The following is a 48,075-nucleotide window of genomic DNA, read 5'->3' as shown; positions in this document are numbered from 1 at the left end:
GTTGTTAAACGCTGCGGTGGCGAAGATATTTGGCGGGTCACTGCCTGAGAAAATAGCTCGATGCCTGGGATTCTATTAAAAATAAACCAAGCCCCTTTCTGATATTCAGAGCGGGGCTTTGTTTTTTTTAGCCGATTATTCAAGAGAATATTTAAAATATTATCAAGGACTTCTGCAAGAGGTCTTTTGCGTGTGAACCGAGCGGGTTTAAGTCGCTGATGACGGAAATCAAAGACCAGGGGGTGAAATCGCCCCTATGAGATTTTCCATCAAACAATGAACAGGACATGATATGAGGCTAATACCAATTTAAAAAGGTCTTGCTACAATTATTCATTTTATACAAATTATCTATGATTTGCAATAACCCCCGCCGGACACGGCAATGCCGTTTCCCTACAAATGAGATTCTCTAATTTCTATGTATCAATACTTTTTAGAAATGGTATAAGCAGAGTTTTCTCCTGAGTAATTTAGATGGCTGAATCTTTACCCTCTACGATCGCCCTTAACACCAGTTCACCCATATAATACTTGAGGCTGGCGTGAGTTATGGCTGCCCGGAGCGAAAATTCGATCGACAAATTAACTAAAAATATCAACAGTAAAGTGTCGGCAGTCATATAAACTAATTCCGATCGCCCTCAAAACCATTTGATGCCATGTGGGACAAAATTGCAGCACACATCTCTGAAACAACGGGAGAGAGCTTTTCCATCGACAATCGCCGTTCTGTCAGCGGTGGCTGCATCAATCAAGGCTATGCTATCAGCAGCACTTCCCGCAATTATTTCGCGAAAATCAATCAAGCTTCCCAAGTCGCGATGTTTGAAACTGAGGCGCTGGGTTTGCAGCAAATGGCGGAAACCCAGACGATTCGCGTTCCTCAACCGATTTGCTGGGGAACTGAGGGCAATTCTGCTTATATTGTATTGGAATGGCTGGATTTGCGAGGTGCCGGGGGTGAGATAGCCTGGGCAGAGATGGGGCGGAAACTGGCTGAAATGCACAAATACACCCCCCCCAGCCCCCCCTTGCTAAGGGGAGGAGAAGAGGTTGATTCTGCCTTGCTGAAGGGACGTTTTGGTTGGAGTGTTAATAATGCGATCGGCTCAACGCCTCAAATTAATAACTGGACTGCTGACTGGGCAGAATTTTGGGCAGAACATCGGATTGGTTATCAGTTGAAATTGGCTAGTAATCGGGGCGGAAACTTCAGTCGAGGGGAAAGCTTGCTAGCAGCTATTCCCAAGTTATTGGAGGGTTATAAACCTCAACCTTCCCTAGTTCACGGGGATTTGTGGGGAGGAAATGCCTCGGTAACTTCGGCGGGGGAACCAGTAATTTTTGACCCGGCTGCTTATTGGGGCGATAGAGAAGTTGATATTGCGATGACGGAACTATTTGGAGGTTTTTCCGCAGCGTTTTATCGAGGTTATAATGAGGTTTGGTTGCTGGATTCTGGCTATGAAAAACGCAAAATTTTTTACAATTTATATCATGTTTTGAATCATTTTAATTTGTTTGGCGGGAGTTACGAGTCGCAGGCAAATCAAATGATTAATAGAATTTTGGGTTAAGATTTCAATATTAGCTGAATTAGACGGAATCAAAAATGAAGTTTTGGCATTGTTGCACCAAATTGGGATTTATAGTTTTGTTTTTGAGCAGCATCAGGGCTGAGAATGCTTTAGCTGCTTTACCCTTACAGGTGGGAGTCTATCACGGCGGCGGTTCTCGATACATTCAAATTGCTAAAAAACAAAATAGAATCTGCTTCAAAGGCTTTTCTTCTAACGGAGTTACTGTGGCTTCCGTTACGGCGGATAGTAAGCGCGAAAACTTTTACAAAATCAACGGATTTGATGGTACATTTCTGTTGCAACAAGATACAGATACTGTCTTATTCGGCCCGATAAATCAGTTAAGTAAGTATGTAGCAGATTATGGTTTTCCTAGAAATTTAGATGACGATTTGCAGCAGTGTCTTACTTTCCAGAAGCCATTCTTTAAACAAAAATTACGCGGCCGAGGTGATCGCTAAGAAAAGCGTTCATTCATTTAGATGCTGTAGGGTGCGTCGCCCTCCACAATCTTTCAACCAAATCGAATATCTGATAGCGACGCACTCCCACAAGTGGTAGTTTAACTAATATAGTTTTTCTCAATTAAGGTGCGTCGCTGTGAGATTGTCGATCGACTTTAAGGAATTTCGATGTATCTGCACCCTACAGCTACCGTAGGGACACGGCACTGCCGTGTCCCTACAACTAGAGCTTACTTTTGCTTAGCAGTCGCTTTTTTCTTGGCTTCCTTTTCCGCTTTTTTAGCGTTTTTTTCAGCTTCAAATTTGGCGAACTTGGCTAGTTCTTTCTCTTCAGTTATTTTATCGAGATAGTAGTGGTAATCTCCGAGATAAGGGCGAAACTCTCCATCCCGAATTTCGACTATTTTGTTGGCGACTTGAGAGATGAAATAGCGATCGTGCGAAACGATCATTACCGTGCCATCGTAATTCTTAATCGCCTCTTCCATCATCTCTTTCGCGGGAATGTCGAGGTGATTTGTCGGTTCGTCCAAAATTAGCAAATTCACGGGAGTCAACAGCATCTTTGCCAAAGCTAGACGGGCTTTTTCTCCGCCACTCAAAGCGCTAACGTTTTTGTATACTGTTTCGCCGGTGAACAGAAAACGCCCCAAGATAGTCCGAACTTCTTCATTTTTCCAGTCTGGAACTTCGTCGTGAATCGTTGCCATCACGCTTTTATTCAAATCTAAGGCTTCGGCTTGATTCTGTTCAAAGTAACCGGGGATGACGTTGTGGCCTCCGAATTTGACAGTGCCTTCGGTGGGCGTTTCTAAACCCATAATCATTCGCAGCAAGGTAGATTTGCCTGCGCCGTTGGGGCCGAGAAAGGCGATGCGATCGCCTCTTTCAATTAATAAATCTGCTCCCAAAAATAGGATTTTGTCACCGTAGGTGTGCACTAAGTTTTCAATTATGGCTACTTCGCGGCCACTGCGAGGTGCGGGAGGAAACCGGAAATGCAAAGTTTTCAATCCGCCCGTGGGCGCTTCGATGCGTTCGATTTTGTCTAACTGTTTCTCGCGACTTTTCGCTTGGGTACTGCGAGTAGCGCTGGCACGGAATTTTTCAACGAATGCTTGCTGTTTGTCGAGTTCTTTTTGCTGGTTTTCGTAAGCGTTGAGTTGGGCTTCTCTGGCTTCTGCTTTTTGCAGTAAATAGGAGGAATAGTTGCCGAGGTAGGTGCTGGAAACGCCGCGTTCGGTTTCGACGATTTGGGTGCAGAGCCGATCGAGAAATTCGCGGTCATGGGATACGATTACCATTGGGGTAGTCAGCCCTTTGAGGTAATCTTCCAGCCATTCGATCGTTTCTAAGTCGAGGTGGTTGGTAGGTTCGTCTAACAGCAGGATATCGGGTTTTTGGAGGAGAATTTTACCTAAACTCATCCGCATTTGCCAGCCGCCGCTGAATGCGCTGACTAATCGATCGGCATCTTCTTGCTCAAATCCGATTTCTGGTAAAATCTTCTCAATTTGGGCTTCCAAACCGTAGCCATTTAAGCCTTCAAATTGTCTTTGCAAGCGATCCATTTTGTGGATCAATTCGTCGAGATTTTCTGGGGTGGAGTGTTCCAAATCTCGATGGACTTCCATCAAGGATTCGTGAACTTCGTTGGCTTCGCTGAAGGCGCGCCAAAATTCTTCTTTGACGGTACGGGTGGGATCGATTTCAAATTCTTGGGAGAGGTAGGCGATGTGGAGGCTGGCGGGGCGAATGACTTCGCCTGCGGTGGGTTCGATTTCGCCGGCGATGATTTTGAGTTGGGTGGATTTGCCGGCACCGTTAACGCCTACTAAGCCGATGCGATCGCCTGGTTTGACTTCCCAGGTGACATCTTTGAGTACGACGCCTGTGGGATAAATTTTACTGATGTGTTCGAGTCGCAGCATTGTTGTGGGGCTGGGGAAGAGGGGTTTAGCGGCGGATCGGATGCCGGCGCTGAGGTCGTGTTAATCTTAACAAATTTTAAAGATTTTTAGCGTATTGCCAGATTTTGATTTGGTGGGAGTTACGCATGGGGGCCCAGAAACCGGGTTTTTTTAGGAAAATACTTCGTTGTAACCGACAGATTAGCTAAAAAACCCGGTTTCTTTGTCGGATGCTAATTCAAGGGCTGCGATCGCCTGTTGGCGACTGACGCTGGGGAAATGGTCGAGAAACTCATTGAGTGAGTCACCTGCTTCAAGATAATCAAGCAAGATTTTCATTGGGACTCTTGTACCAATAAAAACTGGAGTTCCTCCCAATATGTCGGGGTCGCTATGGACAATGCGGGATGTGGATACCATCACAATCTAGCCTGTAGGAGTGAATATTGTCTCAATTTTAACTCGAAACGCTTAATTGCTGCTTGTCGGAAGCTGGGTGACTGATTTGAGTCGGAGGGCGATCGCACTTTCTAATTCTTCTTATGCTTGGAGACTTGTGACTTGCGTTCGGGCGATCGCACTGGCGATGATTTAGGCGATCGCCCGCGCTTGATTGTGTTGTAGTTGATGCAATACATTACAATAGTCAGTATCAACCTTGACTACAAAAGAGAGCGATCGTGCCTGCAAAAGACCGTTATCATCAAGTTGTCAAACAAGCCCTAATTAAGGCTGGATGGACAATTACCCACGATCCGTATCCCTTGGCTTGGGCGAAGAGAAACCTATCGATCTGGGTGCCGAACAGCTATTAGCTGCGGAGAACAGTGAGCGCAAGATAGCCGTTGAAGTTAAAAGTTTTATCAGAGAATCTAGAGTTGCCGATTTAGAGCAAGCTTTGGGTGAATACACTCTTTACTATGACATCTTAAAACGGACAGAATCAGAAAGAAAGCTGTATCTTGCAATTCCACTAAATGCCTTTACCGAGCTTTTTGAAGGAGAAAAATTTGGTCAGATATTGCTAGATAATAACCGCCTAAATCTTGTTGTTTTCAACCCAGAAACAGAGGAAATAATACAATGGATAGCTTAAATAATTATCGCAAACTTGTTAAGCAGCTTGTTACTGAATACGCTGAGATTCCCGTTTTTGACAGCGGGACGCAAAACGCAACAATTTTTGATGTGGAAAATGACCGCTATATGTTCATCAATATAGGTTGGTCTAAGGAGCAGCGGATTCACCATTGTGTGATTCATATTGATATTATTGACGGTCAGGTGTGGATTCAAGCCAATAATACCGATCGCCTGATTGCTGAGGAGTTAGTTGCAGCGGGTATTCCTCCCGAATCAATTGTTTTGGGGCTTCAACCGCCTGATGTTAGACCCTATACTGCTTATGGACTGCCTTGTAGCGAAATGCCGATGGCAGCCGAAGAATGTTATAAATGAGGAGAACTGTAGACAAAATCCATGCCAAGGAAGATTCGACAGTTGAAAGTTGAGATTGCGCGTAAAGGGTTTGTTTATCTACCGAAGCGTGGCAAAGGTAGCCATGAACGTTGGCGACATCCTTTTGAATAGAGATGAATGGGGAGTAAAAATAATGACAATTGAACAAGCTGTATTAGAAAATTTACGGGAATTGCAGCCTGAGCAACAGCAAGAAGTTCTAAACTTCGTGCAGTTTCTCAAGCAAAAGTCTACTCCGAAACAACCTCAGCGTAGTTTGTACGGGTTGTGGAGCGATCTGGATATTGAAATTACAGCGCTGGATATTGCCGAAGTCCGTGAAGAAATGTGGGGGAATTTTCCTTTATGAGTTTCCTCTATGAGCGCAGTTGTGATAGATACCCATGCTATTGTTTGGTATTTCTTGAAATCGGGGAATTTATCGGCTACTGCTTTAGCAGCAATCGAGGGGGCAGAGTCGGTTTATGTGGCTTCGATTTCTGTTGTAGAAATTATTTACTTGAACGAAAAAGGAAAGTTACCACTAGTGGCTCTAGATCGGTTAATTCAAGCCTTAGCTGATGTTAATACTAAATGGTTGGTGGTGCCGCTATCTTTAGAAATTGCTCAGGCAATTTCCCAAATTCCACGAAATGTTGTACCCGATATGCCCGATCGCATTATTACGGCTACTGCTTTTTATTTGCATCTGCCATTGGTTAGCTGTGATTCTAAGATTCAGGCAGCAGATATTCAGACGATTTGGTAAGTTAGAGATAAATTGTAGAAAGATTTAGCGTTTCTTTGCAACCGGAGATGATCTGAGTGATTTGAGTGGGAGGGCGATTCCCTACGGGATAGCTTCGCCGCGCGTGCTTTTGTGTTTGTTGGGAATTGACGAAAGGGCGATCGCACTTCAACAGCCTTTTTGTAAGCAATTAGACAAGGTGCGGAAGAAGTGAGGAGAGAAGTGCGATCGTAATTCAAGCACATACTCTTTATTATCAAGGACTTGGTGAAGCACTTGGTGAAGCACTTGGTAAAAACTCTGTTGGAGGATTTGCTGGTAATTGAAGTAATTTACCATTATTCCAAGATTGCTCTTTACGAGTGCCATCAGAATCTATCATTACTCCTGAACCATGTCTCTTGTTATTCTGCCACCAACCCTCATAGCGATCGCCATCAGGCCAAGTGTATTCTCCGTAGCCATGAAGCTTTCCCTCAAGCCAGCGGCCTTCATACCGACCGGCAGTGTACCAAATCATAGTACCCAAACCGTTATATTTGCCATTTTTCCAATAACCGTCATAGCTTTTTTCCTTCTCGTCTTTAGGGAAAGTCATATTCCCTTTACCATTTATCTCGCCGTCTTGAAACTCACCTACATAAACACGGCCATCAGCATAAGTTAAAGTCCCTATGCCATTCATTTTTGTTCCATCTTTGCTCCAGTCTCCCTCATAGCGATCGCCATTTTTGTAAATATATACTCCCTTGACGTAACTATCATCTTTCCACTCTCCTTCTATGCGATTGCCACTTGGATAAGTGAACACGCCTTTACCATTCGCTTTATTATTCTGCCACTCCACTTCATGACGATTGCCATTCGCATAAGTTAACACACCTTTACCATTATATGTTGCGTTCTTAAACTCGCCTTCATAGCGACCGCCATTAGCAGGAATAAATACTCCTTTACCATTTGGCTTACCATTTAAAGTCTCACCCTTATATCTAGCACCACCCTCGTATGTAATCTCACTTGTTAGAGGGCAGAAACCGACTTCCAAACCAATACATTGCTTAATTTCTTTCTGAAAAATATGGATAGACGATCCTACAACAGCTACTATTAATCCGCTTACTATTGCTCTGACTACTCCTTGTTCGCTCATAACTTCCCCCTTAATAATACATTTGAAGCTAGAAACACCAAACCCTTTGATTTATCTGCTCTTGCAATAGTCAAGCGTTCCCTTTAAATAAGACCCGAAACCTCCAAACCAAGTCCTCCAAACCTGTAGTCCTTGACTGCTACCAATAAAAGAGTTCACTGTACTTTGCCACTGAGTGTCATTAGTAGGAAGTATCATTCCATAAAAGTCACAAGATAAAGGTTGGTTCGGTACTATCTCAAAAGCGCTGAGCGGCACTCCCTGTCTCACAGCTTCTCCTATCAAAAGAATGCTATCTCCAGCAAATGCGGTAACTTGACCGTTCATTGCAGCACTTACACCCTCACTTCTGTCTGAAAATTGCTGAATTTCAGCTTCTGAATATGCTTGGGTAACTGAACGTATATTGGTTGATCCTCGAAGTACACCGAGCCTCGCATTTTTCAAGTTCGTGTTTTTGTTTGCTGTCCTTACAAGAAATTGCGTCCCCGTGACAAAAAAAGGCTGTGAATATTTAATGTTTTCCTGTACTTCTTTTTCGCGACTAATTGTATTTGGCCCACACTCAATATGTACAGTGCCATCTCGAACTATTCCCTCGCGGGTTGGGAGCGTAGATGTAACTGCTCTGACACTAATAGAAGTATTCATTTGTTTGCTGAGACTACTTGCTAGAGCATTGGCAAAGCCTGCACAATAGCCTGTCCAACTTCCTGAACTTTCATAGCCAAAAAGCACAGCATCTTTTCTAATCCCAACTTTTAAAACTCCTGTTTGCTGAATTTCTTGCAAGACAGTCTGCGCCCAGCTTGCCGTAGAAAAAAGCACAGCATATATGATGCTAGATGTTATAAGTATCAGCTTGAATTGCTTATTCATTATGTTATATTGTTACTTGTGAATCAGTGCTCGCTAGCTATTAGTAAAATAGTTTACCAACACGATCTCAGCCTTGTCAGTGACAAAAAGTGATAAAAAGTGATAAAAAGTGATTACTTTCCCAAATCGCCCTAAAATCCCCTCTCAGGTAGATGCCGCTAGAGCTAAACTCTTCTAGTCACCCCTCACAACCCAACTTCCTTGGCCTACGACAACACCTGCAAATACCTAGCCGAAAAATTCCCCGCCGCCTTCATCCGCTGGCTGCTACCCATTGACGAACCCACCAACATTCAGGTACTCAAAACCGAACTCATCCAAGAACCCATCCGCGCCGATTCTCTCGTATTCCTCCAAACCGATCGCCAAATCCTCCATCTGGAATTTGAAACCCGACCCTACTCCGACCCGCCGATCGCCTTCAGGATGCTAGACTACTACATCAGGCTGAAACGGCAATACTCCTGTGACATCAATCAAGTAGTAATTTTTTTGCAGCAAACAGCCTCAGAACAAGTTTTTGTATCCGAGTACACAGACGCGAACACCCGACACGGCTACCGAGTTATTCGCCTGTGGGAACAAGACCCCGCTTTACTGCTATCCGTCCCCGGCCTACTCCCGCTGGCGACACTATCTCAAACCAACTCCCCGCGAACTTTGTTAGAGCAAATCGCTACTCAGATTGCTATAATCGAAGAACCTAATCAGCAAGCGGATTTACTCGCTTGTACCCAAGTGCTCGCAGGTTTGAGATTTGAAAAAGACTTAATCAGACAACTATTTAGGAAGGAAACTATGCGCGGTTCTGTCATTTACCAAGAAATTCGCGAAGATGGCCTCCTTGAAGGAAGACAATTAGGTCTCCTTGAAGGAAGGAAAGATGAGGCGCTGTCCTTCCTCACTCGCCAGTTGACTCGGCGCATCGGTGCGATCGCTCCTGAAATCAGCGAGCAAATTCAGACTTTATCCGTAGAAGAATTAGAGAATTTAGGAGAGGCGCTGCTCGACTTTTCAGAAGCAGCAGATTTAACCAATTGGTTGAATGAACGCCAGCCTTAGTTGGTAAAACATAGTCGGATATGTTCAAAAAATTACCAGATATATACTTTAAGGAAACTTAACCCATGACTGTCGATGAAGCTCTCGCCATTGTCGAAACAGTCCTAGATGACGCTGAACAATTAAACGACGTGCAAGAGCTAATCTTTAGACAATGCTGGGAAGGCAGATGTTCCTATGAGGAAATTTCTCAACTCTCTCAATATAATGATGAATACATAAAAGCGCTGGCGGCTAAACTCTGGAAACAACTCTCAGAGGCTTTTGATGCAAAGGTAAAAAAAAATAATTTACGCTCTTTTTTTAAGCGATACTTGCGACGACATCAAGTGACAGTACATCGAACTCAAGTAATTGGAGTAAACCTCAGCGGCGCTAACTTAAGCGGAGCCAGAGTATTATTCGTAAACTTAAGTGAATCCGATTCGTCAGCAGATTTGCACGGTGCAATTATATCTGATAATAATCAGACAACATCAGATGAAATTATCAAGGCTGAAGACGGGCATAATCAGGGGATTTTGTCTAACACAGAAAAACGCCTTTATCACTGGAATGATTTGTGTTTTCGCTGCGAAGAACAAGTGAAAATTGCCGAAGCACTCGATCGCACTTCCGCCCTTTTCTTCCCCAACTCCAAAGCCCGACTGACAACACCCGCAGGCCGACAAAACCAAGAACCCGACTTCCTCATCTTCCACCAAGGCAAATGGGGTATTCTGGAAATATCGCATCCCGATACAGAAAAAGATCAAACGCGCGATCGGCAGTTTGCATCCCACGGCATCCGCATCATCCACTATTGCGACGCTAACAGATGTACAGAAGAAGCCGATCGCATTGTACAAGAGTTTTTAGACGTATTGAGTCAGGCATAGGGCGAGTGCATTTAGTTAAGACGTATTCCTGTATCGATCGGCGATCGCTCATACTGGTTTAGACTCGCCACCCAAAACCGATGCCCGCAAATTCTGCCAGTACGAAGCCGTCACGAGTTCTCCCTCCGAGTCTGAACCCTCTTGTAGTAAACCTTCTAGTTTGGCTTGTGCCTGTTTTCGCAGGCGATCTTGCTGCACCAAATCTAGAAAATACTCTACCGCACTCGCATAAGCCCCTGCCTGAATTTGAGCCTCAATATAGGTTTGCAGGTCTTCTGGTATGGCAAGAATAACATTCATCGTCAACACAGATTTAGGATATTTATCATTGTATCGATCGTACCTGCAATTAAACATGTCTGCCTACATCAACCACACTTCCCAGAAGACACAGCAGCAGCCAGCCGCTCCACACCAGTTTAGTGCTCAATTGATTTCGATTCCAGCCTTAATCTCCAGAAACCTCAGCCGCCGCCGCCAGCCGCTCACGCGCGAGCTCGAACAATCGCCGCCACCTGAGTTAAAGGCAAGAACTTGATTTTATTAATAATCTGTTGGGTATCTAACGGGTCTGAGACAGGTTTTCCATCCAACAATCTCAGAAATTCTTCCAGCGTATAACCCGATCTCGCAGCGAGCTTAGCCAAGTTTTCAGTATCGGGAACCGTATCGCCCCTTTCCCAAAGCTGAACAGCGGTAGCGGAAACGCCCAAAAGCTTACCAAACGCTCGCTGACTCATTGTTCCGCGCGCTGTTTTGATAATTTCACTAAGTTTTTCTCTATTTTCGATGTTCACGGCTCAAAGGTTACTCAACCGTCTCTACCAGTCTACTTGCCAACTGATACATCAACTATATTTTCCAGACGACTCAGCAGCCGCCGCGAGTCTATCCATCACCGCTCTACCAACGACGGCTAACTCACTGATCGGTATACATTGAATTTTTTTCAGCAGATCGTTAGTATCTACGGGCTCACGCATGGGCTTGCCTTCCAGATGAGCAAGCAACTCTTCCATCGTAAACCCTGCCCTCACAGCAATCTGAGCCAAATTTTCTGTATCTGGGATACTCTGACCTTTTTCCCACAACTGAACCGCAGTCGCAGATACCCCAAGAAGCTTGCCAAATCCACGCTGACTCATAGAACCGCGAGCTAGTTTGACAATCTCGATCAATTTTTTCTTAGCTTCTGCGTCCACAGTATCAGTCACCAGAGAAACACAACTCCCAGTTTACCGCCCAATTGATTTCGATTCCAGCCCTAATTCCCAGAAACCTCAGCAGCAGCAGCCAACCGCTCCACACCGGCTCGAACAATCACCGCTAGCTCACTTATGGGCATACATTGAATTTTCTTAAGCAACTCGTTGGTATTGTCGGGTTCCTGCACCGGCCTACCTTCAAGATGAGCCATCAACTCTTCCATAGTGAAGCCTGCTCTTGCGGCAATCTGAGTCAAATTTTTCGTATCCGGGAGTACCTGTCCCTTCTCCCAATACTGAACAGCAGACCCAGAGACTCCCAATAGCCTACCAAAAGCGCTAAAACTCAGGGAGCCACGGGCTAGCTTCACAACCTCAACAAGTTTTTTCCTAGCTTCTGCGTCCACAGTATTAGTCACCAGATAAACACAACTCCTAGTTTACTTATCTACCAACAAAATTGTCTTTCTTGCTTGACAGCAAAAATTTTACCTGTTAATCTGTAAATAGATTTGTGATTATAATTCTATTGTTATAAATTCAGGGGAAGCAAAAATGACCAAAAGACGCAGCCAAAACACTCACAACTCACGTCGCAACCGTCAAAGCCTCACAGCCTCCGGTTGGCTCAAACCCCAGTGCTGGCAAATTTCCAAAACGGAAGCCGCCGAAGCTCTGAGAATGCCCGTCAACCGCATCGTCAAAGTTTACCCCAAACAACATCAAGTAATAGTCGTTTACCTCAACAAGAAAGGGCAAAAATGCAGTTCCTTTTTCAGCTACAGACTATTTGCCAGATGGGAAAAAGAGACGATCGCCACAATTGCCAGTTGTAGAAACCAGCAAACCCTAGCGCCCCTAGAAATCATTGTACAATACGACCTAGAACATTTCAAGTATCCAGTCGCGATCGCCGACGCAATTTGGGAAGCCCTACTCAACCACATCCGCCAAGTCATCAGAGAACAAAGGCTCAGCCTAGCTTGCGCCTAGTCCCCCATTAACCCCCACCTATGTTGATCATGGTTAATACTTGGGAAAATCGATTCCTGAGATGGATATTCCTTGCATCTTCTGTACATATCGTCCTTGAGCCGCTACACACTCTGCCATTTTTTGAGCCTGTATAGGTTGACTCCTGGGTTCTGGTGAGGTGCCTCTATACTCCCATACACCACCACGACCACTATTTATTACTTTTCCATTTTTTTCTAAGATTAACTCTTCTCCGGTAGCATCAATATAGAATTTCCCCTTTTGAAAAGACACGCTGCTAATTGTGATATCTTCCACTCCCTTGTAAGGATTTGCAGGGCCCTTGACAATCTTAATACAGATTCTATTGTTTTTATGTGCAATTTCTCTGCGGGAATTATTGAACATGGTTCCTTGAGAGTAGTAAGTTCCTGTGGGCAAAATTGTAGAACCTTGTTGATTACTTTGAGCAGATGACAAGGATGAAATTGATAAAAGAATAGAACTAGCAATTAGTGTTTCGAGTACCCTAAATTTCATTTCCTATTAAACTCCATTAAAATTATTTTTTTCAGATTCAACATGGTCATAAATTATTTTTAAACTCCTCTAGGGTGACATTTGCTTGGCCAAGAATATTAGCTAATGTCCCAGAAGCTAATTCATCATGGAGTGGCACATTACAACTATCTATTTGCTGTACAACCCGAACCCGTTTGAGAACAACGTGACTGCCACCCCCCCTATCTTGCCTGATGAATCCCAAACGTTCTAAAGACCCGATAGCTCTTCTGCCTGAAATTCTTGGCAATTGATTCCAAGGTATACCTGAATGGGAATTTTGCGACAGATTTTGAAGCTGAACGTTTAGATGTTCAATAGTATTTTCTAATGTTTGAGTGTTCTCTTGGGCTGCACTGAGTTGCCTTTTTAACTGCCTCTTTCGATCTTCTAAGAACTGAGTTCTGCTTTTAGATGTATCTAATTCGCTGTTTAACTGGACTTTTTCGCTGTTTAGCTGGACTTTTTCTTTTTCTAACCTATCAATTTCTTCCACATAATAATTTTCCCCATCTCTTGACTGTTCCTTACTCCGATCTAATTCTGCCCTAGCTCCTTCTAGTGCGGCGGTGAGTTCATTAATATTAGGTATTTCTTCTAACTGTTGCTCTAGCTGACGAGATTGCTGTTGTCTTAAATCTAGATCGCGCTTCAAATCAACTATTTTCTGATTGAGCTCTTCACTCTGCTGCTTTGCTTTAGATTCTCGCTGAGACGTTTTTTGCAACTTTTGCCGTAGTAATTGCAATTCTTTTGAAGTTTGAGCAGCTTTTTGCTGTTGCTGTTCTCTACGAGCCAGTTCGCTTTCATAAGATGCAATTTGATTTTCCAGTTCTCTCTTATTTTGCTGCTGTTCTTGCCGGTAAGATTCCAGTTCAGCAAGACCTCTATCTCGCTGGTCAATTAATTCGATAGTTTGCTGGTTTTTTTCTTCTAATTGCAGCTTAATTTCCTGCTTTACTTCAGATTCTCGCTGAGACGTTTCTTGCAACTTTTGCCGTAGTAATTGCAAGTCTTCTAAAGTTTGAGCAGTTTCTTGCTGTTGCTGTTCTTTAAAAGCCAGTTCGCTTTCATAATATGCAATTTGATTTTCAAGTTCTCTCTTATTTTGCTCCTGTTTTTGCCGATCAGATTCCAGTTCAGCAAGACCTCTCTCTCGCTGCTTAATTAATTCGATAGTTTGCTGGTTTTTATCTTCTAATTGCCGCTTAATCTGTTGAATTTCCCGTTGCAATTGTTCCTGTTGTTGCTGTGCAAGACGCTGCTCATTCCGTTTGGCAGATAAAACCACCTCAATAATTATCCACGCGCTCAAACCACTAACGAAAAATAAAGCGACTGTCGATGTGTAAAGAGTCCGGGAACCTGTTACTTTAAATGGATCTTTAATCCAATTATTAGAATCTTCAATAAATGTCGGCGGTACTCCCCGGACATAGTACACACGACCGATTATTTCTCCTGAGTTAACTCTACCAGTAGGGATGGGTTTACTATCACGAGGTTTAGCATATTGCCGCTCTGCTTGCAGCAGAGGTGGACTTTGTAGTAAGTCGTATGGATGATTTGATAAAGTTGCTAATGAAATTTCCTTTGTCCACCTAAAAGAAGATTTTGATTGATAAAGAATTTGCTCGGATAGGCAATCTTTGGCAGCCATTTTGCAATCAGTGACAATCAGTCCAAATAATCCATAGTTACTGTCTAAAGTTCGTTGTAATTCTTCTATATTTCCTTGCAATAAGGTATAGGATAGTTTTCCTGGCAAAGTATGAGATAACATATTGAAATCAACTGTTTGCACAGCAAAGATTGTGCCATGCCAATATTTTTTATAATGTTCCCAGTTTTTTAAAGTCGCCAGACCCAAAGAAAATGTCGCGATCAGGGTAAATCGACCCAAACTCTTAATCAGCGTAGTCGGGTTGATCCGGGGAAGTTTTTGCTTCATAATGTGCTTCATAAGGTAAACAGCCAAATGAATCTGAGAAAGGCTATATCTAATATAACTTCAGCTACAGATTATTTGCCTGTTGGCAACAAGAGGCGATCGCAGCCATAAAAACCCGCTGAAACCAGCAAACCTTACAAGCACTAGAAGAAGTTGTACAATACGACCTCGAACATTTCAACTATCCGATCGCGTGTAGCCAGCCGTAGGCATCGCCAACCAAATTTGGGACAGCCTACTCAACCACATCCGTCACCTCAACAAAGAACAAAGGCACACCCCAAGATGTGCCTTCCATCAACCCATTAATTAGAAGTAGAAGCTGCCAACTCAGCCAAACGTTCCTGCTGATCCTGAGAAATGCAAGTCTGAATAATCCCCTCAATATCCCCTTCCAAAACAGTATTGAGCGAAAAATTCTCCCCCAAACGGTGGTCGGTAGCCCGATTATCCTTATAGTTGTACGTGCGAATTTTTTCCGATCGCGAACCAGTACCAACCTGAGCCAAACGCCGCGACTTCACCTCATCCTGCTGCTCCCGCAACTTCAGATCATAGAGCTTAGCCCGCAAAATCTGCATCGCCCGCTCCTTATTCTGCAACTGACTGCGCTCCTCAGTACAGAAAATCCGAATTCCCGTCGGCTTGTGAAACAAATCCGCAGCAGTTTCCACCTTGTTCACATTTTGACCGCCAGCGCCGCCCGATCGAGCCGTACTCATCTCAATATCCTTCGGATCGATGTGAATCTCCACATCATCAACCTCCGGCATCACCGCCACCGTCGCCGTCGAAGTATGAATCCGGCCACTAGCCTCAGTCATCGGCACCCGCTGCACCCGGTGTACCCCAGCCTCAAACTTCAGCTTGCTATAAACGCTGTCGCCCTGAACTTCCAGAATCACCTCTTTAAAGCCGCCCATATCCGCCAGCGACTCGCTCACCAACTTCACCACCCAGCCTTGAGTTTGAGCATAACGGGAATACAACCTCAGCAAATCTCCCGCCCAAATACTAGCCTCATCTCCGCCAGTACCCGCCCGAATTTCTAGCATAATATTCTTATCATCATTCGGGTCGCGAGGCAGTAACAAAACCTTCAAACGACTCTCGAAATGTTCCGACTTTGACTCAAGTTCCTCAACTTCCAGCGCAGCCATTTGCTGCATTTCGCGATCGCTCGCTGCTTCCTTGAGAACCTGTCGCGCACCCACCAAATCTTCCTGAGTAGTTTTCCACAGATCAAAAGTATCGACCACTGCCTCCAAGGACGATCGAGCTTTCGCTACCCGCTGAAACTCATAATTATCCCTAGCCACATCCGGGTCAGCCATGCGGCGAGTCAACTCATGAAAAGTTTGCTCTACCGACTTCAATTTATCCAGCAAATAAGATTCAGCCATGTCAAATGTCCTCCGTCAATCGATTTTAGATTTTAGATTTTAGATTTTAGATTTTAGAATTGAAGAGAAGTTGGGATAGAATCGCGATCGAACTCAACCGCCAGCCGTAGCAACTCTTCAATCTAAGCTCTCCAATCCGAGGGCGGATAAATTTTAGATTTTAGACTTTAGATTTGAATAGCAGTTGAGATAGAATCGCGATCGAACTCAACTGCCAGCCGTAGCAATCTCAAATCTCAAATCCAAAATCCGAGAGCAGTCAGTCACCAGTAGAAAAAACTACTCCCAACCGACTGCGGACAAATGACAATCCGGCTACTTCTTCTTTTTGCCTTTAGCAGCAGCCTTAGCAGCATCAGCTTTCGGCTCTTCCATTTTCAGCGGCCCAGACAAAGCATCTACCTGGGGCATTTCTACATCCGTCATGCCGTATTTGCGCATAAAGCGTTCCACACGACCTTCAGTATCAATAATCTTCTGAGTGCCAGTATAAAAAGGATGATTTCCCGACCAGACATCAACTTGAAGCTTTGGTCTAGTTGAACCAACAGTCATCACAAGTTCCCCGTTGCAATAGACCTGAGATTCGGGATACCACTCAGGGTGAATACCATCTTTCGCCATTTTCTTTACTCTCTAATTTTTTGACTTTACAACCATTTTAGCTTTGATTTGGTATCAGGAATCCCAAACCAGAAATAGACACCGAAAAAAGGAGGATGGAATCTGGATAAATTTTCCTTCTTCCTTCTTCCTTCTTCCCTCTTCCTTCTGCCCTCGATTACCGCTTCGAGTATTGAGGAGCTTTGCGAGCTTTGCGCAAACCGTACTTTTTCCGTTCTTTGGCCCGCGGGTCGCGAGTCAAATAGCCCTCAGTCTTGAGAGGCTTGCGGTTGTCTGGGTCTAATTGACAAAGTGCTCTAGCGACACCCAAGCGAATCGAGTCAGCCTGACCTGTCAAGCCACCGCCTTCGACTTTTACCAAAATGTCATACTCATTTTCCAGACCCAAAGTTTCCAGAGGAGCCTTAGCGAGAGCCAAATAAGTAGGGTTGAATTGCAGGTACAAATCCCCTTCTTTACCGTTGACAGTCAGTATGCCAGTGCCGGGAACCAAACGTACCCGTGCTACGGAACACTTGCGGCGACCGGTACCCCAGTACACGGCGCGGCCGGATGTATCTGTTGCTTGCATTAGTCATTTCCTCCCGGAATCGTGTGAATAATTAACTCTTCTGGTTGTTGAGCTTGGTGCGGGTGGTTAGGGCCAGCGTACACCTTTAGCTTAGTAAACAGTTGTCTGCCCAGAGAAGTGTGAGGTAGCATTCCTCGGATAGCTTCTTCGACAATTCTTTCGGGCAAACGTACTTGCAGTTTGGCAAAAGTTTCTGTTTTCATGCCGCCGGGTCTGCCAGAGTGGCGGCGGTAGATTTTCTGGGTACGTTTTTTGCCAGTAACAACGATTTTTTCAGCGTTGATGACAATTACGAAGTCGCCGGTATCCATAGAAGGAGTGTAAGTGGGTTTGTGTTTCCCCCGGAGGTGCGTGGCAACTTCAGTTGCCAAACGGCCCAGCCGCTGATCGGCGGCATCGACCACGTACCACTTGTGCTCTAGGGAGTCTTTAGTAGGGACGTAAGTTTTGTTCATTGTTAGTTGTTAGTTGTTAGTTGTTATTTGTTATTTGTTATTTGTTATTTGTTAGTTGTTATTTGTTATTTGTTATTTGTTAGTTGTTGCCAATAACTAATAACCAATAACTAATAACCAATAACTAATAACCAATAACAAATTTTGGCTGAGTGTCGTACCAGACATCTGGGGGAAAGGGAAATTCTGAATAGCCAACCCGCAGCAGGCATAAACCTTGAGCGGGAGCGGCGTATTTTACCATTTCTCGGCGTTCGTTGACCCAGATATCAGTGAAATTGTCGATCGCCCTTTCCCCCTGACCCACCTGCACCAGCAACCCCACCAGCAGCCGCATCATCCCGTACAGAAACCCGCTCGCCTGAACCTCAATATAGATAAGAGGCCCAGAACGGTGACACTCTGCCGCTTGTACGTCCACCCAGGAATGGGGGCGGGCAGACCCCGCGCGGTGGAAAGCCGCCAAGTGATGCCGCCCGATTAGCGGTGTCAAAGCTGCCTGAATCAAAGATTCGTCCACAGGCGCCCGGTAGCAATGCCAAGCAAAAGGACGCACAAACAAATTAGGAATCGGGTCTGTATAAAGGGTGTAGCGATAGCGCCGCCAACTGGCTGAGAACCGAGCGTGCCAGGTAGGTTCCACCTTTGCCGAAGCTCGAATTAAAATATCTTTTGCCAGTCGAGAGTTGAGAACGCTTGCCCAGCGGTGAGCCGGAATTGGGCCGTCAGCATCAAAATGGGCTACTTGGGCAGCCGCGTGAACTCCCGCATCAGTTCTCCCGGCCGCGTACAGCGTTACCGGGCGTTGGAGTACATTCGATATTGCTGTTTCAATTTCTTCTTGTACTGTACGCTGGTTCGGCTGTCGCTGCCAACCGTGAAAGTTAGTGCCGAGGTATTGGATCACCAGAGCAACGCGCTGTATCGATCGGGCATTTTCGATTGGGGATTTTGGATTGTCAGTCATAAATCAAAAATCTCCAACCCAAAATTGAATTAAACCAGTTCAACGATCGCCATTTCGGAATTATCTCCTTGACGGGGGACAGTTCGCACTACGCGGGTATAGCCCCCGTTGCGCGAGCCGTACCGTTCTTGGGCAGCCTCAAACAAGGCGTGCACTAACTGTTTGTCATAGATATAGCCCATAGCTTGCCGACGAGCGGACAAGGAGCCATCTTTGGCCAGGGTAATCATCCTGTCCGCCTCTGAGCGCAGCGCTTTGGCGCGGGCGAGAGTGGTAGTGATTTTACCGTGGCGGATTAATTCGGTGGTCAGCGAGCGCAGTAGGGCGCGGCGCTGGTCAGCCGGTTTGCTGAGTTGGGGAACGCGACAGCGGTGGCGCATAGCAGTTGGTAATTGGTAATTGGTAATTGGGCGTGGGGATAGTCCGCGAACTTGGGGGGTGAATTCTTTAACTTAAGAACTCACACACTCAAAATTCCGAACTTTTTTTACCCGTTACCCGTTGATTAACTTTTAGCTGATTTTTCCTGTGGCAAGGTAATGCCCAAGCGTTTTTGTAAAGCTTCAATCACTTCTTCTGCGGACTTCTGCCCGAAGTTCTTAATCTCAAGCAAGTCTTCTTGGGTATAATCCAATAAGTCTGCGACTGAGTTGATCTGAGCCCGCTTGAGACAGTTGTAAGCCCGGACTGACAACTGCAATTCTTCGATCGGGATTTGGCTTGTAGGATCTGCCTCACCTGGATACTCTGGTTTGAGAGAATCTTGGGTGATGTCTTTGAGAGGGGCAAATAAATCTACCAGGATGTGAGCAGATTGACTCAGAGCTTCTTGAGGAGTCACACTGCCATCAGTCCAGATTTCCATCACTAGCCGATCTTTTTCGACAGTGCCGCCCAGCCGAGCATCTTCAACGCTGTAGTTGACTCTGCGAATCGGCATAAAGATAGCGTCGATTTGGAGAAAATCCAAAGCCGATCCATCATCGCGAGTGCGATCTACTGCTCGGTATCCGATGCCTTTTTCAATTCTGAATTCCATTTCCAGAACAGAACCCGGGGAGAGAGTCGCAATGTACTGCGATTTATCGATCAATTCCACCTCAGAGGGCAAATCGAATCGATCGGCAGTAACTGTGACAGGCCCCTCAATCCGCAACCTGCCGATTTGTGGCTGCTGAGAATGAGTTTTGAGGACGACCTCTTTCATGTTCAGCAGGATTTCGAGAACATCCTCCCGTACCCCTTCGATCGTGGCAAACTCGTGATTGACACCCGCGATGCGGACTGAAGTTACTGCCGTTCCTTCCAAATTTGACATCAGGACTCGCCTAAGCGCGTTCCCGACAGTTGTTCCTTGACCGCGATCGAGCGGTTCCAGGACAAATTTTCCGTACTGACTCCGGTCTTTGTCAGTGTTAGACTCTATACATTCAATTTGAAACTGCGCCACGGAGTGACCTCCCTTTTCCACTTTGGATTTTTGATTTTGGATTTTAGATTGCAGAGCATACCCCTGAACGGATTTCGGATTTTGGATGGACGGGGCAACAGTTAGAAGCATTATTTTTTGACTTTAAGCAGTTAGCCATTATCCAAAATCTAAAATCTAAAATCTCAAATCGTTTTAGACTCTACGCCGCTTGGGAGGGCGACAGCCGTTGTGAGGAATTGGGGTAACATCTCTAATCAGGGTAATTTCTAGTCCCGCCCCTTGCAGCGCCCGAATTGCAGTTTCTCGACCTGCTCCGGGCCCGCTCACCATTACTTCTATTTGGCGCATTCCCTGGTCATTTGCTCTGCGAGCTGCACTTTCTGCTGCTGTTTGAGCTGCAAAGGGAGTGCCCTTCTTTGCTCCTTTAAAACCGCTGGAACCTGCTGATGCCCAGGATATTACTTCGCCGTTAAGGTCGGTAATAGTTACAATCGTGTTGTTAAAGGTAGACTGGATGTAGCCTACCCCATTGGGTACATTCCGTTTCTGCTTTTTCGCACCAGATTTCTTGCCTGTTTGTTGTCGCGCCATATTAGTCTCTTTAACGTTTCTCTCAACTAATGTCCCGAAGCGCTAGGAGCCAGCAGCCCCCAGCGTAGTTTTCCCAAAAAGCAGTTACTTCTTGGAAGGTGCCTTTTTCTTGCCCGCAACTGTTCGGCGGACGCCGCGACGGGTTCTGGCGTTGGTACGGGTTCGTTGTCCCCGCACTGGCAGACCCAAACGGTGACGGCGACCGCGATAAGTTCCGATGTCCATCAGGCGCTTGATGTTCATTGACTCCCAGCGCCGGAGGTCTCCTTCGATTTGGTAGGTGCTTTCTACATGAGCCCGCAGAGTAGTCACGTCGGCCTCTGTTAAATCCTTGACGCGAATGTCAGGATTTACGCCTGTTGCAGCGATGATTTCTTGGGCCCGCGACAGGCCTATTCCGTAAATGTATGTCAGACCTATTTCGACGCGCTTATCGCGTGGAAGGTCTACCCCGGCAATCCGTGCCACACTTTTTGTCTCCCTAGTTTTCCTGTTTGGCTACAATATTCAATTAGGCAGCACCTGTGTGCAGTGCCCAATCTTCCTGTTTTCTAACCTTGGCGCTGTTTGTGTTTCGGGTTAGTACATATCACCATCACTCGACCGCGACGGCGGATGACGCGACATTTCTCACAAATTTTTTTGACAGATGCTCGAACTTTCATCTTTCTTCCTGCCTGGAGAACCCCGCTCTACCGGAGAGCAGGCACGCTGGCCCGTAGAGCGGTGGGAGGAGAAGCTGGGCAAGGTGTAGGCCTCTCCTCGATTAAATTGTATAAAGTGCGGGTTGTTTTATGAAGGAGCCCGCTTGCACCCACTCCCATTGCTGGGTCAAAGTTCGCCTGTGCCAGAATCTTGGCGAGCGATCGTTTTACGGCGTAGCAATGACTTAACCCGGTACGCCGGTGGGTTGTTGACGCCCTTCTCGGCAACACTACAAACGTAGCATTATAGCATAAATTTGAAGCTTTTTACCAAATTCTCTCTAATTAAACTTAGAATTAGTTTTTAGAAAGTTTTATCTAAGCCTATTTTTTCCGAAGGCGATAAGTAATCCTGCCTTTGGTCAAGTCGTAGGGAGTTAATTCGACTTTGACGCGATCGCCAGGCAGAATTTTGATGTAGTTGCGGCGGATCTTGCCGGAAATGTGAGCTAGCACGTTAAACCCATTATCTAGGTCAACGCGAAACATCGCATTGGGGAGGGAATCCACCACTGTCCCTTCCATTTCAATTAAATCTTGCTTAGACAATTTGGTATTTACCTCAACTCTACATTTGATTAACTAGGAGTGTTCCAGCATTTACCTCAAAACCTATTTACTGGTAGAGATTAAACGGGAATGGGGGGCAATAATTCGGGCGACTCGATCGACTTAAAGACTCAACTTTCTCGATCGCTTTAGCTTTACTTGAGTAAAATTGTGGCAATTAGTATCGAGTTCAATCCTGGAACTAGCAACCCTCACAAAACCTGAGAGCATCAAAAAGCTCCTAGTTAACACATCTTAGCAAAAGCTGGTGAATAACCAGCTCGATTGAGAGGGTTCAAGAGTCGCCCGAGAGAGCTTGTTGCAGTTCTGCGGTGACTAATTCCAGATCGCGATCGCCATCAACCGCAACCAACTGTTGGCGGCTGCTGTAGAAAGCAATCAAAGGCTCAGTTTGTTCGCGATAAACTTGCAACCTGCGGCGGATCGTCTCCTCATTGTCATCTTGGCGACCCCGAGACAACAGGCGAGTCACCAAAACATTGTCAGGTACGTCCAAATTGACAGCTCTCAGAGCGCAATCCTTACCAGACGTACTTCCCCCAGTACCAACATCACAGATTAGTTTGTCAAAAAACATTGCCTGTGTCACAGTGCGGGGAAATCCGTCCAGAATCCAGCCAGAACTAGCATCTGGTTGATTCATGCGTTCTTGTACGATATCTATCAATAACTGGTCTGGAACCAAATCACCAGCATCCATGTAGGCTTGGGCTTTTAAACCCAAGGGAGTTTTCGCTACCACGCAGGCGCGCAGGATATCGCCCGTAGAAATGTGGGGTATTTTCCAGAGAGCGGCTAAAAGCTGAGCCTGAGTTCCCTTTCCTGCCCCTGGAGGCCCCATAAAAATCAGTTGCATTGCGATTACTTCACCATTCCTTCATATCGTTGGGAGATGACGTAAGTTTGAATTTGCTTAGCAGTTTCGATCGCCACACCTACTAGAATCAGTAAGGAAGTTGCACCAAAGCCTCTAAAAGTTTGGACGCCGATCGCGCTTTCTACAGCCGTTGGTACAATGGCCACCAGACCGAGAAATATCGCGCCCAAGAAAGTCAAACGGTTCAAAACCTTCTCCACATAATCGCTGGTTTTCTGACCAGGACGAATCCCAGGAATACTGGCGCCCATTTTCTTCAAGTTCTGAGACATATCTACGGGGTTGACAATCAACGAAGCATAGAAATAGCTGAAGAACAGAATCAAAGTCAGATAAAACAGCGCGTAAGCCCAAGGCGCAGGGCCGTTCGGACTCAAAACATTAGCAACTTGAACCAAAAACGGCTGATTGAGAGACTGAGCGAGGAAAGAAGGCACAATCAACACCGAAGATGCAAAAATAATCGGCATCACTCCGCCTTGATTTAAGCGCAGGGGTAGATAGCTGCGGCTCTCCCGATAAACTTTGCGGCCGACTTGGCGGCGGGCCGAAATAATCGGAATGCGGCGAGTACCTTCCTGAACAAAAACAATCCCGACAATCGTCACCAAAAAGACCAGCAGCAGAACGACCACGCGGCCGACAACTTGCGTGTCGCCACTTTGAGCCAATTCAAAAGTTTGTCCCAAAGAGCGCGGCAAAACCGACACAATGTTGATAAAAATCAGCAGCGACGCTCCGTTCCCAATACCTCGCTCTGTCACCACTTCCGATATCCACATCACAAACATCGAGCCGGCTGTTAGAGCCAAAGCTGTTTGTGGGATGAAAAAAGGTCCCGGAGATTGAGCAAAAGGACTGACCCAAATCGCAATGCCAACGCTTTGCAGAATAGCCCAGCCCAGGGAAACGTAGCGAGTAATTTGAGAAATTTTGCGCCGCCCTGCTTCTCCTTCATTTTTCTGCAAGTCTTCTAAACTTGGCAGAGCCGCAGTTAGAAGTTGCACAATAATTGAAGCATTAATGTAAGGCAAAATCCCCAGCGCGAAAATCCCCAAAGCTGAGAGACCGCCTCCTGAAAACAAGTCCAGAAAGCCAATTAAAGGGCTATTTTGGACGTTTTGGGCAAAGGCGGCGCGATCGATACCGGGGACTGGCAAGTGGACACCCAGGCGCACTAAAATCAATAAGCCAATAGTTACGAGGATGCGGCCTCGCAAACCAGCAGCTTGAGCCATCTGCATGAACGTCTCTTGTGCAGTTGGCGCTTTCTCTCTACTAACGTCCATAGTTCCGATTTTGGATTTTAGATTTGGGATTTTCGACTAAATCATTTTCTGATAGCAAGAAGAGAGGATTTGAGATTTGGACATCTTCTCAAACCTCAAATCTTTAGGCAATTAATTCGCAACTTCCGCCGGCGGCTTCAATTTTGGTGCGAGCACCTGCGGTAAAAGCCTTGGCGCGCACTTGCAAAGCCACATTCAATTCGCCATCTCCTAAGATTTTCAGCGGCCCATCGTCTGTCGTGACAATTTTTGCTTGAATCAAAGAGGTGAGAGTAACTTCTGTGTTTGCTGGCAGCGATGCTAATTTACTGACATTAATGATAGTGTACTCTTTGCGGTTCACTAAAGGGAAGCTTTTTAGCTTGGGCAAGCGGCGGTAAAGAGGATTTTGACCACCTTCAAAACCGGGTCTAGTGCCGCTGCCGGATCTAGCTTTTTGACCGCGCATCCCTTTACCGGAGCTCGCGCCTTGACCGGCAGAAATACCTCTGCCTAAGCGTCGAGGGCGCTTTTGGGAGCCTGCTTTGGGTCGGGCGTCTTGCAATCTCATAGTTTTAGTAATTGGTAGTTGGTAATTGGTATGCAAGAGAGCGGGCGCGCAGTAGTTTTGAGTGCGTGAGTTTTGAGTTGCGGATTTTTGATTCTCAACGCAAGCACTTAACACTCAAAACTGACAGTTTCCCATTCTCTATGCCCTAACCGTAGAGGTTTTCTACTGGAATTCCGCGTTCTTGAGCAACTTCGGACAAGGTGCGGAGGGTGGAGAGGGCATTGACTGCTGCTCTGGCGTTGTTTAAGGGATTTCCGGAACCTAGCTGTTTGGCTAAGATGTTGCGGACTCCTGCTAGTTCGAGAACAGTTCGGACTGCTCCCCCTGCGATTACGCCTGTTCCGGGTGCTGCCGGACGCATCATTACTTTGGCTCCGCCGCCTGCACCGTTGATGGGGTGGGGGATGGAGTTAGATTTGGTGAGGGGGACTTCAATTAGGTGCTTTTTGCCGTCAGCGACGCCTTTTTTAACGGCACCGATTACGTCGCTAGCTTTGCCGACTCCCACTCCAACTTGACCGCGTTCGTTGCCGATGATGACTATGGCGCGGAAGCTGAGTTTTTTACCACCTTTGACTACTTTGGTAACGCGACGAATCTGAACAACCCGTTCTTGCCATTCGGATTCTTTTTCGCGCCCTTTGTTGTTGCTGCTGCTTTTTTTCTTGTTGCGCTGTTCTTTTTGTTCTGCCATAGTTTTGTCTTGTGGGAATTGAGGATTAGTAACTGGTAGTCGGCACTGAGGAATTAACGATTAGGAATTAAGAATTTTATTGCTTCTTTCTTCCTTCTTCCTTCTTCCTTCTTCCTTCTTCCTTCTTCCTAAAAGTCTAACCCGGCTTCGCGAGCTGCATCTGCAAGGGCTTTAACACGACCGTGGTAGAGGTTGCCTCCGCGATCGAATACGACTTTGACTATGCCAGCGCTGGAGCAGCGTTTGGCAATCAACTGACCGACTTTGGTGCTGGCGGTGCAATTGCCTCCAGAACCGAGTTCGGCTTTCAATTCTGGATCGAGGGTTGACGCAGCAGCCAAAGTGTGCTGTGTCGTGTCGTCGATTACTTGGACGTAGATGTGATTTTCCGATCGAAATACCGCTAGTCTGGGACGTTCGGAAGTGCCGAATACCTTGCGCCGCACGCGGCGGTGTCTGCGGTGGACTGATTCTTTGCGAGTAAGCTTCATGGTTACTTCTTACCTGTTTTGCCTGTTTTACCAGCTTTGCGCCGGACGACTTCGCCGCTGTAGCGAATACCTTTGCCTTTGTAGACTTCGGGCGGACGCACCGCGCGGATGCGGGCTGCTGTGTTGCCTACGAGTTCTTTGTCAATGCCGGAGACAATGACGTTTGTGTTGCCTTCAACTGCCACTGTGATGCCTTCTGGAGGGGGCATTTCAACTGGCTTGCTGTAACCGACGTTTAAAATCAGGTTCCGTCCTTGAACCTGTGCCCGATAACCTGTACCGATAATTTCTAGACGACGCTGAAAACCTGCGGATACACCTTCGACCATGTTGGCGACTAGGGTGCGGCACAAGCCGTGCAGTTGTCTGGCGACGCGAGATTCGTCTCGGCGGGTAACGAGTAAAGTTTCGCCTTCTAGTCCCATGAGGATTTCGGCTGGGATTACTCGGGAAAGTTCACCTTTAGGGCCTTTGACGGCTACTTTTTGACCGTCTAGGGTGATGGTGACTTTGGTCGGGATGCTAATCGGACGCTTGCCAATTCGCGACATATTTTTTTGTCCTTTGTTTTTAGTTATTAGTCCTTGATTATTAGTCTTGAGTTATTAGTCCTTAGTGATTGATTTTGGAGTATGTTGCCAATGACCAGTGACTAATGACTAATGACTAATGACTACCAAACATAACAAAGCACTTCACCGCCCAAACCTTGGCGTCGAGCTTCTCTATCGGTCATAATGCCGCTGGAGGTGGAGATGATGGCAATGCCAATTCCTCCTAATACTCTGGGCAGTTCTTTTCGGTTCGAGTAAACGCGAAGTCCTGGTTTGCTGACTCGCTTAAGTGCCGTGATAATGGGCTTGCGAGTTTTACCTTTGTACTTTAAAGAAAGCACTATAGTTCGCTTGATCCCTTCTGGTTCTGCTTCTTCAAATTCGCTGATAAAGCCTTCGTTTTTGAGGACTTGGGCGATGCTACGGGTCATTTTTGTAGCTGGAATTTGTGTTGTTTGGTGGCGCGCCATGCAAGAATTGCGAATGCGCGTCAACATATCTGCTATGGTATCGTTAGCTGCCATCTTTTGCTTCTTACTCTAGTGCTTAGTTGTCCCGGAACGGCATTCCCATTTCTTTAAGCAAGGCACGTCCTTCTTCGTCGGTATTTGCTGTGGTGATGATGGAAATGTCCATGCCTCGAATTTGATCGATGCTGTCATATTCTATTTCTGGAAAGATTAGCTGCTCTCTCAGACCCAAGCTGTAGTTACCACGACCGTCGAAGCTTTTGGGGCTGATGCCGCGGAAGTCGCGGATGCGGGGGAGTGCGAGGTTGATCAGCCGATCGAGAAAATCATACATCCGATCGGCACGCAGCGTCACCATGACACCGACGGGTACTCCTTTACGGATTTTGAAGCCTGCGATCGCCTTTTTTGCCCGCGTCACGACCGGCTTTTGTCCGGTAATGATGCCAATTTCATTGATCGACGAATCGAGTGCCTTAGCATTTTGAGATGCTTCTCCCAAACCGCGGTTCACGGTGACTTTGACGAGTTTGGGAACCTGATGGATATTAGTATATTGAAACTGATCCATCAGTTTCGGAACTATTTTTCCTTGATAAAGAACTTTGAGTTTGTCCGGCATAGTTTTTGTGTTTCGTTAACTGTCCCTGGGCTTGGTCAGGGAATTTGTCGCTTGTCAGTTGTCAGTTGTCAGTTGCCAGTTGTCAGTTGACAGTTGTCAGTTGACAGTTGTCAGTTGTCAGTTGTCAGTTGTCAGTTGTCAGTTGTCAGTTGCCAGTTAAGGACTAATGACTAAGGACTAAGGACTAATTATCGAGGATCTCTCCGGTTTTTTTGAGTTGTCGCAGTTTGCGGCCATCTTCGCTAAATGTATAGCAAACGCGGCTGGCGATTTTCTCTTTTTCGGAATAGTGCATGACATTTGAGCTGTGAATGGGAGCCTCAAACGTGACTATTTTCCCGGATTCTCCCTCTTGCTGAGGCTTGACGTGCTTGGTTCGGATGTTTACACCTTTAACAATCACTTTGCTGACTTTAGGATATGTCTTTAAGATTTCTCCGACTTTTCCTTTCTCTTTGCCAGTAATTATTTGCACGGTGTCGCCTGCTTTGACGTGCATTCTATAGCGCTGCGGTTCGCTAGTTGGTTTACCCTTTTTTCCGTACATTTTAAAGTACCTCCGGGGCTAAGGAAACGATTTTAGTAAAGTTTTTGTCGCGCAGTTCGCGGGCAACGGGGCCGAAGACGCGAGTGCCTTTGGGGTTGCCGTCTACGTTGATGATGACGGCGGCGTTGTCGTCAAAACGAATGCTCATGCCGCTGTCGCGACGTTCGCCTTTGCGGGTTCTGACAATGACAGCCCGGACGACATCGGATTTTTTGACGGCCATATTGGGGATGGCGTCTTTGACGACGGCAATGATGACATCGCCGACTCCGCCGTAGCGACGGTTGCCGCCTCCCAATACGCGGATGCACATCAGTTTGCGGGCTCCGCTATTGTCGGCGACATTGAGGTATGTCTGGGGTTGAATCATGGTGATTTGGGAAAAGGTAATTTGATGCTTGCTAACTGGTAAGTGCTAATTGCTATTTGATGGTTAATCAGGGAGTCGATCGCGCTAAACAAGCCGATCGCACTACGCCGGGCAATTAGCAATTAACTGTTAGCCATTTTTTGCACCGAAAATCTCAGCAACCGCCCAGCGTTTGGTTTTGCTCAAGGGGCGAGTTTCAGTGATGCGGACGCGATCGCCCGATTTGCACTTATTTTCTTCGTCGTGAGCTTTGTACCGCTTGGTGCGGACTACGATTTTGCCGTATTTGGTGTGGGAGGAGCGGTTTTCGATCGCTACCACGACGGTTTTGTCCATTTTGTCGCTGACTACTACGCCAACTCGTTCTTTAATTGCCATACCTACCTATTTTTGTTATGCAATTGAGTTTTTTTGAACTACTCTGCGATCGCCGGCTCAGTTGCTGCTGACTCTGCGCTGACTGCTGCGGTTGCAGCCTGCTGTTCGGCTTCTTTAGAGGCTAATTTTTCAGCAGTAGCTTGTGCATCAGCAGCAACTTGACGCTCGCGTTCAACTGTCATCAATTGGGCGACGCGGTGTTTGGCGTGCTTGAACAGGTGAGGCTTTTCCATGCGGCCAGTAGCTTGCTGAAGCCGCAATTCCATTAATTGGCGCTTGACGGCTAAAATTTGCTCTGCTAGTGCTGCATCGCTTAATTCTCTAGCTTCTTTAATCTTGGGCAAAGACATAATTGTGTGCTTTATCGTGAGCGATCGGTCTAGTGAAGACAGAATTATCTAGGTTGAAGGCCGAAGGAAAGAACAGTTGTGAATCCCAGATTTTAAATTGCTGTAGCCGTTTAAAATTTCTCAGAATGCAGAGCTACTTCTACCTTCGATCGTCGCTATGATGGGTCTTCTTCGCGAGTGATGAACTTGGTTTTAATGGGTAGTTTGAAATCTGCCAAGCGCATTGCTTCGCGGGCAATTTCTTCAGTTACGCCACCAATTTCAAACATTACCCGGCCGGGTTTGACAACGGCAACCCAAAACTCAGGTGCACCTTTACCAGAACCCATCCGGGTTTCTGCTGCGCGCTGGGTGACTGGTTTGTCGGGAAAAATGCGAATCCAGATTTTGCCGCCCCGGCGGATATAGCGGGTCATGGCGCGTCGTCCGGCTTCTATTTGGCGAGAAGTGATCCAAGCTGGTTCGATCGCTTGGAGCGCGAAGTCGCCAAAGCTAACTGTATTGCCGCGGGTGGCAATACCGCTCATTCGCCCGCGCTGTTGTTTGCGGAATTTTGTTCTTTTAGGGCTTAACATGGCTGGGGAATTCAGTAATTGTTAATCGGTATAGCGGACAGCACGAACTTACTCGCCCTTCGCTGTCCCAGGTCAACTGTCAACTGTCAACTGTCAATTGACTGTTAGCCTTCGTTCGATCGATCTTCAAAATTCTGACGGCGGCGCTTGTTTTTCGTGCGGGGCACGGCTGCATTTGGTGCGGCTTCTTGTTCCTGTCCGGGAATAATTTCGCCTTTGAAGACCCAAACTTTAATCCCGAGAATACCGTAGATGGTTTGAGCGGTGCAGTAGGAGTAGTCGATGTCTGCCCGCAGTGTGTGCAAGGGGACTCTGCCTTCGCGCGTCCATTCGGTACGGGCGATTTCTGCGCCGTTAAGCCGTCCGCTGACTTGAATTTTGATGCCTTGGACGCCTACTTTTTGAGCGCGGGTGATTGCTTGGCGGACTACTCGGCGGAAGGATACGCGCCGTTCTAGTTGCTGAGCAATGTATTCTGCTATCAGTGTGGCATCTGCATCTACTCGTTGAACTTCGACGACGTTGATGCGGATTTGGCGATTGCTGCCGAGTTGCTGCTGCAAGCCGACGCGCAAGGTTTCGATGCCTGCTCCGCCGCGGCCTACGACAACGCCCGGTCTGGCGGTGAATACTTCTAGGTCGATTTGATCGGCTTTGCGCTCAATTCTGACCGAAGAAATGCCAGCATTGCTGAGGGTTTTGCGGACGTACTTGCGAATTTTATAGTCTTCTTGCAAGAGTTCTGGATAGTTTTTCGGGTCAGCAAACCAGCGAGAGCGGTGCTCTTGGGTAATGCCGAGGCGAAAACCAATTGGATGTATTTTTTGGCCCATAATATTTGATGAGTTAATTGGTAATTGGTAATAGGGAAGGAAGAAGGAAGAAGGAAGAAGGAAGAAGGAAGAAGTAAAAAACAACTATCTGCTACCTCTTGATTTCCGTGCCTTGAAGAAAAGTAATTGGTGATTACCTATTTTTTTCTACTTTAAGCTGTTTGTTACCTATTACCGTTTTCCGTTGTTTAGTCTTCTAGGAGCGGAGCAACTATTACCGTAATGTGGCAAGTTGGCTTGCGGATTTGGTAGGCGCGACCTTGAGCGCGGGGTCTAAAGCGCTTGAGGACTGGGCCTTGGTCTGCGTAAGCTTGAGAAACCACTAGCTTGGATTTATCCAATCCTGCGTTGTGTTCGGCGTTTGCTACTGCCGATCGCAAAACTTTGACAATTGGTTCGCAGGCGCGGTAGGGCATGAATTCGAGTAAAATCAGCGCTTCTTGGTAGCTTTTGCCGCGAATTTGGTCGAGGACTCGGCGCACTTTGAAGGGGGATGACCGGATGTAACGGGCGATCGCCTTAATTTCGGTTGTGGTATCTATAGCCATTTCGATTTGGGTAATTGGTAAATGGTAATTGGGTAATTGGTAAATGGTAATTGGGAAAAAGTTTTTCCGATTACCTGTTACCTGTCACCTAATTAGGCTATCTTTTTGCCTTTTTATCACCACTTTTCGCGTGACCTCTAAAGGTGCGAGTGGGGGAGAATTCTCCGAGTTTGTGACCGACCATTTGGTCTGTCAGGTAGACGGGTACGTGCTGTCTGCCGTTGTGAACGGCGATCGTGTGACCTACCATTTGGGGCAGGATTGTGGAAGCTCGCGACCAAGTTTTAATTACTTGTTTTTGGCCTGCGGCATTGAGTTTTTCGATTTTTGTCATCAGGTGGTCTGCGACAAACGGGCCTTTTTTTAGCGATCGAGACATGATTTTGGTAATTATTAATTAGTAGTTGGAATTGAATTGGGAAGAAAGTCCAAGGAAGAAAAGAGCGCGGAGAAACTTTTTTTGTTCTTCCTTCTTCCTTCTTCCCTCTTCCTTCTTCCTTCCAACCTTAACTTTGTCTGCCGCCCTTGCCACGCTTGGAAGATTTGCGGCGGCGCCGAACGATTAAAGAGTCGCTGCGCTTGTTTTTGGTTCGAGTCTTGGCACCCAATGCTGGTTTGCCCCAAGGACTGACGGGGCCTGGACGCCCGATGGGCGCTCTGCCCTCGCCACCACCGTGCGGGTGATCTACCGGGTTCATGGCGCTACCACGAACTGTTGGTCTGCGGCCTTTCCAGCGGGTGCGACCAGCTTTGCCGAGGCTGATGTTTCTGGCGTCTGTGTTGCCAACTTGACCGATCGTAGCGTAGCAGTCGGCGCGGACTTTGCGTTGTTCACCGGATGGCAGTTTGAGGGTGACGTAGCTACCTTCTTTTGCCATTAGCTGAGCGCTGGAGCCTGCGGAACGGACGATTTGTCCGCCTTTACCTGGTACTAGCTCGACGTTGTGGATGCTGGTACCGAGGGGAATGTTTTTCAGGGGTAGAGCGTTGCCGATTTCGATCGGCGCGTCTGGGCCTGAGACAATTACTGTACCGACGGCTAAGTTCAGCGGGTGCAGGATGTACCGTTTTTCGCCGTCTTTGTAGAACAGGAGGGCGATGCGGGCGTTGCGGTTGGGGTCATATTCGATCGCGCTGACGGTAGCAGGGATGCTGTGCTTGTCGCGGCGGAAGTCGATCGTTCTATAAAGCCGTTTGTGACCGCCTCCCCGGTGGCGACAGGTAATGACGCCTCGGTTGTTGCGGCCTTGTTTGGTGTGCTTATTGCTGGTTAGAGACTTTTCTGGTTCTGATCTCGTAATTTCAGCAAAGTCCGAGACGGTCTTTTCTCGGGTGCTGGAGGTATAAGGTCGGTAAGAACGAATGCCCATAATCGATTTTAGATTTTAGATTTTAGACTTGGGATTTTGGACTTTGCGGTTTTAGATTTTAGATTTGGGATTAGTCAGTTAACTTGGCAGTTTCCTAGATGGGGAATTTGCACCAGCTAACTGCAATTCTTTAATCTAAAATCTAAAATCCAAAATTGGCTAAACTTCTGGGAATAGGAGTTTGCGGATCGAGTCTCCGTCTAGCAAAGTGACGGTTGCTCGCTTGTAACAAGGTTTAAAACCGACAAATTTACCAACTCGACGCTTTTTGCGCGGCGGGTTTTGGGTATTGACAGCGGTGACTTTAACCTTAAATAGCTCTTCGATTGCAGCTTTGATTTGAGGTTTGGTCGCTTTCGGGGCTACGTCGAATGTGAATTGATTTAATTCCATCATTCGGGTAGCTTTCTCGGTGAGAATCGGGCGCTGGATCAAATCTGCGTAGTCGCGTGGGTCGATTTTACTCACCGTAAATCTCCTGAATTTTAGCTATGGCTGTAGATGTGACGATAATTTTGTCAGCCGCGAGAACGTCGTAAACATTCAGGGAAGTTGCCAAGATGACGTTGACTAATTCGATGTTGCGTCCTGACAAATAGACGTTAAGTTGCGGTTCTGGCAAGATTAACAGAACTTTTTTAGTTGGTTCGATACCCCAACGGGCGATCGCACTCAACAATTCTTTGCTTTTCGGTCTCGGAAATTGCTCTGCAAATTCTTCAACCACAATCATGTCTTCGGTACGACTGAAGAATGCTGTCCGCAGAGCGAGACGGCGTTCTTTTTTGTTCATTTTGACTTCAAAGTCTCTCGGCTTTGGCCCGAAGATAACACCGCCGCCCCGCCATAACGGAGAACGGATAGAACCTGCTCTGGCTCGACCTGTTCCTTTTTGACGCCAGGGTTTGCGGCCACCGCCTCTAACTTCCGCCCGAGTTTTGGTGCAAGCATTGCCTTGACGGGCGTTATTCATTTGCCGCGTCAATGCTCTGTGAACAACGTGAGACGCATTTTCTTCCTTGGCTACGCGAAGCTCTAAAGTTGTTTCTCCAACTTCTTCGCCTTGCCAATTTCGCACTACACAGTTAACCATATCTTTTGTCCTTTGTCTGTTGTTAGTTGTCTGTTATTAGTTGTTTTTTGTTAGTTGCCATTTGTTATTGGTTAATTGCTACTAATAACCAATAACCAATAACCAATAACTAATGACTACCACCCAACTTTTTTCTCAGGCACAACATTGACTAAGGCGCCAGCTTTTCCGGGAACTGCTCCCTTAATTAGCAACAGATTCTGCTCTGTATCCACCCGGACAATTGTTAGTTTGCGGACGGTGACTTGAACGTTGCCCATGCGTCCTGCCATTCTTTTACCAGGATAAACACGACCGGGAGTGGTTCCAGGCCCGATCGATCCAGGTTCGCGGTGATTTTTGGAACCGTGAGACATGGGGCCTCGTTTAAAGTTGTGGCGCTTTTGAAAGCCGGCAAAACCTTTACCGATGCTTGTACCGATGACATCTACTATCTGTCCCGGTGTAAAGGCATCAGCGTTTAGCTGTTGACCTAATTCAAAGGAACTGGTGTCTTCCAATCGGTATTCGTGCAAGTGGCGCAATGGATTCGCCCCCGACTTGGCAAGATGTCCCAATTCTGGCTTGTTGAGAGCCTTTGGTTTGACTTCACTGTATCCAATCTGAATGGCACCGTAGCCATCAGTTTGTTTGGTTTTGATTTGAGTTACTGTACAAGGCCCTGCTTTGATGACGGTGACGGGGATTGCTCTCCCTTCAGCGTCAAAGACTTGAGTCATGCCTAGTTTAGTGCCAAGAATGCCTACAGACACGGATTTTTTTCCTTTTATTTACGCAAGAGGTTTCGGATTGCGAAGTTTACGTCAATCCGCTTGCTCTTGTGCAGAAACATTTATTTCAGTGTTTCCGCAATTAACTGTTATCAACCAACAGCTTTCCTCGGTGTTTAAAATTTGAGTTTTAAATTTGGGAGCGAGCTTGTGGAAGTCTTGCAAGGGTTGAGATTCGTGGCTTTTCGCCTATTCGATCTCCGAGTTTGATTTCGGTCTTGCTTATTTGGGCTAGGACTTGAATAGTAATCTACTCAGTATCCTTTACAGCACCAGTTAACAATAGTATATGAAGTGTTGGTATTTGTCAAGGCCATTTTTGATAACTTTTTGCCTCAGCTTTAGGATTTATAATACTTTAAGCTCGCAACGGGCGATCGACCAAATTTAAAACCACAGGCAAGACAAATTTATGGGACTGATTACAACGGGCTCGGATATGATTCGGGATTTGGAAAAGTCGGGGTCGCTAGCCCTGTACGTTCCTTTAGAGGGAGGATTTGAGGGCCGTTACCTGCGGCGGCTGAGGGCAAAAGGCTATGGTGCGTACACGATTACGGCGCGGGGTTTGGGCGATTTGGCGATGTATTTGACTGGGGTTCACGGGGTGCGGCCGCCCCATTTGGGCAAGAAAACTACTGGGAATGAAGGGGCTGTTGGTTATACCTACTACGTGCCGCCGATGTTGAAAACTCAATTAGATAATTTGCCGCCGAAAGCAAAAGGATTGGTGCTCTGGATTATTGAAGGGCAGATTTTGTCGAGTCAGGAGATTGAGTATTTGACTGTTTTGCCGACGTTAGAACCGCGAGTTAAAATAGCAGTGGAGATGGGGGGCGATCGAGTTTTTAGCTGGAAGCCGCTTAAAGATGCTTTAGTTGCCGCTTAAATTCCGGTATTTGCGATCGCAAATCAACTAAAAAAACGCAGCGAGCAACGAAAGCTCCACAGCTTCGGCTCGCTGGTTTTCGATATTTTTGGTAAAAACTTAATTAACAGGAAAAATCCGATGCTTCAGAACCGCGATTATACAATCATCATTGACAAAAGCGGCAGTATGTACACCAAAGACCAGATGGGCGGGAAAAGTCGGTGGGCGCTGATACAAGAATCGACTGTTGCACTGGCGAATAAATGCGAAGAACTTGACCCTGATGGCATAACAGTTTATTTGTTCTCCGGTCGCTTCAAGCGGTACGAGAACGTCACCGCAGCTAAAGTCGTGCAAATATTCCTAGAAAACGAACCTTCCGGGACTACGAATTTGGCTGCGGTACTGCAAGACGCTCTCAACAGTTATTTTCAGCGCAAAGCATCCGCTAAGACTAAGCAAAATGGGGAAACCATATTAGTGGTGACGGACGGAGAACCGGACGATCGCAAAGAAGTGATGAAAACGATTATAGAGGCTTCGCGTCAGCTCGATCGAGATGAAGAGTTGGCGATTTCCTTCATTCAAGTAGGGAATGCCCCGGAAGCGACTAAGTTTCTCAAGATATTGGACGACGAACTGCAAAGCGCCGGAGCTAAATTCGATATTGTTGATACAGTAACGATGGATGATATTGAAGGAATGACCCTGACGGAAGTATTGCTGAATGCAATAACTGATTGAGGATGTGGGCAAATTTCGCGCGATTATATTTGTGCCTGGTTGCTGGGCAGCATTTTTTAGGGGGTTTTAAGTTATGGAATCGATCGATCGCCTGTTAGCTGAACTTAAGGCAGAGTATCAAGCATCTCAAAAACAAGCTGAGTTGAAAAGTCAGCCGCCGGTGCAAGCACAACCGCCTTTGCAACCAATAGCAGTGCGGTCAAATCAAGCATTAAAAACATCAGATCTAAATTTGTATGCTGGTGCTTTAGACAAGGATTTAGCTCAAATTAAGGCTGAGTACGAAGCACAAAATAAAGCTCAGGAAGTGGCTGCACAGGAAACGCTGTCTGCTGAGCATGAAGCACAAAATAAAGCTCAGGAAGTAACTTCCGTGGCAACTCGGCCCCCAGAAAAGGTCGCGGGGCCGGAGTTGGACGTACAAACGCACAGGCAAAAAGTCAGGCAAGCTCAGGTTTGGCTGAAAAAGTTAGATAAGAATTCGGATGAGAGATTTTGGTTCGATCAGTTTGCTTTTAAGTATGGTTCGAGGATCGATGCGGCGATCGACTATTTGCAAGCTGTGAGTCAGTTTGATTGAGCAAACTACACGGTATTCACAATTTGCAAGGACGGTTTTCGGTTAATTGCTATCCCTATTTGTAGTAAGGAGACGGCAGTGCCGTGTCCCTACAAATGGTCAAATAAATATCATTTGTAACACGCTGGATTCGGGAGACGGCAGTGCCTTGTCCCTACAAATGGTCAAATAAATATCATTTGTAACACGTGGGATTCGGGAGACGGCAGTGCCGTGTCCCTACAAATGGTCAAATAAATATCATTTGTAGGGACACAACACTGTTGTGTCCTTTGGCTGCGGCTACGTGGGATTGCCCTACACTGAATCTCTTGCTACAGATGTAGGATTCAACAAAAATAAAGCAGATCTTTTTGCTGTGCTTTCAGAGAGCTTAATTTGTTTGAACTCGACAATACCTTCAGCGATAAAAGAATCTCTCAAAGCAGCTTTTTCTCCGCTGTTAAAAACAGTTTCATAAAATACTTCGCGAATGCCAGCGGAAATGATTAATTTCAAACAATAAATGCAGGGTTCTAAAGTCACGTAAATGCTAGAACCGGCGGTAGATATGCCGTGTTTTGCAGCAGTGGCGATCGCATTTGCTTCAGCGTGAACCGCCCGCGATGGCAAAGTTTTGCTAGCGTCGCAACTGCTCAAACCGGGATAGCAGAAGCCTTGAGCCGTGCAGTGTACCGAACCTGACGGCGAACCGTTGTAACCAGTGGCTAAAACTTGCCTGTTTTTAGCGATTACCGCCCCTACGGGAAAAGCCAGACAAGTCGATCGAGTAGCGGCTAATTTTGCCAACATTAAGAAGTATTCGTCCCAAGTCGGTCTTTCTTCTTCTAAATTCATCGTCTGTCCTGAATGTATTGGTTGCTGGTTTTCAGACACTCTGCGGCCTTCTGCAATTCTATTCCCAAATAACCAATATGATCCGGTTGGATGGCCGGGGAAGCCGCACAAATTTCTCGCACTAACTTGAGAGGGTTTTTTCCAGAATAACAGGTGACAGCTTCGCCGCTGCCGGGGGTGGTTTGCGTGACAACTATCTGATTGTCGGCTACTTCAACTAAAAAATTGCCCGCTGCATCGAAAAAGTCTCGATCTTGGCAGATTTTAGCATATTGGGTTTGAATTAGTCGATCGGCATTTTCAAACGTATCATCATACAAGTGAGCCGATTGCGACAGCGTGATCAGCGGGCCCATTGTCAAATTGTAATCAGAACGCCTCGCAATTTCGTCGCGAATGTGCTGCTGCAAAGCGCGCAAACCCATGGCATTCGCCGGCCAAGCCGCAAACATATCGTTACTGCGGAGAGTTGCAGTTAGCGATAGTTCTGCGTCCACAACTCGCACCCAAATGTGATTTAAACAAGGACTGCCGCTGTGTTGGTGGTCGGAGGAACCGTCGGGTCTTCTGTTGATATTTCCGCCAGCATCCCACAAATTAATTACAGCACTTGCCGCATCAATTTCCTTAATTAGTTTGGTAATAACTTCTTCGATTTGGTCGCGTCCGAACCACGACCGCATCCGCTGGGCGTAGGTATATTTAATCCCTTCATTGTAGGGGGAATCTTCCAGCATTTGCGGTTTGTACTGTTCCAGGAAAGAACGGTCTAGTGGTAAGTAATTCGGTTCGGGAAAATAGAACTCCGGTGGTTCATCGGTAATTACTGCCATCAAATCGATTAGTTCTTGCCACTGTCCGTCATAACCAGTCGGCCGCAGGGTGCCGGTGGTTTTGATGCGGTGGATGATTTTTACCCAGGTTTCGGCGATCGTTTTGCCTTCGATTCTGTGTCCGTATTTCTGGCCGGGCAGTACAGTCGGGACGATTTCGACGATCGGAAAAGTTACGAGTTCTCCCCAAGGTTCAGCCGATTCTTTTTCCGAAAAAGACTTGACAAAAGTCACTGTTTCTGAAATTGATTTGGCTTCTTGCCATTGGATGGAATGACGCAATAGTTCTAAGGCTTCGGCGGCTATTTCAATATCGATGTAGCCAAAGATTGCAGATTTAATTAGCCAGCAATCTCTGCCAGTATCGCTTTTGCCTGCTTCAAAGCCGTTGCGAAAAAAGTCAATCAAGCACTCTGCTGCACCGGAATTGCGGTCTTCTTTGGTGGCATTGAGAATTACTAAAAAGCGGACGTGGGGATTGCACAGCAAGTTTCTAATTAAGAAGTTGATGCCGCGAGTAGGAGAGTACAGTTGTCCGATGACAGCAAATTCGTTGGGTTGTAAGTTTTTGCCCACCGCACTTTTTACCGTCCAGCCGCTGACAATCGCTGTTTGCCCGGTGCCGTTAGAGTCGATAGGAGCGTTACCACTCCTACCTCTCCTTCAGAGCCGGACGTGAGACTTTCACCTCATCCGGCTCCTTGATAATTCCATCCTTGTTATGGATACGATTCAAAACGGGTTACTGTCATAGTTCTTTTGGAGGGAACTATCGTTCGCCGTCTTTGTGTCGTGGCAATGTCTATGTAAAAGTTGAAGATTATCATAGGTGTTTTTCCCACCACTCGAAATCCGATTAACATGATCAACTTCTACAATATCCGTACTGGTAAAGTACGAACCACAGTGTGAACAGATACCCTTTTGTTTCTTGACTAAAGATGCAACTCTTTTAGGTGTATCTGGGCTTTCGCCACGTCGCTTACTCCAGTAAATCCAGTCTCCATCAAACGGACTAGCAACACCCTTGACTTTTGTATGCCTGACGATTGGCGTATTTGCATGGGTGAGTAATTCCAATCCATTTTCGGTACTGAAACACCAATTACGGTCGCCTGACTTTCGCCAATATTTCTCGATATTGATGTTCCCTTTTCCCCTGGTTTTTGCCCAAGCTCTTAATTTTTCCCATGTTAGATGGTCAACTTTTGAGAAGGTATCCTTACTAACGACTGTGGAGTAATAGTTTGACCATCCCCCGACGATTGGATTTAGCTTGCTAATCAGGGCAGCTTGGGGGGCATTTTTATGGGTGTCTATGACTTCGGCAATCTTGGTTAGATGTAGCTTTACCTTGGCTTTTGAAGGGGTGATTAGTGTTTTAAAACCTAACGGGATTCCGTTTGAACTCTTGGCGCTACGGTAGTTTCCTACTTTGTGCTGTTGTACATGGAATCCTAGAAACTCAAACCCAACATTACCGTTAATCTCAATAAGGGTGTGGGTTAATTTTGTTTTGCTTGGTTTTAACTCCAATCCCATATCATTCAACCACTCTGCTATTATCTCTTGGCATTTCTTGATTACGTTTAAATCCTCATGGATTATCACAAAATCATCAGCGTAACGGATTAGGCTAAGGGCGAAGCGATTTCTCGTTTTATCCCCTTTCCATGTCTCTGCGTACTGTTTTACTCTTTCTTCCATACCATGTAAGGCAATATTTGCAAGTAAAGGTGATATTACCCCGCCTTGTGGTGTACCATCATTGGTAGGGAATAAAGAACCCTGGTCACAGTACCCTGCCTTGAGCCAAGCTTTCAGTTGTCGGTTTAAGGTGGGGTATGTATTTATTTTTGAGATTAACGCTTCATGGTTTATACGGTCAAAGCATTTAGCTATATCAGCATCTAGCACATATTTGGCTTTTTGGTTGATACAGTTGTATATTGCTCCAATCGCATCGTGACAGGAACGCCCTGGTCTAAAACCATAACTGTTAGGCTCAAATTTTGCCTCCCATTCAGGTTCTAACGCTAGCTTAACTAGCGCTTGCAAAGCTCGGTCGTTGATTGTGGGTATTCCTAATGGTCTAGTTTCAGTCGTTCCAAGCTTGGGAATGTTCACCCTACGAGTGGGTTTTGCCTTACCTGTTAGCTTCAACTTTCCTACCAGGTTACTACGTTGCTTTGGGGTCAACGATTTAACGCCATCCACTCCAGCCGTATTTTTGCCCTGGTTGTCTTGTGTTACCCTACGAACTGCGATACACTTTGCAGACCATGACCTAATCAGGGTCTTCTGAAGTTTGCGAACTGCTTTAACATCACCACGTTCACTCGCTTGGAATATTCTCTTTTGCAACTTAAAAGTTACCCTTTCTAGCTTGTGCCAATTCAGGTCTTTCCACTCCACCGTCTGATTATTCAGCGTATTAGATTTATTCATTGCTACTTGTTTTATTCCTTTGGAATTACCGTGTATCCGTCAGCATATCCTTACCATTACAGCAAGGCATTCGCTTCTGATACAATCCCGCCCCTAACTATCATTCGTTAGCTACTTACTGGTTATCGACCTTTCCCAGAGATAATTAGGGGTTACTTCGTTCCGATTACACATTTATTGAGTCTTTAGCGTGATACTGTCCACCGGGGTTACGGGCAGTGCTTATAAGTCAGATTTGCAGCTACTTATGCCCTATCCTTGCCTTTTGGCTTGGTGTTAATCAGTCTTTACCGCGTTTTTCAACGGTTTTATCCATGATTTAGCCATTACACCATTTCAATTAACGATGGTTCCAACGCATCTTTGCTTTCGCTACGCATGGACTCTTGCTCGACAGTTACCGGGTTTGGCTCCTAATAGTTCTGCCTTTTATCCCCGCTTTAGTCTGATGGTTGCTACCCAATAAACTAGGGGATATGCTTTCACCGCTGCACTTGCGGGGTAGGACTTGACTCACAGAGTCTCACCTACAAATGTAACCAGTTGTCACCAGTCTCATCAACTGGGCTAACCTTCCCATAAGTCTTTTAGCTTATTTTGGGTTAAACGAATCGCACGCAAATTAATTGATTTGGTTTGTATAGGGGTTTGTACTCAAATTTATTTTCGAGAGTTATTGCTGTCATAGTTCACCGTTACTTGCGCCGGATACTACTATATCAAGACTGCGGAATCTTTGATAATTTTATTTTAACAAATTCCTCAAGCCAACAATTCACTAACTGCGACGCTAAAACCCGCAAGTATAGTTTGAGTATTAACAACTTCATTCGCATTAAACAAACGCCAGCCTTGGCCTGCATTCACAAATACTAATCTCGCTTCAGGAAATAGCAGCCAGATTTCCTGACAGCCTGACTCCAAATATTCTTGAGCTTTAGCAAATAATTCCTCGGCGCTGTCTTCCGGCGAAGCAACTTCGGCAATTAGGGGGAAACCTTGGGAAAACGCTCTAAAATTGCCTGATTGTGGCAGCAGTTCAGGAGTAAGGTAAGCGACATCGGGACGGCGGCCCTGTTTAGCAGTTCGGCAAAGTGTTTCTATAATAACTTCTCATCCCTGTCCGCTGGAATCTTTGTAATTTCCCCAGTAAGTGGATAGCTTCGATTGAGCCAAACCGTGTTTAAATGTCATGCCTGTTTTCTCTACTAAGTTACCGTCAACCCATTCCATTCTCTCCGGCGGGTTGACGAGAAATTCTTCTAAAGATATAGCATCTTTGGGTTGTATTTCTTCGGATATTTCTGGTAGTTTTTTAGATGTTTCTGGTAAGATTAAAGTAGCTGTCATCGCGGTTGCCTCGCTTTACTCAAATATTAAAATAAGTAAGTGGGTACAAATAAATATAACGTGGGAAGGGCGGGTTTTGCAACGATAAACTCGCTCGTAGTATAAATCGTTAGCTAAACCCGCCCCTACAATTTGCCGCAAAATATTATTGTTTTTTTGTACTTACCTACTTAAATACTTATACTCAATAAACGCTCAATTACAATGATACTCTCAAACCGTTTTGCTGAAGCCCTCACCTATGCCGCCGAATTGCACGCAACTCAAATCCGTAAAGGTTCCGGTGTTCCGTATATCGCTCATTTGTTGGGTACTGCTAGTATAGCTTTGGAATATGGGGCAAATGAAGATGAGGCGATCGCAGCTTTGCTTCATGATGCAATCGAAGATCAAGGCGGGCCCACCACCCGCGAAGCCATCCGCCAACGCTTTGGCGATACTGTGACAGCGATTGTAGACGGCTGTACCGACAGCGATGCGACGCCGAAACCCCCTTGGCGCGATCGCAAACAAGCTTATATCGATCGCATTCTCACAGCTTCTAGCTCGGTCAGATTAGTCTCGGCGGCTGATAAACTCTATAATGTGCGATCGATCCTGAAAGACTCGCGTCAAGTGGGCGACTCAGTTTGGGAACGCTTCAAAGGCGGCAAAGACGGTTCTCTCTGGTACTATCGTTCTTTGGTAGAAGCATTCCGCCAAGCTGAATCAACGCCTCTAGTTGAAGAATTAGACCGCACACTTTTAGAATTGGAACAGTTTTCTAAAGGCTGAAGGTAAAAAGCACTAATTACCAGTTACCAATTACAATTAAAAAATGGCAAATGTTCGCTTAGAAAATATTACCCGACGCTACCAAAACGTCACCGCGATCGAAAATATCAGCTTCAAAATCCCGGACGGGGAATTTTGGGTATTAGTCGGGCCTTCCGGCTGCGGAAAGTCTACAATTATGCGGACAATTGCAGGTTTGGAAACAGCAACTTCCGGCAATCTTTATATTGGAGATAATTTAGTTAACAACATTCCGGCGAGACAGCGCGATGTCGCAATGGTGTTTCAAAATTACGCGCTTTATCCGCACATGACTGTCGCAGAAAATCTGGCTTTTGGATTGCGGATGCGGAATGTTGACTCGACTAAAATTCAAGAACGAGTCGAAATTGTAGCCCGATCGCTCTCGATCGACCACCTGCTCAACCGCAAGCCCAAACAGCTATCAGGCGGACAGCAGCAGCGGGTAGCACTCGGAAGGGCGATCGCCCGCGAACCGAAAGTATTCCTCCTAGACGAACCGCTTTCCAACCTCGATGCTCAACTGCGAGACGACACTAGGGCCGAAGTTAAACAACTGCATCAACGGCTGGGAATTACCACAGTTTATGTCACCCACGACCAAGTGGAAGCGATGACTTTAGCTGATAAGATTGTAGTCTTAGATGGGGGAAAGATTCAACAAATTGGAGACCCGCAAAGTATTTATGCTAAACCTGCTAACCGGATGGTTGCAACTTTTTTAGGCAATCCGGCTATGAACATTTTGCCCGCAATTTATGCTAACGAATCTTTCCAAGTAGGAAGTCAATCTTTAGCCTGTCCGCCATCGCTTCAGAAAAGATTGCAACCCAGCGAAGGACAAGCATTTGATTTGGGCATTCGTCCAGAAAATATAGAAATCTTTACGTCTCAAACAGCAGCAGACGATGATTTGAAAATAGATGTTTGGGCCTTAGAAAAAGTGCCTCTTGATCTAGAGGTAAAAGTAGTGGAACCTCTGGGGCGAGAAACTTTAATTCGGGCGAGTTTGCCTTTGTTGAGCGCTGAAACTACTATACAGTTGCAAGTACCTGCGAGTGTTCGTTTGCGTCCGGGCGATCGGCTGACGGTACAGCTTGACTTCGATCGACTATTCGTATTTGACCCATCCACCGGTGAGGCGCTGTATCCTTGACAGTTGACAGTTGACAGTTGACAGTTGACAGTTGACAGTTGACCCTTGAGGGCGACCTCTACCTGGAAGTCCGAGGATTCAAGTAATGAATAGTCTTGTTTTAATTTCTCGCCTTTAAGGGTGGAGGCTTTAAACCAATTCTTTCTGGTAAATTGGATTCTATCTCAAATTTTGAATGTATAGTATTGGACGCGCGACCTCACAAACCCGGTTTCTTCCTGTATTTCTCGTTCCTCGTCGCAAATTTTTCGGAGAAACCGGGTTTCTAGCTCCCCCATGCCTCCAGGACTGATAGACTGATCCTTGCAGTGGGGATGTTTCGACCGCTCGTTACAAAACTTTACACTTGACATTTATCAATTCGCGAAGTAATGATACAATAAGCATTGCTCGAAAAAAAAGCATCCCCCCAAAGGCTGATTTTTCCTGAAGCGGGGGATCGCGATCGACAAATTCGCATCTTCCAACTTAGAAGCGGCAAGCTTGCGGCCTTGGGAGCAACTCGCGAACCAAAAACTCCGAAAAAACGTTCTAGCGGCATTTTTTAGATGAATCCCGACAACCTGCCTCAAATGCTGCAAACAGGATTTCACCTAACTTTAGGTGCAACTTCCTTTTTAATTGAGACATTGCAAGATCCCGTGAAGCGAGAAGAAAATCTCGACAAACTCAGACAGCCAGATTTAGGTGGGCTCGCGGATGAGTTGCTGGAAAAAGGGGAAATGACCGATCGAGAAGCGCGGAATTTTGTCGATACTATTTTCTCTCAACCGGGCGATCGGGAGAATGCAGAAAGCGAATCCGTCTCGCATCAGCAATCGGATACAGGGACTGACACTCCTCCCGAGTCGGTTGTACAACCAGACGTAAAAGAGATTCAAGAATTAACTGCACAGATGGCAGCGCTGAGGGCCGAATTGGAAAATTTGCGCGCCGAAAATTCCCAGGGTTAAAGAATCAAGCATCTTTAACACAGCCGGAGTTTACTTGCAAACTTGCTTGCAGACTTATTTGACAGAACAAAACTTTAGTCATTGTCCCAGTTTTCAGTACCGATCAGGTCGGCGATGCGATCGCGCAGCAAGAAGTCGCATTTTTCGAGTTCTCCCTCAACGCAAGACCATTCTCGGGGCGGGATGAACTGACAAAGCGTGTAGATAGGCTGTTGCCGGCTCAGTATGCCCTCGTGCACGAGGTGGCGCGCTTCATCCTGGATAACATCTAAAGAGTAGTGGAGTTGGTGAATAGTTGACTGAATCATAATGCGCCCTCAAGGTTTTACTAAAAAAATTTATGGCCCTGGTAATAATATAGTCCAAACTTCCGAATATGTAAGTTATTTTTTTTTCTGTATACAGAGATACTATTCACTGGTCAATTTAAAAAAGTTATAATAATCATCAGTAAGGGATCAGATCTGTTTTTGGATCTTGAGACGCGGTACATTTTTTATGCTAACAGGCTGAGCTGCTGCAAAGCTCTATTCAGGACTTAGGAGTCCGCGCCCGATTCCCGGTTTCTGGATGCTGCGTCGCAATCAGCAAAACTTCTGGCGAGAAACCGGGTCGATCAATTTAAGTCCTGACGCAGCAAAGGAAAGATTCAAGAGTCCAGCAACTCAAGCATTCCCCGTTTTGTGATCAATGCCGAACAGCAATTCTAGTGCCAAAGATTGCGCTGCCGGCATCTGCCCGAAACAAAATACATAAGGAATACTCGGTGGCAAGTGTGGCAAAAATTGCTCTAAAACGTAGGGACTTCCGTAAATTACCACAGCTTGCAGTTCTCCCGTCCTCAATAATTTCTTAAACCAATCTTGAGCTGCTTCGGTCAAACCAGCACTGCCTCGGAAGCAATTGCCGCGAATGAAAATTTGCAGCAGTGTCGGAGAAAAATGCTCTGTACCTGCTGCATTATGAACGATCGCGCCTGTGCGATCGTCAATTAGTTGTAATTCGTAACCAAACTCTTCGGGCCGGGCGATCGCCGGAGTGTGTTTGCCCAAAAACTCGCAACCCAAAACATCATCTACAACAATCAAATTCCGCAAAAACTGGTTTTCTGAGGGCTGTTTCGCTACTAAAGGTAGATTTCCCCCAAATTTCAAAGAATCTCGCAAAATATCGACAGCCGTTGCCCTTGCCTCTGGATTTGCCAGCAAACTTAAGTCGATCGACTCGATCGACATTGAATCTGCTGCTTTTTCCTTTTCCTTTATTAACAAACCCACCTTAATTTTTGCTTCCCAAATTCGCTTGACAGATTCCTTGATTTGTGCAATAGAAATCCGCCCTTGAGTAACAGCTTCGCAGACAGCCAGAATCGCCGCTTCCGGGTCAAGCGGCATCAGCAAAACATCAGCACCAGCCTCAGCAGCCAAAACCGCAGCTTCATTAGCACCATACTTATTGGCGATCGCACCCATCACCAAAGCATCAGTCACGATCAAACCATCAAATCCCAACTCTTGGCGCAACTTCCCAATCAAAATTTTGCGAGAAAGAGTAGCAGGAAACTGGTCATCCCAAGCCGGAATCAGCAAGTGGGCGCTCATCACAGCATCGACCCCAGCGGCGATCGCCTCAACAAAAGGCGGCAACTCAACAGCAGCCAATCTCGCTGGCGAATGCGGCAAAACCGGCAATTCCAAGTGAGAATCAACCGCCGTATCTCCATGACCGGGAAAATGCTTAGCTGTAGTCAAAACCGGGTGCCCAAGAGCGCCGCGAATAAAAGCACTTGCCAATTTGCCGACAATTTCCGATGTCTCGCCAAAAGCGCGGACGTTAATCACAGGATTGTCGGGATTGTTGTTAACATCGACGACTGGTGCGAGAATCCAATTTAGACCGATCGCCCTAGCTTCGATCGCAGTCACAGATCCCATTTGTTCGGCATATCGATCGGCTTTAAGAGCATCGCGCCGCGCAATTTCAGCAATCGCCATCGGCGGCCCAAACCAAGTCGCCCCGGCGAACCGCTGGCCGACACCTTCTTCAATATCAGCAGCCAGCAGCAGCGGAAATTTGGCCCAAGACTGCAATTGGTGCGATCGAACTGCCAACTCCGCAGCACTTCCCCCCACCAAAATCACCCCACCCACGCCCAACTTTTCCAGATAATAACGGAGTTTGCTAGCCGTTGGTTCCCATTCGGGATAGCGAATTTGGTGGTCGAACAAGCAGCCAGAAGCACGCACCACGAACATCTGGGCTACCAGTTCGGGTAAGGAAAGATTGTCAATCATGGGTAATTGGGAAATTGGGAAATTGGGAATCGGAAATTGGGAATCGGGAATCGGGAATCGGGAATCGGGAATTGGGAATTGGGAATTGGGAATTGGGAATTGGGAAATTGGGAATCGGGAATTGGGAATTGGGCAATTCTCCCAATCTCCCCGTCTCCCCCTCAAAATCCATCCGTTACATCCGTTACCGAATCCGTTGCCGAACTTCCTTCAATCGGGACTTTCATCCTCAGCCAATTCTTCGTCACCATCTAGAATATCCGGTTTGCGATCGATAGAAAGCTGATTTAGCAGTGTCAGCATTTTATCGCCGCGTTCCAAAGAACGGTCTTCGAGAAATATCACTTCCGGCGTGCGGCGCAGTTGCACCCGTTGGCCCAACTGGTTGCGGACGTAGCTAGTTGCAGATTTCAAACCCTCCATAGTCTCGGCCTTCGCCTCATCAGTACCGTAGATACTGACAAAAACCTTTGTATGCTGAAGGTCTCCCGAAACAATCACATCGGTAACGCTAACCATACCCGCACCTACGCGATCGTCCTTGATTCCATTCAGCAACATCAGGCTGACTTCGCGTTTAATCATTGAAGCTACACGCTCAATGCGACGATTTGTAGCCATATCAACTATCCCCTACTTTCATATCAGCCATTGTCTATCAATTCTTAGTTTGGCACAAAGCTGTCAGA

The 48,075-nt window shown here is 46.3% G+C and carries 65 protein-coding genes and 2 pseudogenes; 17 read left to right on the top strand and 50 right to left on the bottom strand.

The genetic code is table 11. The features are described from left to right. Nucleotides 1-473: 473 nt before the first annotated feature. The gene (locus QUB68_RS14225; RefSeq protein ID WP_332993374.1) at nucleotides 474-623 is read right to left on the bottom strand and encodes a hypothetical protein; all 150 of its coding nucleotides are present in this window, start codon (nucleotides 621-623) and stop codon (nucleotides 474-476) included. 39 nt (nucleotides 624-662) lie between these two features. On the opposite strand from QUB68_RS14225, the gene QUB68_RS14220 reads away from it, so the two are divergent. Beyond that, nucleotides 663-1,580 carry a fructosamine kinase family protein gene (locus QUB68_RS14220; RefSeq protein WP_332993373.1) on the top strand — a complete coding sequence of 306 codons (918 nt, stop codon included), beginning with the start codon at nucleotides 663-665 and terminating at the stop codon, nucleotides 1,578-1,580. Nucleotides 1,581-1,615: 35 nt separating this feature from the next. Further along, a complete protein-coding gene (locus tag QUB68_RS14215) occupies nucleotides 1,616-2,044 on the top strand; it encodes a hypothetical protein (RefSeq protein ID WP_332993371.1) in 429 nt (142 codons plus the stop codon). Between the two features lie 233 nt (nucleotides 2,045-2,277). Here QUB68_RS14215 and QUB68_RS14210 read toward each other — a convergent pair whose 3' ends face one another. After that, complete coding sequence (locus QUB68_RS14210) at nucleotides 2,278-3,978, bottom strand: ABC-F family ATP-binding cassette domain-containing protein (RefSeq protein ID WP_332993369.1); 1,701 nt, start codon at nucleotides 3,976-3,978, stop codon at nucleotides 2,278-2,280. A 180-nt stretch (nucleotides 3,979-4,158) separates the two neighbouring features. Then, nucleotides 4,159-4,377: a DUF433 domain-containing protein gene (locus QUB68_RS14205; RefSeq protein ID WP_332993367.1), complete on the bottom strand. Its 219-nt coding sequence runs from the start codon at nucleotides 4,375-4,377 to the stop codon at nucleotides 4,159-4,161. 260 nt (nucleotides 4,378-4,637) lie between these two features. Between QUB68_RS14205 and QUB68_RS14200 the strand changes: the two are divergent. The 4 genes and pseudogenes from QUB68_RS14200 (at nucleotide 4,638) to QUB68_RS14185 (ending at nucleotide 6,184) form a co-directional block, all read left to right on the top strand. Continuing rightward, a pseudogene (locus QUB68_RS14200) lies at nucleotides 4,638-5,053 on the top strand (element excision factor XisH family protein). Continuing rightward, complete coding sequence (locus QUB68_RS14195; protein ID WP_332993363.1) at nucleotides 5,041-5,415, top strand: XisI protein; 375 nt, start codon at nucleotides 5,041-5,043, stop codon at nucleotides 5,413-5,415. Before QUB68_RS14200 ends, QUB68_RS14195 begins: the two are co-directional and overlap by 13 nt. Before the next feature lie 154 nt (nucleotides 5,416-5,569). After that, nucleotides 5,570-5,785: a DUF2281 domain-containing protein gene (locus tag QUB68_RS14190; RefSeq protein WP_332993361.1), complete on the top strand. Its 216-nt coding sequence runs from the start codon at nucleotides 5,570-5,572 to the stop codon at nucleotides 5,783-5,785. A gap of 9 nt (nucleotides 5,786-5,794) precedes the next feature. Then, nucleotides 5,795-6,184, top strand: coding sequence for a type II toxin-antitoxin system VapC family toxin (locus QUB68_RS14185; RefSeq protein WP_332993359.1), 390 nt, complete (start codon nucleotides 5,795-5,797; stop codon nucleotides 6,182-6,184). A 235-nt stretch (nucleotides 6,185-6,419) separates the two neighbouring features. On the opposite strand, the gene QUB68_RS14180 is transcribed toward QUB68_RS14185, so the two are convergent. Together QUB68_RS14180 and QUB68_RS14175 are read right to left on the bottom strand one after the other, a co-directional pair. Continuing rightward, nucleotides 6,420-7,316, bottom strand: a complete 897-nt coding sequence (locus QUB68_RS14180; protein ID WP_332993357.1) for an MORN repeat-containing protein — start codon at nucleotides 7,314-7,316, stop codon at nucleotides 6,420-6,422. A gap of 51 nt (nucleotides 7,317-7,367) precedes the next feature. Further along, the gene (locus QUB68_RS14175) at nucleotides 7,368-8,195 is read right to left on the bottom strand and encodes a transporter substrate-binding domain-containing protein (protein WP_332993354.1); all 828 of its coding nucleotides are present in this window, start codon (nucleotides 8,193-8,195) and stop codon (nucleotides 7,368-7,370) included. Nucleotides 8,196-8,396: 201 nt separating this feature from the next. Between QUB68_RS14175 and QUB68_RS14170 the strand changes: the two genes are divergently transcribed. Beyond that, nucleotides 8,397-9,257, top strand: a complete 861-nt coding sequence (locus QUB68_RS14170; protein WP_332993351.1) for an Rpn family recombination-promoting nuclease/putative transposase — start codon at nucleotides 8,397-8,399, stop codon at nucleotides 9,255-9,257. 65 nt (nucleotides 9,258-9,322) lie between these two features. Continuing rightward, nucleotides 9,323-10,135 (top strand): pentapeptide repeat-containing protein, encoded by an 813-nt coding sequence (locus tag QUB68_RS14165; protein ID WP_332993349.1) that lies wholly within the window; start codon nucleotides 9,323-9,325, stop codon nucleotides 10,133-10,135. A gap of 48 nt (nucleotides 10,136-10,183) precedes the next feature. Here QUB68_RS14165 and QUB68_RS14160 read toward each other — a convergent pair whose 3' ends face one another. The 4 genes from QUB68_RS14160 to QUB68_RS14145 all read right to left on the bottom strand — a co-directional run bounded on the left by QUB68_RS14160 (nucleotide 10,184) and on the right by QUB68_RS14145 (nucleotide 11,759). Further along, nucleotides 10,184-10,435, bottom strand: a complete 252-nt coding sequence (locus QUB68_RS14160; RefSeq protein ID WP_332993347.1) for a ribbon-helix-helix domain-containing protein — start codon at nucleotides 10,433-10,435, stop codon at nucleotides 10,184-10,186. A 185-nt stretch (nucleotides 10,436-10,620) separates the two neighbouring features. After that, the gene (locus QUB68_RS14155; RefSeq protein WP_332993344.1) at nucleotides 10,621-10,932 is read right to left on the bottom strand and encodes a helix-turn-helix domain-containing protein; all 312 of its coding nucleotides are present in this window, start codon (nucleotides 10,930-10,932) and stop codon (nucleotides 10,621-10,623) included. 51 nt (nucleotides 10,933-10,983) lie between these two features. Continuing rightward, on the bottom strand, nucleotides 10,984-11,337 hold the full coding sequence (locus QUB68_RS14150; protein WP_332993341.1) for a helix-turn-helix domain-containing protein: 354 nt from the start codon (nucleotides 11,335-11,337) through the stop codon (nucleotides 10,984-10,986). A gap of 62 nt (nucleotides 11,338-11,399) precedes the next feature. After that, nucleotides 11,400-11,759, bottom strand: coding sequence for a helix-turn-helix domain-containing protein (locus QUB68_RS14145; protein ID WP_332993338.1), 360 nt, complete (start codon nucleotides 11,757-11,759; stop codon nucleotides 11,400-11,402). 136 nt (nucleotides 11,760-11,895) lie between these two features. Here QUB68_RS14145 and QUB68_RS14140 point away from each other — a divergent pair, with 136 nt between their 5' ends. Then, nucleotides 11,896-12,333: a hypothetical protein gene (locus QUB68_RS14140; protein WP_332993336.1), complete on the top strand. Its 438-nt coding sequence runs from the start codon at nucleotides 11,896-11,898 to the stop codon at nucleotides 12,331-12,333. 33 nt (nucleotides 12,334-12,366) lie between these two features. On the opposite strand, the gene QUB68_RS14135 is transcribed toward QUB68_RS14140, so the two are convergent. The 33 genes from QUB68_RS14135 to rplC all read right to left on the bottom strand — a co-directional run bounded on the left by QUB68_RS14135 (nucleotide 12,367) and on the right by rplC (nucleotide 34,507). Further along, nucleotides 12,367-12,855, bottom strand: coding sequence for a hypothetical protein (locus tag QUB68_RS14135; protein WP_332993333.1), 489 nt, complete (start codon nucleotides 12,853-12,855; stop codon nucleotides 12,367-12,369). 46 nt (nucleotides 12,856-12,901) lie between these two features. Next, on the bottom strand, nucleotides 12,902-14,827 hold the full coding sequence (locus QUB68_RS14130; RefSeq protein WP_332993331.1) for a type II toxin-antitoxin system HicA family toxin: 1,926 nt from the start codon (nucleotides 14,825-14,827) through the stop codon (nucleotides 12,902-12,904). 305 nt (nucleotides 14,828-15,132) lie between these two features. Continuing rightward, nucleotides 15,133-16,230, bottom strand: coding sequence for a peptide chain release factor 1 (gene prfA / locus QUB68_RS14125; RefSeq protein WP_332993329.1), 1,098 nt, complete (start codon nucleotides 16,228-16,230; stop codon nucleotides 15,133-15,135). Between the two features lie 315 nt (nucleotides 16,231-16,545). Next, entirely contained in the window at nucleotides 16,546-16,854 is a 309-nt protein-coding gene (gene rpmE, locus QUB68_RS14120) for a 50S ribosomal protein L31 (RefSeq protein WP_332993326.1), read from the bottom strand. A gap of 157 nt (nucleotides 16,855-17,011) precedes the next feature. Beyond that, nucleotides 17,012-17,425 (bottom strand): 30S ribosomal protein S9, encoded by a 414-nt coding sequence (gene rpsI / locus QUB68_RS14115; protein WP_194067224.1) that lies wholly within the window; start codon nucleotides 17,423-17,425, stop codon nucleotides 17,012-17,014. Beyond that, nucleotides 17,425-17,880, bottom strand: coding sequence for a 50S ribosomal protein L13 (gene rplM / locus QUB68_RS14110; RefSeq protein WP_332993325.1), 456 nt, complete (start codon nucleotides 17,878-17,880; stop codon nucleotides 17,425-17,427). The genes rpsI and rplM overlap by 1 nt, the downstream gene beginning before the upstream one ends. 124 nt (nucleotides 17,881-18,004) lie before the next feature. Further along, nucleotides 18,005-18,847, bottom strand: a complete 843-nt coding sequence (gene truA, locus QUB68_RS14105; protein WP_332993323.1) for a tRNA pseudouridine(38-40) synthase TruA — start codon at nucleotides 18,845-18,847, stop codon at nucleotides 18,005-18,007. A 29-nt stretch (nucleotides 18,848-18,876) separates the two neighbouring features. Next, nucleotides 18,877-19,227, bottom strand: a complete 351-nt coding sequence (gene rplQ / locus QUB68_RS14100) for a 50S ribosomal protein L17 (protein ID WP_332993321.1) — start codon at nucleotides 19,225-19,227, stop codon at nucleotides 18,877-18,879. Between the two features lie 125 nt (nucleotides 19,228-19,352). Beyond that, entirely contained in the window at nucleotides 19,353-20,297 is a 945-nt protein-coding gene (locus QUB68_RS14095; RefSeq protein WP_332993319.1) for a DNA-directed RNA polymerase subunit alpha, read from the bottom strand. A gap of 174 nt (nucleotides 20,298-20,471) precedes the next feature. Beyond that, a complete protein-coding gene (rpsK, locus tag QUB68_RS14090; RefSeq protein ID WP_006634980.1) occupies nucleotides 20,472-20,870 on the bottom strand; it encodes a 30S ribosomal protein S11 in 399 nt (132 codons plus the stop codon). Nucleotides 20,871-20,954: 84 nt separating this feature from the next. After that, entirely contained in the window at nucleotides 20,955-21,338 is a 384-nt protein-coding gene (gene rpsM / locus QUB68_RS14085; protein WP_332993316.1) for a 30S ribosomal protein S13, read from the bottom strand. 83 nt (nucleotides 21,339-21,421) lie between these two features. Beyond that, a complete protein-coding gene (gene rpmJ, locus QUB68_RS14080) occupies nucleotides 21,422-21,535 on the bottom strand; it encodes a 50S ribosomal protein L36 (protein WP_015178722.1) in 114 nt (37 codons plus the stop codon). Nucleotides 21,536-21,898: 363 nt separating this feature from the next. Next, entirely contained in the window at nucleotides 21,899-22,123 is a 225-nt protein-coding gene (gene infA / locus QUB68_RS14075) for a translation initiation factor IF-1 (RefSeq protein ID WP_096830559.1), read from the bottom strand. 295 nt (nucleotides 22,124-22,418) lie between these two features. Next, a complete protein-coding gene (locus tag QUB68_RS14070) occupies nucleotides 22,419-23,000 on the bottom strand; it encodes an adenylate kinase (protein WP_332993312.1) in 582 nt (193 codons plus the stop codon). Between the two features lie 5 nt (nucleotides 23,001-23,005). Further along, a complete protein-coding gene (gene secY / locus QUB68_RS14065; protein WP_332993310.1) occupies nucleotides 23,006-24,310 on the bottom strand; it encodes a preprotein translocase subunit SecY in 1,305 nt (434 codons plus the stop codon). A gap of 103 nt (nucleotides 24,311-24,413) precedes the next feature. After that, nucleotides 24,414-24,860 (bottom strand): 50S ribosomal protein L15, encoded by a 447-nt coding sequence (gene rplO, locus QUB68_RS14060; RefSeq protein WP_332993307.1) that lies wholly within the window; start codon nucleotides 24,858-24,860, stop codon nucleotides 24,414-24,416. A 145-nt stretch (nucleotides 24,861-25,005) separates the two neighbouring features. Further along, a complete protein-coding gene (gene rpsE, locus QUB68_RS14055; RefSeq protein WP_106150139.1) occupies nucleotides 25,006-25,554 on the bottom strand; it encodes a 30S ribosomal protein S5 in 549 nt (182 codons plus the stop codon). 128 nt (nucleotides 25,555-25,682) lie between these two features. Further along, nucleotides 25,683-26,045 (bottom strand): 50S ribosomal protein L18, encoded by a 363-nt coding sequence (gene rplR / locus QUB68_RS14050; protein WP_332993303.1) that lies wholly within the window; start codon nucleotides 26,043-26,045, stop codon nucleotides 25,683-25,685. A gap of 2 nt (nucleotides 26,046-26,047) precedes the next feature. Beyond that, the gene (gene rplF / locus QUB68_RS14045) at nucleotides 26,048-26,596 is read right to left on the bottom strand and encodes a 50S ribosomal protein L6 (protein ID WP_332993300.1); all 549 of its coding nucleotides are present in this window, start codon (nucleotides 26,594-26,596) and stop codon (nucleotides 26,048-26,050) included. A gap of 122 nt (nucleotides 26,597-26,718) precedes the next feature. After that, a complete protein-coding gene (gene rpsH / locus QUB68_RS14040; protein WP_265233161.1) occupies nucleotides 26,719-27,123 on the bottom strand; it encodes a 30S ribosomal protein S8 in 405 nt (134 codons plus the stop codon). A gap of 22 nt (nucleotides 27,124-27,145) precedes the next feature. Then, on the bottom strand, nucleotides 27,146-27,691 hold the full coding sequence (rplE, locus tag QUB68_RS14035; protein WP_332993298.1) for a 50S ribosomal protein L5: 546 nt from the start codon (nucleotides 27,689-27,691) through the stop codon (nucleotides 27,146-27,148). 184 nt (nucleotides 27,692-27,875) lie between these two features. Next, a complete protein-coding gene (gene rplX / locus QUB68_RS14030) occupies nucleotides 27,876-28,238 on the bottom strand; it encodes a 50S ribosomal protein L24 (protein WP_265233163.1) in 363 nt (120 codons plus the stop codon). Between the two features lies 1 nt (nucleotide 28,239). Beyond that, a complete protein-coding gene (rplN, locus tag QUB68_RS14025) occupies nucleotides 28,240-28,608 on the bottom strand; it encodes a 50S ribosomal protein L14 (RefSeq protein WP_332993295.1) in 369 nt (122 codons plus the stop codon). A gap of 129 nt (nucleotides 28,609-28,737) precedes the next feature. Further along, nucleotides 28,738-28,986, bottom strand: coding sequence for a 30S ribosomal protein S17 (rpsQ, locus tag QUB68_RS14020; protein WP_332993293.1), 249 nt, complete (start codon nucleotides 28,984-28,986; stop codon nucleotides 28,738-28,740). A 38-nt stretch (nucleotides 28,987-29,024) separates the two neighbouring features. Continuing rightward, nucleotides 29,025-29,336: a 50S ribosomal protein L29 gene (gene rpmC, locus QUB68_RS14015; RefSeq protein ID WP_332993288.1), complete on the bottom strand. Its 312-nt coding sequence runs from the start codon at nucleotides 29,334-29,336 to the stop codon at nucleotides 29,025-29,027. 155 nt (nucleotides 29,337-29,491) lie between these two features. Next, complete coding sequence (rplP, locus tag QUB68_RS14010) at nucleotides 29,492-29,911, bottom strand: 50S ribosomal protein L16 (RefSeq protein WP_332993285.1); 420 nt, start codon at nucleotides 29,909-29,911, stop codon at nucleotides 29,492-29,494. 104 nt (nucleotides 29,912-30,015) lie between these two features. Next, on the bottom strand, nucleotides 30,016-30,744 hold the full coding sequence (gene rpsC, locus QUB68_RS14005; protein WP_332993283.1) for a 30S ribosomal protein S3: 729 nt from the start codon (nucleotides 30,742-30,744) through the stop codon (nucleotides 30,016-30,018). Between the two features lie 188 nt (nucleotides 30,745-30,932). Next, nucleotides 30,933-31,292, bottom strand: coding sequence for a 50S ribosomal protein L22 (gene rplV, locus QUB68_RS14000; protein WP_332993281.1), 360 nt, complete (start codon nucleotides 31,290-31,292; stop codon nucleotides 30,933-30,935). Nucleotides 31,293-31,389: 97 nt separating this feature from the next. Further along, nucleotides 31,390-31,671: a 30S ribosomal protein S19 gene (rpsS, locus tag QUB68_RS13995; protein WP_332978146.1), complete on the bottom strand. Its 282-nt coding sequence runs from the start codon at nucleotides 31,669-31,671 to the stop codon at nucleotides 31,390-31,392. A gap of 127 nt (nucleotides 31,672-31,798) precedes the next feature. Then, nucleotides 31,799-32,662 carry a 50S ribosomal protein L2 gene (rplB, locus tag QUB68_RS13990; RefSeq protein ID WP_332993279.1) on the bottom strand — a complete coding sequence of 288 codons (864 nt, stop codon included), beginning with the start codon at nucleotides 32,660-32,662 and terminating at the stop codon, nucleotides 31,799-31,801. A 159-nt stretch (nucleotides 32,663-32,821) separates the two neighbouring features. After that, the gene (locus QUB68_RS13985) at nucleotides 32,822-33,130 is read right to left on the bottom strand and encodes a 50S ribosomal protein L23 (protein WP_265233172.1); all 309 of its coding nucleotides are present in this window, start codon (nucleotides 33,128-33,130) and stop codon (nucleotides 32,822-32,824) included. Then, complete coding sequence (rplD, locus tag QUB68_RS13980) at nucleotides 33,123-33,755, bottom strand: 50S ribosomal protein L4 (protein ID WP_332993277.1); 633 nt, start codon at nucleotides 33,753-33,755, stop codon at nucleotides 33,123-33,125. The genes QUB68_RS13985 and rplD overlap by 8 nt, the downstream gene beginning before the upstream one ends. 116 nt (nucleotides 33,756-33,871) lie before the next feature. Continuing rightward, nucleotides 33,872-34,507, bottom strand: coding sequence for a 50S ribosomal protein L3 (gene rplC / locus QUB68_RS13975; protein ID WP_332993276.1), 636 nt, complete (start codon nucleotides 34,505-34,507; stop codon nucleotides 33,872-33,874). A gap of 430 nt (nucleotides 34,508-34,937) precedes the next feature. Here rplC and QUB68_RS13970 point away from each other — a divergent pair, with 430 nt between their 5' ends. The 3 genes from QUB68_RS13970 to QUB68_RS13960 all read left to right on the top strand — a co-directional run bounded on the left by QUB68_RS13970 (nucleotide 34,938) and on the right by QUB68_RS13960 (nucleotide 36,720). Then, a complete protein-coding gene (locus tag QUB68_RS13970; protein WP_332993273.1) occupies nucleotides 34,938-35,414 on the top strand; it encodes an NAD(P)H-quinone oxidoreductase subunit N in 477 nt (158 codons plus the stop codon). Nucleotides 35,415-35,534: 120 nt separating this feature from the next. Next, nucleotides 35,535-36,140, top strand: a complete 606-nt coding sequence (locus QUB68_RS13965) for a vWA domain-containing protein (protein ID WP_332993270.1) — start codon at nucleotides 35,535-35,537, stop codon at nucleotides 36,138-36,140. Between the two features lie 73 nt (nucleotides 36,141-36,213). Continuing rightward, a complete protein-coding gene (locus QUB68_RS13960; RefSeq protein ID WP_332993267.1) occupies nucleotides 36,214-36,720 on the top strand; it encodes a salt stress protein, Slr1339 family in 507 nt (168 codons plus the stop codon). Nucleotides 36,721-37,017: 297 nt separating this feature from the next. On the opposite strand, the gene QUB68_RS13955 is transcribed toward QUB68_RS13960, so the two are convergent. The 5 genes and pseudogenes from QUB68_RS13955 to QUB68_RS13935 all read right to left on the bottom strand — a co-directional run bounded on the left by QUB68_RS13955 (nucleotide 37,018) and on the right by QUB68_RS13935 (nucleotide 42,188). Next, entirely contained in the window at nucleotides 37,018-37,557 is a 540-nt protein-coding gene (locus QUB68_RS13955) for a deoxycytidylate deaminase (protein ID WP_332993264.1), read from the bottom strand. Continuing rightward, on the bottom strand, nucleotides 37,554-38,966 hold the full coding sequence (locus tag QUB68_RS13950) for a thymidylate synthase (protein ID WP_332993262.1): 1,413 nt from the start codon (nucleotides 38,964-38,966) through the stop codon (nucleotides 37,554-37,556). Before QUB68_RS13950 ends, QUB68_RS13955 begins: the two co-directional genes overlap by 4 nt. Before the next feature lie 76 nt (nucleotides 38,967-39,042). Continuing rightward, nucleotides 39,043-40,838 (bottom strand): annotated as a pseudogene (gene ltrA / locus QUB68_RS13945) (group II intron reverse transcriptase/maturase). Between the two features lie 762 nt (nucleotides 40,839-41,600). Continuing rightward, nucleotides 41,601-41,942: a Uma2 family endonuclease gene (locus tag QUB68_RS13940; protein WP_332993401.1), complete on the bottom strand. Its 342-nt coding sequence runs from the start codon at nucleotides 41,940-41,942 to the stop codon at nucleotides 41,601-41,603. Nucleotides 41,943-41,951: 9 nt separating this feature from the next. Next, the gene (locus QUB68_RS13935; protein ID WP_332993261.1) at nucleotides 41,952-42,188 is read right to left on the bottom strand and encodes a hypothetical protein; all 237 of its coding nucleotides are present in this window, start codon (nucleotides 42,186-42,188) and stop codon (nucleotides 41,952-41,954) included. Nucleotides 42,189-42,392: 204 nt separating this feature from the next. Between QUB68_RS13935 and QUB68_RS13930 the strand changes: the two genes are divergently transcribed. From QUB68_RS13930 to QUB68_RS13915, 4 genes are all read left to right on the top strand, one after another. Continuing rightward, a complete protein-coding gene (locus tag QUB68_RS13930; RefSeq protein ID WP_332993258.1) occupies nucleotides 42,393-42,962 on the top strand; it encodes an HD domain-containing protein in 570 nt (189 codons plus the stop codon). Between the two features lie 43 nt (nucleotides 42,963-43,005). Then, a complete protein-coding gene (locus QUB68_RS13925) occupies nucleotides 43,006-44,139 on the top strand; it encodes an ABC transporter ATP-binding protein (protein ID WP_332993255.1) in 1,134 nt (377 codons plus the stop codon). A gap of 386 nt (nucleotides 44,140-44,525) precedes the next feature. Then, nucleotides 44,526-44,687, top strand: a complete 162-nt coding sequence (locus QUB68_RS13920) for a hypothetical protein (protein ID WP_332993253.1) — start codon at nucleotides 44,526-44,528, stop codon at nucleotides 44,685-44,687. Next, nucleotides 44,688-45,092, top strand: coding sequence for a hypothetical protein (locus QUB68_RS13915; RefSeq protein ID WP_332993252.1), 405 nt, complete (start codon nucleotides 44,688-44,690; stop codon nucleotides 45,090-45,092). It begins immediately after the preceding gene. A gap of 74 nt (nucleotides 45,093-45,166) precedes the next feature. On the opposite strand, the gene QUB68_RS13910 is transcribed toward QUB68_RS13915, so the two are convergent. Both QUB68_RS13910 and QUB68_RS13905 read right to left on the bottom strand, forming a co-directional pair. Next, a complete protein-coding gene (locus tag QUB68_RS13910) occupies nucleotides 45,167-45,400 on the bottom strand; it encodes a DUF4327 family protein (RefSeq protein ID WP_332993249.1) in 234 nt (77 codons plus the stop codon). Between the two features lie 357 nt (nucleotides 45,401-45,757). Further along, nucleotides 45,758-47,386: a glycoside hydrolase family 3 protein gene (locus tag QUB68_RS13905; protein WP_332993247.1), complete on the bottom strand. Its 1,629-nt coding sequence runs from the start codon at nucleotides 47,384-47,386 to the stop codon at nucleotides 45,758-45,760. A 6-nt stretch (nucleotides 47,387-47,392) separates the two neighbouring features. Between QUB68_RS13905 and QUB68_RS13900 the strand changes: the two genes are divergently transcribed. Next, on the top strand, nucleotides 47,393-47,641 hold the full coding sequence (locus tag QUB68_RS13900) for a hypothetical protein (protein ID WP_332993245.1): 249 nt from the start codon (nucleotides 47,393-47,395) through the stop codon (nucleotides 47,639-47,641). On the opposite strand, the gene rbfA is transcribed toward QUB68_RS13900, so the two are convergent. Next, nucleotides 47,597-48,007 carry a 30S ribosome-binding factor RbfA gene (rbfA, locus tag QUB68_RS13895; RefSeq protein ID WP_332993242.1) on the bottom strand — a complete coding sequence of 137 codons (411 nt, stop codon included), beginning with the start codon at nucleotides 48,005-48,007 and terminating at the stop codon, nucleotides 47,597-47,599. The genes QUB68_RS13900 and rbfA overlap by 45 nt on opposite strands. Nucleotides 48,008-48,075: the final 68 nt, after the last annotated feature.

The organism is Microcoleus sp. A006_D1, assembly GCF_036702805.1.
GTDB lineage: Bacteria > Cyanobacteriota > Cyanobacteriia > Cyanobacteriales > Microcoleaceae > Microcoleus.
The sequence above is the reverse complement of the archived record's forward strand: the minus strand, read 5'-3'. Positions and strand labels throughout refer to the sequence as shown.

Coding starts and splice junctions, on each gene's coding strand:
- QUB68_RS13970 (WP_332993273.1), top strand. CDS start 34,938: ATGGGACTGATTACAACGGGCTCGGATATGATTCGGGATTTGGAAAAG.
- QUB68_RS13915 (WP_332993252.1), top strand. CDS start 44,688: ATGAATCCCGACAACCTGCCTCAAATGCTGCAAACAGGATTTCACCTA.
- rplX (WP_265233163.1), bottom strand. CDS start 28,238: ATGTACGGAAAAAAGGGTAAACCAACTAGCGAACCGCAGCGCTATAGA.
- QUB68_RS14205 (WP_332993367.1), bottom strand. CDS start 4,377: ATGGTATCCACATCCCGCATTGTCCATAGCGACCCCGACATATTGGGA.
- rplD (WP_332993277.1), bottom strand. CDS start 33,755: ATGGTTAACTGTGTAGTGCGAAATTGGCAAGGCGAAGAAGTTGGAGAA.
- QUB68_RS14185 (WP_332993359.1), top strand. CDS start 5,795: ATGAGCGCAGTTGTGATAGATACCCATGCTATTGTTTGGTATTTCTTG.
- QUB68_RS13910 (WP_332993249.1), bottom strand. CDS start 45,400: ATGATTCAGTCAACTATTCACCAACTCCACTACTCTTTAGATGTTATC.
- QUB68_RS13935 (WP_332993261.1), bottom strand. CDS start 42,188: ATGACAGCTACTTTAATCTTACCAGAAACATCTAAAAAACTACCAGAA.
- rplR (WP_332993303.1), bottom strand. CDS start 26,045: ATGAAGCTTACTCGCAAAGAATCAGTCCACCGCAGACACCGCCGCGTG.
- QUB68_RS14070 (WP_332993312.1), bottom strand. CDS start 23,000: ATGCAACTGATTTTTATGGGGCCTCCAGGGGCAGGAAAGGGAACTCAG.
- QUB68_RS14210 (WP_332993369.1), bottom strand. CDS start 3,978: ATGCTGCGACTCGAACACATCAGTAAAATTTATCCCACAGGCGTCGTA.
- rpsE (WP_106150139.1), bottom strand. CDS start 25,554: ATGGCAGAACAAAAAGAACAGCGCAACAAGAAAAAAAGCAGCAGCAAC.
- QUB68_RS14215 (WP_332993371.1), top strand. CDS start 1,616: ATGAAGTTTTGGCATTGTTGCACCAAATTGGGATTTATAGTTTTGTTT.
- QUB68_RS13965 (WP_332993270.1), top strand. CDS start 35,535: ATGCTTCAGAACCGCGATTATACAATCATCATTGACAAAAGCGGCAGT.
- QUB68_RS13955 (WP_332993264.1), bottom strand. CDS start 37,557: ATGAATTTAGAAGAAGAAAGACCGACTTGGGACGAATACTTCTTAATG.
- QUB68_RS14130 (WP_332993331.1), bottom strand. CDS start 14,827: ATGAAGCAAAAACTTCCCCGGATCAACCCGACTACGCTGATTAAGAGT.
- truA (WP_332993323.1), bottom strand. CDS start 18,847: ATGACTGACAATCCAAAATCCCCAATCGAAAATGCCCGATCGATACAG.
- rpsK (WP_006634980.1), bottom strand. CDS start 20,870: ATGGCGCGACAACAAACAGGCAAGAAATCTGGTGCGAAAAAGCAGAAA.
- secY (WP_332993310.1), bottom strand. CDS start 24,310: ATGGACGTTAGTAGAGAGAAAGCGCCAACTGCACAAGAGACGTTCATG.
- QUB68_RS14160 (WP_332993347.1), bottom strand. CDS start 10,435: ATGAATGTTATTCTTGCCATACCAGAAGACCTGCAAACCTATATTGAG.
- rpsQ (WP_332993293.1), bottom strand. CDS start 28,986: ATGGCAATTAAAGAACGAGTTGGCGTAGTAGTCAGCGACAAAATGGAC.
- QUB68_RS14190 (WP_332993361.1), top strand. CDS start 5,570: ATGACAATTGAACAAGCTGTATTAGAAAATTTACGGGAATTGCAGCCT.
- rplF (WP_332993300.1), bottom strand. CDS start 26,596: ATGTCGCGAATTGGCAAGCGTCCGATTAGCATCCCGACCAAAGTCACC.
- rbfA (WP_332993242.1), bottom strand. CDS start 48,007: ATGGCTACAAATCGTCGCATTGAGCGTGTAGCTTCAATGATTAAACGC.
- rplP (WP_332993285.1), bottom strand. CDS start 29,911: ATGTTAAGCCCTAAAAGAACAAAATTCCGCAAACAACAGCGCGGGCGA.
- rplB (WP_332993279.1), bottom strand. CDS start 32,662: ATGGGCATTCGTTCTTACCGACCTTATACCTCCAGCACCCGAGAAAAG.
- rpsH (WP_265233161.1), bottom strand. CDS start 27,123: ATGGCAGCTAACGATACCATAGCAGATATGTTGACGCGCATTCGCAAT.
- rplN (WP_332993295.1), bottom strand. CDS start 28,608: ATGATTCAACCCCAGACATACCTCAATGTCGCCGACAATAGCGGAGCC.
- QUB68_RS14220 (WP_332993373.1), top strand. CDS start 663: ATGTGGGACAAAATTGCAGCACACATCTCTGAAACAACGGGAGAGAGC.
- rplV (WP_332993281.1), bottom strand. CDS start 31,292: ATGGCTATAGATACCACAACCGAAATTAAGGCGATCGCCCGTTACATC.
- rplQ (WP_332993321.1), bottom strand. CDS start 19,227: ATGCGCCACCGCTGTCGCGTTCCCCAACTCAGCAAACCGGCTGACCAG.
- rpmJ (WP_015178722.1), bottom strand. CDS start 21,535: ATGAAAGTTCGAGCATCTGTCAAAAAAATTTGTGAGAAATGTCGCGTC.
- rpsC (WP_332993283.1), bottom strand. CDS start 30,744: ATGGGCCAAAAAATACATCCAATTGGTTTTCGCCTCGGCATTACCCAA.
- QUB68_RS13925 (WP_332993255.1), top strand. CDS start 43,006: ATGGCAAATGTTCGCTTAGAAAATATTACCCGACGCTACCAAAACGTC.
- QUB68_RS14195 (WP_332993363.1), top strand. CDS start 5,041: ATGGATAGCTTAAATAATTATCGCAAACTTGTTAAGCAGCTTGTTACT.
- rpsI (WP_194067224.1), bottom strand. CDS start 17,425: ATGCAAGCAACAGATACATCCGGCCGCGCCGTGTACTGGGGTACCGGT.
- QUB68_RS14140 (WP_332993336.1), top strand. CDS start 11,896: ATGACCAAAAGACGCAGCCAAAACACTCACAACTCACGTCGCAACCGT.
- QUB68_RS14225 (WP_332993374.1), bottom strand. CDS start 623: ATGACTGCCGACACTTTACTGTTGATATTTTTAGTTAATTTGTCGATC.
- rpsS (WP_332978146.1), bottom strand. CDS start 31,671: ATGTCTCGATCGCTAAAAAAAGGCCCGTTTGTCGCAGACCACCTGATG.
- QUB68_RS13960 (WP_332993267.1), top strand. CDS start 36,214: ATGGAATCGATCGATCGCCTGTTAGCTGAACTTAAGGCAGAGTATCAA.
- prfA (WP_332993329.1), bottom strand. CDS start 16,230: ATGGCTGAATCTTATTTGCTGGATAAATTGAAGTCGGTAGAGCAAACT.
- rpmE (WP_332993326.1), bottom strand. CDS start 16,854: ATGGCGAAAGATGGTATTCACCCTGAGTGGTATCCCGAATCTCAGGTC.
- rplO (WP_332993307.1), bottom strand. CDS start 24,860: ATGAGATTGCAAGACGCCCGACCCAAAGCAGGCTCCCAAAAGCGCCCT.
- QUB68_RS14135 (WP_332993333.1), bottom strand. CDS start 12,855: ATGAAATTTAGGGTACTCGAAACACTAATTGCTAGTTCTATTCTTTTA.
- QUB68_RS14165 (WP_332993349.1), top strand. CDS start 9,323: ATGACTGTCGATGAAGCTCTCGCCATTGTCGAAACAGTCCTAGATGAC.
- QUB68_RS13905 (WP_332993247.1), bottom strand. CDS start 47,386: ATGATTGACAATCTTTCCTTACCCGAACTGGTAGCCCAGATGTTCGTG.
- QUB68_RS13930 (WP_332993258.1), top strand. CDS start 42,393: ATGATACTCTCAAACCGTTTTGCTGAAGCCCTCACCTATGCCGCCGAA.
- rpmC (WP_332993288.1), bottom strand. CDS start 29,336: ATGTCTTTGCCCAAGATTAAAGAAGCTAGAGAATTAAGCGATGCAGCA.
- QUB68_RS14175 (WP_332993354.1), bottom strand. CDS start 8,195: ATGAATAAGCAATTCAAGCTGATACTTATAACATCTAGCATCATATAT.
- QUB68_RS14180 (WP_332993357.1), bottom strand. CDS start 7,316: ATGAGCGAACAAGGAGTAGTCAGAGCAATAGTAAGCGGATTAATAGTA.
- rplM (WP_332993325.1), bottom strand. CDS start 17,880: ATGAACAAAACTTACGTCCCTACTAAAGACTCCCTAGAGCACAAGTGG.
- rplE (WP_332993298.1), bottom strand. CDS start 27,691: ATGCCGGACAAACTCAAAGTTCTTTATCAAGGAAAAATAGTTCCGAAA.